The organism is Bradyrhizobium sp. USDA 4503 (genome assembly GCF_054055815.1).
This window is the reverse complement of record NZ_JBSRXS010000001.1, coordinates 8,272,700-8,330,370: the sequence shown is the minus strand read 5'-3', so window position 1 is coordinate 8,330,370 and position 57,671 is coordinate 8,272,700. Positions and strand designations below refer to the sequence as shown.

The window sequence follows — 57,671 nt, the reverse complement described above, 5'->3', positions numbered from 1 at the left end:
AAAGTCGATGTCTGCCTGCATGCTCATGTGCCCTTAGTCCAAGACGATGCGATTTTTCGACAGAAACATGCGGCGGCCGTCAGCGCCGCCTTCGATCACGAGATCCCACCGCCCGACAGCGACCCCCTCGGCGTCCCCTCGGTAGGTTCCGGCACTGCTCTCCGCCACATTGATCGCGCGATCGGCCCGGCGGTCCACCGGTCGCTCGAGCCGGGCCTCGAAATTCATTCCTACGAGAGGCGCGCCTGCGCGGTCGCGCGCCTCGAGCGCGAGCACCGCCCGGCCATCGGACTGCCGTTGGACATGTACCTGCACCTGCCAGTTTCGCTCGTTCTGCTCGCGCGCCGCCAGGATCTCACGCTGATAGGCGAGGCTCGCGCTGTAGGCGCTGTCAACCTCTGTTCCCGGCAGCGTCGTGATGGCAAAGCGCATCATGATCAAATTGGCGCCAATCACGACCGAAAAGAAAGCAAGCGTGGCGATCAGGACAAAGCGTCCGGTGATGGGCCGCGCGACTGGAATTGATGCGGTCATTGGTAAGATCCCGTCGGTAATCTTAGGGGAAGACGAAGTGGTCCGTTGCGGATGCGACCTCACCGAGGCCAATGTCGGTGACCCGAAACGTCACCGGCATCGACCGTTCCGACGTGTCGTCGGCCGGCGCGGTCACCAATAAGCGCAGTTCTGTCGTGGTATCGCGAGCCAAGACAATCATCGGTCGTTCCACGGTCACAGAATCTACGCCGACGACATGGACGGACGTTTGGGGCGGGCCATCGATGTCGATCGCGATGACGCGGTCGAAGGCGCGCCTGTTAAGCAAGCGTACCGTGTAGCCGTTGCGAATCGAACCATCGCTGAGCTTGACCGCCATCGGATTACGATCGTGCAGCACGTTGACGTCGAGCAGTGTTCTGGACAACAATCCATAAAGCATCATCGCACAGACGACCGAGATCAAAGACGCATATACGATCGTCCGTGGCCGTACCGGCTTGAAGACCTCCGACTTGCCTTCCATGCGGCGCCTGATATTGATGTCGTTGTCGTAACCAATCAGGTGAGTTTTGCGCCCGATCTTCTTCATGACGGCATCGCAGGCGTCGATGCACAGCCCGCACTGGATGCAGCCGAGCTGGGCGCCGTTGCGAATATCGACCCCCGTCGGACAGACCGCCGCGCATTGATTGCAGTCGATGCAGTCTCCGATCTCTTCGCCGCGCGCGCGCAGATCGAATGATTTTTTCAACGAGCAGCGCTGTTCGCCGCGATCGTATTTGTAGGTGACGTTGAGTGCCCACTCGTCGGTGAGCGCGGCCTGGATGCGCGGCCAGGGGCACATATACACGCAAACCTGTTCGCGCATGTAGCCGGCCAACAGGTACGTCGTAGCGGTCAGGATCCCGATCCAGATATAGGCGAGCGCGGGCGCCTGGAATGTCGCTAGATCGCGCACCAATGTATGCGCGTCGGCGAAGTAGAGCACCCAGGCACCACCGGTCCACCAGGCGATCATCAACCAGACCGCGTGCTTTAGCACGCGCTTTGCCGCCCGCCCCACTGTCATCGGGCGTGCGGCGGCCCTCAGTCGGTCGCGACGATCGCCCTCGACCCAACGCTCTACCGCATAGAACAGATCGGTCCATGCCGTTTGCGGACAGAGATAGCCGCACCAAATTCGTCCGCCCAGCGCGTTCATCAAGAATAGTGCCAGCGCCGCAAGCACGAGCAGCCCGGTGAAGTAGTAAAGCTCCTGCGGCCACAACTCGATGAAGAAAAAGTAGAACCGCCGGTTCGGGAAATCGAGCAACACCGCCTGGTCGGGGGCGCCTAAGCCACGACGCCAACGCACGAACGGCAGCAAATAGTAGATGCCGAGACACCCCACCATCAGCCGCCATTTGATCGTGCGGAAAGTGCCGCAGACGCTTTGCGGATGGAGCTTCTTATGAGCTGTATAAAGAGGCCCATCTTCGCCGATCGGCGGATCATCGCGCGAACCAGTCTTGTTCAGGGCTAGCTTCATGGCCGACCTTACATCTGGCACGAGTGACTAACTTAGAGCCTCGTCTATGGGCCGGTGGCTTCTCGGCTCATCTCACCTATTGTCCACCACCGAGCGAGTGCACATAGACCGCAAGTGCCTTGATCGTGATGGGATCGAACCGCCCGCTCCAGGCCGGCATGATGCCCGCGCGGCCATAACTGATCGTCTCGATCAGCGTCTCCTCGTCCGAGCCGTACAACCAAATGTGGTCCGTCAGATTCGGCGCGCCGAGCTCCTGGTTGCCTTTGGCGTTCTCGCCATGGCAGACCGCACAATTGTCGGCAAAGATCCTTGTGCCGGCCGCGGCATCGAAATTGGCGACTGTTGACAGGCCGGACAGCGATCGCACGTAATTCGCTACTGTGGCGATCTCATCTTTCCTGAGGATGCCGTCGCGGCCGAAAGCCAGCATTTGCCCCTCATGGGCCTGGGCATGGCCGGACCGTGCGCCGAACTGGATGGTCTGCTGGATCTGATCGAGCGATCCGCCCCACAACCAGTCATCGTCGTTGAGATTGGGATAACCCTTGGCACCTGCGCCGCCGCTGCCATGGCATGGCGCGCAATTGTCTGCGAACACTGTCTTGCCCCGGGCACGGGCCAGCGCCAGCAGGGCCGGATCCGTCTCGATCTCTGTCAGGGACGCTTTGCCGAGAACCGCTATTTTCTCGCCCCGCAGCTGCTCGAGCCCGGCAAGATCACTGACGACACTCGCGCGAGTCGAATAATGAAATACGCCGGTCGTGTAGCTGGAGAGGAGCGGCCAGGCCGGATAGACGACCCAATAGGCGATCGCCCAAAGGATGGTGGCGTAGAAGGTCGAGATCCACCAGCGCGGCAGCGGCGTGTTGAGCTCCTTTATGCCATCCCATTCGTGTCCCGTCGTGGAGCGGCCGGAGATCCGATCGAAGTCGTTGCGGTCAGTCATGGTCTGTCAATCCCGGCACAGCGGCATGCGCGCCGCAGAGTCAAAACGCCGCTTGTTGCCGGGCCACAGCGCATAAACAACGACGGCCATGAAGATGCCGACGAACAACGGCGTCCAGAGGGTCACGACGAAGCTTGACGCCAGGTTCTCGATGGAAATGACTGCTTTCATCACAAGGTCCTTCAGCGCAGATTCGCTTTTTCGTCGTAGAGCTTGAAATCGATCAACGTACCGAGCATCTGCAGGTAGGCGATGAGCGCATCGAGTTCGGTCGGATTGCCAACGCTTCCGTCGAAATTGCGTACGGCCGCCTTCGGATAGCGTTTCTGGAACGAGGCGAGGTCCGCGCTGTCAGGATCGAGCTGGGTCTTCAAGTCAGCGACCGCGTTCTTGATCTGATCTTCAGTATAGGGGACACCGACCGCCCGGTTGGTGCGCAGATGTGCGGCCATGTCGGTCAGGTCGAGCTCGGTGTGCGCCAGCGTCGGGTATCCGGGCATGACCGACCGCGGGACGATGGCCCGCGGATTAGTCAGATGCGTGACGTGCCATTCATCGGAATATTTCGCGCCGACGCGTGCGAGGTCCGGGCCGGTGCGCTTCGAGCCCCATTGAAACGGGTGATCATACATGCTCTCGGCGGCCAGCGAGTAATGTCCGTAGCGCTCGACCTCGTCACGCAATGGCCGGATCATCTGCGAATGACACAGATAGCACCCTTCGCGCACGTAGATGTTGCGGCCAGCAAGCTCAAGCGGGGTATATGGTCGTACGCCCTCCACGACCTCGATCGTACTCTTGAGGTAGAACAGCGGCGTGATCTCGACCAGCCCCCCGATCGCGATCACGGCAAGGATGCCTGCGATCAGGATGATCGAGTTCTTCTCAAAGATCTTGTGTCGGTTCCAAAGAGACATGCGATGACCTATTCCGCGACTTGGAGCGCTCCAGTGTCCTGGATTTGATCGGTTTGCTTTGCATTCACGGTCATCCATAGATTGGCGGCCATGATCAGCGCACCAATCAGGAACATTGCGCCCCCCGCGGCGCGGATGATGTAGAAGGGATGCATGGCCTCGACCGACTCGATGAACGAGTATTCGAGGAAACCTAGCGAGGTATAGGCGCGCCACATCAGGCCTTGCAGGACACCAGACACCCACATCGCCGAGATGTAGAGCACAATCCCGATCGAGGCGATCCAGAAGTGCCAGTTGACGAGCTTGAGGCTGTACAGCTCGCGCTTCCAAAGCCAGGGAATCAGGCAATAGAGCGCACCGAACGATACAAATCCGACCCAGCCCAGCGCGCCGGAATGCACGTGGCCGACGGTCCAGTCGGTGTAATGACTGAGCGAGTTGACGACCTTGATTGCCATGGTCGGGCCCTCAAACGTCGACATGCCATAAAAGGCAACCGAGACCACGAGCATGCGGAGCACCGGGTCTGTCCGCAGCTTGTCCCACGCACCCGAGAGCGTCATCAGGCCGTTGATCATGCCGCCCCATGAGGGCATCCACAGCATGATCGAGAACGTCATGCCCAGGGTCTGCGTCCAATCCGGCAGCGCGGTGTAATGTAGATGGTGAGGGCCGGCCCAGATGTAGAGAAAGATCAGCGCCCAGAAGTGGATGATCGAAAGGCGGTAGGAATAGATCGGGCGCTCGGCTCTCTTCGGAATGAAGTAGTACATGATCGCCAGAAAGCCGGCGGTCAGGAAGAAGCCGACCGCGTTGTGGCCGTACCACCACTGAAACATGGCGTCCTGCACGCCGCCCCAGGCGATGTAGGATTTCGAACCGAACACGGAGACCGGTAATGCGGGATTGTTGCCGAGGTGGAGCACGGCAATGGTGACGATAAAAGCGAGATAGAACCAGTTGGCGACGAAAATGTGCGGCTCTTTTCTTTTCACCAATGTCGCCAGGAACACAATGAGATAAGTGACCCAGACGACGGTGAGCCAGAGATCTGCGTACCATTCGGGCTCGGCGTATTCCTTTGACTGGGTGGCGCCGAACAGATAGCCGGTGCCCGCGATCAGGATGAAGAAATTATAGCCAACTACCACGAACCACGGCGCAAGATCGCCGGCGAGGCGTGTGCGGCAGGTCTTCTGCACGACGTAGAAGGAGGTCGCGATAAGCACGTTACCGCCGAACGCAAAGATCACGGCCGACGTATGCAGCGGGCGGAGTCGGCCGAAGCTCGTCCAAGGCAGATCGAAATTCAGTGCGGGCCAGGCAAGTTGCGAGGCGATAAAAACGCCGATTGAAAAGCCTGCGATACCCCAGAACATCGCCATCACCGAGGCGAATTTGATCGGAGCGAGATTGTAATTCGGCCGGCCCTTGATCTGCGCCGGCGGCAATTGCGCCGGGCGTTCATAGTAGCGATTGAGGATAACGCTTGCGGCGGCCAGGCTGGCGGCGGAAGCGAGCAATGCGTGGAATCTAAATGCAGAATCGTGCCCCATCGCTCCTGCGAAATAGCAAACATAGGCAGAAACGGCGAATACCGACATCAGGCCTGCTTCACCCATGGTCATGGATTTCGAGGTTGGGGATGCGCTTGTCATGTGTTGGCCTTCTTTGAGAGCGGGCTTGCCAGGAGATCACATTTTCCGGGGACGAGGCGATCGCGCGCGATCAATCGCCAAAACGGTGCGGAGCGCTGCCGATCTCACGCGCGAGTGCGCGCAGAGTATGTTCGTTGGGACAGCCTTTGAGGGGATTTACAGGCTTATACCACTCGAGGTCGGCGGCGCAGCCGATCTTGGTCTGACACAGGCCGCATACCCGCTGCAAATCGCGCAACACGTCTCCATAGCGGGCGGCTAGCGAATTCTCGGAAAAGCCGGCAAGTGCGAGGCGCTTGCTTAAGAGTTCAGGACAACCCGGACTTTGCGCCATCTTTCGAAAGTCAGACGTGGACAGATTAAGTTCACGTGCGATCGCGTCGATGTCCTGCGCGCTCAAATAGGCCAATTCGGCTGTCCGGGACAGGTTCGCTCGTAACCGGGTGAGCAGATTCTTGAACCCCCAAGGGCGACCGACATATCCAGATTGGCTAACCATGTGTCATACCCCTCACAGCAGCCATAGCTGCCGGCGGCAGACTTGTTTTTGACATTCATCAAATAAGGCCCGTCTGTGGAAGAAAATCGTCGATCCGGATCGCCCCTGCCGGACGACGATGCGCTGCGAGCCCGCAGAGCCGCAGACCACCAAATGTCGGGCGAGGTCTCCTAGGGTGTCGCGGACAAGAGGGCCGCCTGCTCAATTGGCGGCAGCATCGCGAGCTGTTCTCTCGATCGACGCTCGGGAAGACGTTTTGTAAGTCTCGCGCCTGGATTCCCGGAGTGTCTCTACGATCAAAATTCGCGGACTTCCCTAACCGAGCTCAGGCTAGCCACCCCATGCCGGGGGCAATGCAGGCGGGGTTCGAAGCTCCATCGCATCGGCGAAGATGGTCCAATCACGGACACCTTTTTGCTTGCAGAAATCGGTTTCTGCCTGCTGTGCGGCAGCACTCAGCGAGGCTGCATGCACCCGGAACGCTGCCTGACAGGCACGATGCTCGTGGCCGGTATCGTCACAAACGGTCTTGATGAACCGAACGTTAAATGAAGGCATGACACCCTATTCCTGTGCGTTTGCTTATTTTGCATTCTGCCAGCCGCGCCAGGCGAGTGTTTGATTTGTCTCAAGCAGCACCTAAAAAGATTCTCGCTCCATCGAGATAAGGTCGAGACTTGGGGCAGGTGATACGAGTGCTCTTTCGTCCCGAAGAAGCTGCAAATCACCAAGCGTTCGGGTTTGGCGGATCACATCTGGTTGAGTGGCCCAGGAACAGTAGCTTCTCGTCTTCTCACGCCTTGGGCCGGCAGAGTTGAGGCGCTGATCCAGAAAATTCTCAAGAGACGGTTGGGAGCAGAATGGACCGTTACGCCTGCGATGGCGATCATCGATCAATTCCAACTTCACTCGACGGCAATGTGGAAGCTTGTGACGCCGCGAACCTTGCACGGTGCTTGGCAGTCTCATAAAGCATTCCCGACAGCTCTGGCTGATTGCCAGGCAGCAGGCAATGGCATTTCTGACCAGCGCCGGCGGCCGAGGACTACCGGCGGCGAGAACTGCCCGCACGTAAGCAAATGAGGCAAACCGGCCTCATCTCGCTCGTGATGGTCCACCCTGCCGCCACAACGGCAAAGCCGATGATCAGGCTAGCCGCAGCCAAGGTTTCGATAAGCCCAAGGTTAAAGACTTCGGCGCCGTAGCCGATCGCTGCGATCAGCGCAGGCAAGACCAACGACAATGTAAGGCGAGCAATCAACTTACCATCTCCTTCGCGGCTCTCGCAGCTCAATGACACGCGTTGTCATGGTGCAATGCCCGTGCGCAACATTTGCACATTGAGCGTCCTGCATTTTGATTTCCATCAAACCCGCTACACGCTGGCGATTGTGTGGATCGATGCGCGGCTCTGCCGAATGGTGTGGTACGCATTGCCGGCAACGCACTGGCAGTGGCCTCTTGCCCTCGCTCCGTTTCTAAATGCGTATCAGCTTCTTTTTGACCTGCATCAATACAGCGGTGGCGGCTTGCGGATAGAAACGACCTCTCAGTCAAGCTCAGACACGTGGCAGATTGAAAGACTTGGCGCCCCATCATCTTTTCGCATCCAAATACCGGCGAGTGGGCTCAAGGACTGCTGCCGGACGCACCCGAGCGAGCTGCACCCGGTCACCTGCGCCGCGTGTGATGCTGGCCACTTCATCAACCCGCGGATCGGCGCGATGCTCTGGCCGAGCGCAGCTGGCCCATCTGAATGCCATCAAGCGAATTCCGGCGTCATACCGTTCCCGCACGGACACGCCACCAGACTCGCAAGAGCGCGCGCGACGGCATCAAGACTCCACGCCCCACGCTAACCTCGTGGGACGGGGAGACTTCCGACCGACAAAGGATGTTCGACATGACAGACCACGGCGACAATTGTCCCGCCGCGGGCACGCTTGCGGGAACGGCAGTCCACTCCAGCTGCTGTACAACGGTAATCAATACCAGCCGGCGCTGGCTTGAACTGGTCCGGTTCGACTCGACCGGATCCCGGGAACTGCTTCGCAGCCCTTATACTTCGGTCGGCGATCGGATCACGTCCCAGCACGACAGGATCGGCGGCGCTACGCCCCAAAGCATCCGGACCGCAACTGGCGTGATCGCGACCATGCGCCGCTTGCGCGAGATCAGGCTGAGCCTGTTAGCGCAGCGGCCGAGCGATCTCGCCCGTAGCATTCGGAAGGTTGCCTGATTTTGTCAGTCCGCGGCGATGAACACCATCCAGGATCTATTGGCAACTTGACCTGGGAGCGCATTGAAACGGCGCCCTTTGACCGGGAGCTGGAGATCGCGGTGATCGAGGGTAATACCATTCACCGGTTGGTCTTTCCTTGCCGCCGGATCTTCGGCGGCTGGATCAAGGCCATGACCGGAGAGCACGTCGCGGTGCAGCCCACGCACTGGCGCATCTGGCCGAGATAGCGGTCGCCGCCCTGCACACAATAGGTAGCGCAACGAAACGCGGCTGCATCCGGTCGCCTCACATAGACAAACTATGTACAGTCGATCGAATGAGAGGGTTGCCGGGAAACATGTCCGACCACATCTGGTACCGCTATGGCACAGCCGCGGCGGCCGCCGCGCTGGCGCTCGTGCTTCGTGCGGCGCTGGATCCGTATCTTCAGGACCGCACGTTCACGATCATCTACCTTCCAGTCATCGTTTTTTCCGCTTTCGCTGGCGGCCGCGGACCGGCCATCTTCGCTACGCTGCTCTGCCTCATCATCAGCGCGGCATGTCTTGGGAACAACCTCCTCTCCGATTCCGCAAACATGATCGATATAGCCGGACTGGCGGTACTTGGCCCCCTGCTCGGCTTCATGGGCGATCGGCTGCGGCGAGAATCAGAGCAGGCGCGGTACCGGCAAGCCCATCTGCAGTCGATCCTGGACACCGTGCCGGAAGCCATGATCGTGATTGACGAGAAGGGAATCATTCGCTCGTTCAGCGCCGCAGCCGTGCGTTTATTCGGTTGGTCTCCGGACGAGGTGGTCGGAGCAAATGTATCCAGGTTGATGCCACAGCCCTACCGCGCCGAGCATGACCGCTACATTGAACGCTATCTGGCTACCGGAGAGCGTCGCATCATCGGCATCGGCCGTATCGTGGTCGGCGAGCGAAGCGACGGCTCGACCTTTCCGATGGAGCTTGCCGTCGGTGAGGCCAAAGTGCGCGGCGAACGATTCTTTACCGGCTTCATCCGAGACCTCACCGAACGGCGGGCGCAGGAACGACGATTGCAGGAACTGCAATCTGAGCTCGTGCACGTCTCGCGGTTGACCGCCATGGGTGAGATGGCCTCGTCTATTGCCCACGAGATCAACCAGCCGCTCTCCGCAATCACAAACTACATGCGCGGCGCCAAGACGCTGCTGGCGTCAGACAAGCCGGATGCCAACCGTATTGGTGATGCCATCGAACATGCCACCCAGCAAGCTCTGCGGGCCGGCGATATCATCAAGCGCCTGCGGGAATTCGTTGCCAAAGGCGAGACGGAGCACACAATGGAGAATCCACTCACCCTGCTTGAAGAGGCGGTCGCTCTGGCCTTGCTCGGCGCCAAGGAGCAAGGCGTGCGGGTGACGATCCGCAGCGATCGCGATCTGCCATCGATGATCGTGGACAAGATCCAGATCCAGCAGGTCGCGCTGAACCTGATACGAAACGCGATCGAGGCGATGGCTTCCAGCCCGCGTCGCGAATTGACCGTCGGAGTTGCCAAAGTCGACGGCCTCGCCAGATTTACCGTCGCCGATACAGGCTCTGGCATCAGCCCTGATATCGCCGACCGCCTGTTTCAGCCCTTTGTCACGACCAAAGAGCATGGCATGGGTGTGGGACTATCAATCTGCCGGACGATCGTCGAGTCCCATGGCGGCCACATCGCTGTGGAAGCCAATCCGGGCGGCGGCACGGTCTTTCAGTTTACCCTGCCATTTGCGGAGGCTAATGAAGAAGCATGACCATGCGGCGCGTTCTTGTGATCGACGATGACGCCGCGATGCGGGACTCGCTCGCGTTTCTGCTTGATGTTAGAGGCTTCTGCGTGGCAACCTATGAGACGGCGAGCGGCTTTCTCGGTGACGCCGCGAGCGGTCCGGTTGACTGCATTGTGTCCGACATCCGCATGCCGGGCATGAGCGGCCTGGAACTGGTCCGCAAGCTGAAGGCCGATCGCGTCGACTGTCCCGTCATCCTGATAACTGGTCATGGCGACGTAACGCTGGCAGTCGAAGCGATGAAAGCGGGTGCGGTCGACTTCATCGAGAAGCCCTTCGAAGACGAGGTGCTATTGCGTGCGATCAATAGCGCCTTGGAAGCAAGCCCAACCAAGCCAACGGACGATGCGGCGAAACTGCAGGCCGAAGCCCGTCTGGCAGACCTCTCATCGCGCGAGCGTGATGTCCTGCAGGGACTACTGGCCGGCAAGATCAACAAGGTGATCGCCCATGATCTTGGTATCAGCCCGAGAACGGTCGAGGTTTACCGGGCGAACGTCATGGCAAAGACCAATGTTCGCAGCATGTCCGAGTTGATGCGAATAGCCATCGCCGCCGGGCTCTAGCAACATTGCAAGCGACGGAATGCCCCATTCACGCATCAAGCTGGTAAGCAGATCGCGCCGAGCAGGTCATGTTCCCGATGCGATGGAGCCTCATATCGCCTGCGGATTCTTTGCAGGGCGTAAATTGTGCAACACAGGCGAGGACTATTCCTGGCCGTGGACTATCGTGAGACCCGCTTCTTGCCAGTTTGATCGTGGTCAGGAACGTTCAGCGGCGCATATGAAGCGGATCAAATGCGGGCCCGGATTGTGCTCCGAGGCAGGGGGTCTTTGACTTCGGAGAACGACAATGCTCGGGAATATCCTGGTTCACCTTCCGACGGAGCTCCCGGCGCGGGCTGCAATCAACGGGTCGATTTCCTTCGCATTGAGCACCGGCGCGCACCTTGACGTTGTAGCCATCGGTTACGAGAGAACCATTATTCCGCTTCTTGCAATCGGCGTAACGGCAGTCACTTCGGTCTTCGACGTCGAGCAGGCGCGTGCGTTGGAGCGAGCCGAAGCAGCACTTCATATCTTCGATCTGCAGGCGCGGAATGCCGGCATTTCCTATACGAGTCGTGCGCTGAGCGCGATTCCAGCAGACGCGCGCCGCATCATCTGCGCGAGCGCGCGAGTCCACGACATGACCATCGTCACACAGCCTCAGAGCGGCCACGATAGTTACGATAATCTGATCCCCAGGGAGATCCTTTCCCAGGCTGGTCGACCTGTTCTGTACCTGCCACATATGTTCCACGGCGCTTTTTCGATCAGACGGGTGGGGGTTTGCTGGGACGGCAGCCGCCGTGCGGCCCGCGCGTTGCACGATGCGATGCCACTTTTGTGTAAAGCCGATGCCCTCACCATCATCGCGACCACCGCTCCGGACAAAGTCCCGGCAGAGAGTTCCACCGCGCATCTGGGAGAGTATCTTGCAAAATCAGGACTTCCTGCGAAGGTCGTGTCACTTCCGACAACGCGGGCAGCGCGGCGCCCCCTCCTGTCGCTTGCGGCCGACGAGAGCCTCGACCTGCTGGTGATGGGAGGATACGGTCGCTTTCGGCTGCAGGAGAGGCTGCTCGGCACCGCAGGGCATATGCTTCGCGGGATCAACATCCCGGTCCTGATGTCACACTGAGGGTAAGACCGTAGGGGCAGCATGTCGCCAGACCCGCCAGGATGCCATCAAAATGCTGTCGCGATCGGCGTTACCGGCATCCGACGATGCCCGAGCTCAACATCAGGCTGGATCACGATTCTCCTCCGGTTTCTAAGATTGCTGGAGTGCGGCCGAGCCGGCTGTTGAGCCAGGTCAATATGTCGCGCGAGCCTAGCTCTATGATTCAGCTTCCAACTCGGACCACATGAAGTGACGACCGGGCCGTCGTCAGCGTCGACGATCCTAATGATCCCGCCTCGTCATCTCCGCGGCCGACCCGTGCTGAACAGGATCAGAGGCATGATTTGCGAAGGAGACCTCCTGCGGCGGGCTGAAAGTGACGGTGGACGACAGCTCTTGGAGCTCTTCACCGGTGCGGCCGCGCGCTTTGGATTGTTTCCGTGGCGGGCAGCCAAGTCAGCATACAGCTTCCGATCCAAAGCTGGCCCAATCTGATTTGAGCATGTTCGAGTGACAGGGGACCCGCGTCGCGCGTCGTTCAAGAGAAACTCATCAAGAACTTACGTGTAAATACCTAGTGGCTTCTACTTAGGTAAAACATCGAGATTTCACAGTTTGTCAGGAGCGACCAATCTGCGTCTCATCGACGTTCGCCAGCAGAGTCCGCCAGCCATGTACGCCCAGGCCGCCAGCCTTCCTGAGACCAGCCGCCATCCATCCAACGTCTTGCGTGGGCAATCTGACAATCGTGGACCGCTTGGTATGATTGCGACACCGATGCGGTTCACACGCAATAGCGAGATTTACGGAGAGGACGAAGCAGCCGAATACCTTTATCAGGTGGTATCGGGGGCTGTGCGAACCTACAAGATTCTGGAAGACGGACGTCGTCAGATCGGCGCGTTCTATTTGCCCGGTGACATCTTTGGCTTTGAGGCCGAAGAAAGCCATATCTCTTCGGCCGAGGCGATCTGCGAGACACACCTGCTAATGGTGAAGCGCAGCGCTGTCATCTTTCGCGCCAGCCACGAGAGGGAACTGGCAAGGCAACTCTGGGACGCGATGGCGCTCGAGCTCCGCCGTTTCCAGGCGCATTCGATGCTCCTTATCAGCAGCGCAGAAGAACGGGTCATCGCCTTCCTGCTCGACATATCTCGCCGCACTACGAAGAACGCTGCCATCGATCTGCCCATGTCACGGCAAGATGTTGCAGATTACCTTGGCTTGACCATTGAGACGGTGTCGCGCACTTTCACTCAGCTTGAGCACAATGGCGCGATCGCCCTGCCGACCACTCGCCGAGTCGAGCTCCGCAAGGACACATTGTCCAACCGCTTTGCGCAGAACTTTGGCTAATGTGATTTGCGCCAGTTCCAGGCAGGGCGGCGCACTCCTTCTGTGCGCCGAGCAGTGCTGGCACAAATCGCCTGCTAAATTAGATTTTTCCCCATGGAGCACCGCAATGATCATCGGTCGCTTGCTTCGAGAGCATCGCAACATTGATCTGCTTCTGGTCGCCCTTCAACGCGAATTGGAGATTTTTGAGCATGGAGATCGTCCGGACTATGAGGTGATCCGCGCGATTATCAGCTATTTCGAGGTTTACCCTGAGGTGTATCATCATCCTCAAGAGGACTTGATCTTTTCCAAGCTCAAGAGGCGCGATCCGGATGCGGCCGCAATGGTCGGCGATCTCGCGCATGAGCATCAGGAAGTCATCGACCGCTTGCACCACTTCGCTCGCGCCATTGATGGTGTCCTGGCAGATCGTGAAGTCCTTCGGCAAGACGTCGGCAACATCGTGCGCGACTTTATAGTACGCGAGCGGCACCACATGATGTGGGAAGAACGAGACTTCTTCCCCGCCGCGCTTGAGGCTTTATCGGCTCAGGATTGGGCCGAAGTCGCTTGCGCCCTCACCGATCACGGAGATCCGCTATTCAGCGAGACAGCTGAAGCGGCTTCCGATGCGCTGAGAGCGCATATTCTACAATTGGAACAAGAAGCTGAAGCCGAACGGAGCTCACTCGCATTTTCGTCCGCAATGGGCGGCAACCCGCGACACGGCGTCGAGACGGATGGCCCAAATTGATCGCTGCCGTTTCAGGAGGACGATGGACATCATCCTCATCCAGTCGAATGAAGACCGCCAAATGAAGATCGCAAGGATGCCTCGCCGGCTATCAGGCTACGCGCAGCCAGAATGCTTCTGCGCCCGATGATGGCTTGCTTCGACTGCCGGTGCAAGAGCCATGGCCGAACCTCCATGGGTCTGGTTCAAACGTGATCGACGGCAAGGATCACAACAGGCTTGGCCACGCCGCATTGATATCGCGCAAAACGGTGCACCTCTCATGTCCGCCGACCGATGCGTTCGTCTCGTCCAACGCTGGCGCGATTGAATCGTGACGAGCTATGGGAGGGCGCATCGCCAAGGATGCTCATTGCTGACGTGTGACCGCTTAATCGCGACCCCAAGCACGATGTATGCGCCGCCGGCATGACCTACCAATTACGTCAAAGCCGCCCCCCATCAGCAGCTGCGATATTTGAGACAGCGCAAAGCTTACTCAGCGCCCGTCCGATAATCGGGCCGGAGAGCGAGAAAGGCATCGGAATGCGACCGGAATTGGCACAATCCTACGGGCAGCACCGACTGCCGCGCTACACCAGCTATCCGACGGCCCCTCATTTCTCAGCGTCAGTTCGCGAGCTCGACTATAAAGCTTGGCTCAAGTCTCTGGGGGGCCAGCATTCCGCCTCGATCTACGTGCACGTGCCATTTTGTCGAAGCATGTGCTGGTACTGCGGCTGCCACACATCTGTCACGAAACGCGACGATCCGATCGCGATCTATACGGCTGGACTGCGCACGGAAGCCTACCTCGTTGCAGAAGCCGTTGGCCAACGACAACCGATCTCTCGTATCCACTTCGGGGGTGGCACGCCGACGATCATGACACCTGAAGCATTCGCTGATCTGGTCGGTTCGTTGCGTTATTCGTTCGCCGTCCTGCCTGATGCCGAGATCGCCGTGGAGATCGACCCCCGCATGTTGAGCGAGCCGATGGCCGAGGCGCTGGGCTATAGCGGGGTCAATCGAGCGAGCCTTGGCGTGCAGAGCTTCGATCCGGTTGTTCAGCAGGCCATTAATCGTCTGCAGAGCTTCGAACAGACCGCAACTTCGGTCGAGCGGTTACGCAACGCCGGCGTTTGTCGGATCAATTTCGACCTGCTGTATGGGCTGCCCCAGCAGACAGTCGATTCGTGCCTGGACACCGTCGATAAATGCCTCGAGTTGCATCCGGACCGGTTCTCGGCCTTTGGCTACGCACACATTCCTACATTCAAGAAGCATCAACGCAAGATCGACGAATCCACTCTGCCCGACAGCGTCGAACGCTACCTCCAATCCGAAATGGTAGCCGACACTTTGGTTGACGCAGGGTATGTACGCGTGGGCATCGATCACTTCGCTCTGCCGCACGACAATCTCGCTGCGGCCGCGAAGCACGGCAGGTTGCGGCGCAATTTCCAGGGGTACACGGACGATTGCGCGGACGCCCTTATTGGCCTCGGTGCCAGCGCCATCGGCCGCCTGCAACAGGGCTTCGTCGCGAACGCTGTCTCGACCAGGGATTACCTCGCCCGCCTCACGGAGGATCGGCTCGCGACCGCGAGGGGCTATTCACTGACCGATGACGATCGCTACCGGGCGGAGATCATCGAGCGAATTATGTGCGACATGACAATCGATCTCTCCGAGACGTCTCGCCGTCACGGAAGGGATCCGGAGTCGGCCGTTGTCGATCGGCCCAGACTCGACAGCCTTATCGCAGATGGCGTCGTCGTGGTTGACAATGGCCGGCTTTCACTAGCCGATGGCGCCCAGTTCCTCGTCCGGAGCGTCGCCTCGGCGTTCGACGCTCACCTTCCTCGGTGCGGGGCTACGCACAGTCGGGCGGTCTGATCCTCGAGGACAAGCGGGTTCACCTGCCTAACAATCCCGCACTTCGGTCTGGACGAATCTATATACACGTCGTATGTACAACACGCTTACAACCGATCGTAGATCGGATCGTGTCCGTGGGCTCGACTCGGCGCAAGGCTAGGCTCCGGGCACTTCAGCAGCTCGCGCGAGGAAGAATGAAGAAAGAGAGAACCATAAGGAGAAGATGGGGCGATCGCCGAAGTGGCAAGTCTGACTGGGCTCGTATTGACGCACTCACGGACGCAGAGGTCGAGACCGCTATGGAGAAAGATACCGATTGGCAGGACTTCAAGGAAATTGATTGGTCCGATGCGGTGCTGGTAGTCCCGCCAAAGAAGAAGGCTATTTCCATTCGCGTCGACGAGGACGTACTCGACTTCTTCAAGGGCGAAGGCGAAGGCTATCAACGGCGCATCAATGCCGTGCTGCGGTCCTACATGCAGCAAAAGACGAAACCGACGAACCGCGCGTGATGCGCAATGCTTGGCCGAGCCGCAGGATATATGGACTGCGACAGTCAAGAATGCGTTCACAGGCTACCAGCCCGCATAACGCTTTACTCAGCATAAGCTCTGCGATCGCTTGCGATGCGTCGAACAGGTCGCTTCCCGAACCCGACACCGGTGAGCCGGCTTATGCCTCGGGCCAGAACCGATGTCACGACTGAGGAGCCGGCCCGATTTGGCATCCCGCCACTTTCACGCTTGTGTTACACCAGCGTCGATCCGCTCCTCGAACCCAAACAGAGCCTCGAGCCGAAACTCGGCTATTGAGTGGAACCGGACACCGCCGACCCGAGCAGTACTCGAGTCAATAACAACCAACTTGTACTGGCTGTGCTCAACGGTTCCTTCGCGTCTTCCCGTATAGTCACGCTGATCGAGCGGCCGCAAAGCGCCGCCGATTGCACATGGGCTCGGCCGAGATTCGACCGTGGGGCGTCACCGCCCTCATTGCTCGAGTCGATGAACCGTTGTGAAAGTGCTCATCAGCGACAAACCTTAGTGTAGTTTTCCAATACTCGATTACACCGGACGCATACGACGGCATAATTGAGCTTCACTGAGCCGTGCTTTAAGTTCGGCTTCAGATTTTCGGCGAATGTCCTCGCCGGTGATCGGACCATCGGCTGTCCTCCCTCCGCCGATGGAAGTCGGCGATGCGTCAGCGTCGCTCCTCTCAGACTTGACTTTCGCCCGGCCTGCTAGACGCGGCCGGGCTTTTTTATGTTCATCCAAAGCTCCGTCCAGACGATCGAGAGCGCAAGTGAATAAAAACCGGATCAGCTTCCGCGAGGAGAGAGAGAGAGAGAGGAGAGAGAGAGAGAGAGAGAGAGAGAGCCAAGTGCAGGATCAATAGCGTGGCCGATCGGATGCCGCGCGCAGTTCGCGGGCGGCGGCGACCATGTTGATCAGCGCCGGGTGAACCTCCTCCCATTTGCGCGTCTTCAGACCACAGTCCGGATTGACCCAGAGCTGCGAATCCTGCAACCGCTTCCGGGCCAACGCCATCAGTTCCTTCATTTCCCCTACCTCGGGAACGCGCGGAGAATGGATGTCGTACACGCCCGGCCCGATTTGGTTTGGATATTTGTAGTTCCTGAACGCGTCGAGCAGTTCCATCTTCGAGCGCGACGTTTCGATCGAGATGACATCCGCGTCCATTGCAGCAATCGCATCGATGATGTCATTGAACTCCGAGTAGCACATATGCGTATGAATCTGCGTTCGATCAGCGACGCCCGATGAGCAGATGCGGAAGCTATCCCCGGCCCACTCAAGATAGGCCGCCCACTCCGATCGACGCAAAGGTAATCCTTCGCGGAGTGCAGCTTCGTCGATCTGAATCATGGTCGCACCGGCTGTCTCGAGATCGCGGACTTCGTCTCGGATCGCGAGCGCAATCTGGCGGCAGACCTCGCCTCTTGGAATATCGTCGCGAACAAACGACCAGTTCAATATCGTTACTGGTCCGGTCAACATTGCCTTCACCGGCTTATTGGTCAGTGATTGCGCGTAGCGCCACCAGTTGACGGTGATCGGCTTGGGCCGCAAGACATCACCGAACAAGATCGGTGGCCGGACACAACGCGAACCATAGGATTGCACCCAGCCGTTCCTGGTAAATGCGAAGCCGGCAAGTTGCTCGCCGAAGTACTGCACCATATCATTGCGTTCAAACTCGCCGTGTACGAGAACGTCCAGACCGATTTCCTCTTGCCAACGTATAGCGCGCGCGGTCTCCTCCTTAAGGAATTTGTCATATTGCTCGTCGCTCATCGCGCCTCGCGCATGTGCCGCACGGGCATTACGGACCTCTGCGGTCTGCGGGAACGATCCGATGGTCGTGGTAGGAAAAGCCGGTAGTGCGAAGCGCTTGCGTTGGATTTCGGCACGACGGAGAAATGGGCTGGCGCGCCGGCGCATGGCTTGGTCGATAGCCCTCATCCGCACAGCGAGATTGGCATCACAGATCTTCGGTGATGTTCGGCGGACGGTCGCGGCACGTTGCGATTCCGCAAGAGCTTCCGCAACGTTCTGGTCACCTGCGAGCGCTCGCGCCAGGATCGCAAGCTCACGCATCTTCTGAACCGAGAAAGCAAGCCAGCTCTTAACATCGGAATCAAGCCCGGTCTCGAGTTCAACATCGACCGGCACATGAAGCAGCGAGCAGGATGGGGCGATCTGGACACGGTCCCTGCCTAGCTTCGCAATGGCGGGATCCAGCTGCTGGTGGAGCCCCGACAGATCCGACCGCCACACATTTCGTCCGTCGATGACACCAAGCGACATGACGAGATCGCGCCGGCAGGCGGCAATAATCCGCTCCAATAGCTTCGGCGCGCGAACTAGATCCACATGCAGTCCGGCAACGGGCATGTTCAAGGCGGTATCCAGATTGTCGCCGAGATCGCCAAAATAGCTGGCGACCATGATCTTGACGTCCGGGGCCTCCGTGGTGAGCCGGTCATAGGCGTGCAGCAAAGATTTTCGCGAATCCTCATCCAGATCAAGGACCAGGCAGGGCTCGTCGAACTGAACCCAGTTTGCCCCCCGCTTGGCTAGTTCCTGCAGAACCTCGATATAGACCGGTATGAGGTCATCCAGGAGCGACAGTGGCTGGAACGCAGGATCAGCACTCTTGCCAAGCTTTAGGAATGTGACCGGCCCGATCAGGACAGGGCGGGTCTGAAACCCAAGGGCCTTGGCTTCCTCATACTCCTCGACAGGCTTGCGAGAGGACAGGCGGAACGTCTGTCCCCGATGAAATTCCGGAACCATGTAGTGGTAGTTGGTGTCGAACCACTTGGTCATCTCCTGCGCGGGAGCGCCAAATCCGCGCGATCCGTGACCGCAACTCGCATCCTGCCGGTCGCATTGCGAACCGCGGGCCATGTCGAAGTAAGTCTTGAGCGAAACCGGTTCGGTTTTCGAGGCGTAGATTTCCGGAATAGCACCAACCATGACACTGGTGTCGAGCACCTGGTCGTACAACGAGAAATCGTTCGACGGAATGACAGTGACACCGAGGGAGTTTTGGCGAGCCCAGTTTGCGGCACGCAGGCCAGCTGCATCCTCGAGCAATCGCTGTTCGCTGATTGCGCCGGACCAGTAGCTTTCGAGCGCGCGTTTGAGCTCGCGCCTTGGACCGATCCGTGGCGTTCCGAGCGTGGCAACCGGAAGGGAGAGAAGAGACATAGCGTTAACCCCATATTTGGGGGCAAAGGCCATGGCGGACGCAGGCAGGATCGCTCGAGCGGCGACTGCTTGGCGCACCACCGGGACACCCCGCCCGTGGACGTGTATATTGTCGAGGCAGGTCTCCTGGCTTGCGGGTCATCGCTGCTGCCCGGCCTTCCCGAAGCCGCACGGGCTTCAGTGACTTTGTTGGACAGCGGCTCGCCGCTCACAGTTGCGGGGGCAGCGCCGGCATTTCACCGGCTTCCCTCTTAGCTCCGGATCAAGCGCGACCGGAGAACCTCGACGACTTGGATTATCGGCAAGATGCCTCTACCGTCAACCTATCAGATCAATCCCTTACGTTGATGCCGCCACATCGGCTACATGAATGACCAATCACTTCGACCACGATAAGAGTCTCACGGTCTGCCTTGGCGATAATGGTTGAGCACGCATACCGATCCGCCTCAACAGAGGCAGGGGAGGCTCTCGCAATGAGAATGGCTATTTGGCGTGCCCTCGGCATCATCGCTGTGCCAGCCTTGCGGACGGCCGTTCATAAGCCGAACCCTTAGACAGATGCTCTGAGCCTGTTGAGCACTTCAAGGCGAAGCTAGTGCGACTCCATCGTTGCCTGCTTGCGGCTCGACACGACCGGATGGAAGCGTAGCTTCTCCAATCATGAAGAGGAACGACACGACCGATCGATCACAGCCGATGAGTATCACCGCGCCTGCGTAAGGCCCAACGCACGACGTCGTATCATTGGCCTGTCTGAAGACCCTGCACTGCCGCCGATTCCAGATCCCGGCGCTGAGGATCGGCTTCGCAACTCCGCGGACATCAAGTGCAAGTGAACCCGGCTGAGGCTGCTAGGGCACTTCCGCAGCGCCCCATCGCCGAGCGATCAATGGCGACAAAAGCGTTCCCGATTGTCATCAGGAACTTGGCAGCGAGCGTTCGCCTGCGCTTCGTCCGGTGCGAGGAGAAAGAACACCAAGGCCGATCAGCAGAATGGGAACATTGGAACGAGCGCAGGTCGGAAAGTCGACAAAGACAACAGGAATCCAGCGCGAATTGCCGGTTATTTCCTGGCACGAAGAATGCAAACCCTCAATTGCCCGGGCTTCTCCTCCTGGGCTGGTCCAGCACAGCAAATTGAGGCTGTGGCTGGCCCACTGAAGTTAGCGGCGCGTGACATAGAGGGGACAGCGCCTGCTCGCGCGGGACATCAGCGGGCGCCCGCGTCACGTTGCCGCTAACTTCTTTCAATCGCGCATAACATTGAAGGCGCCCGCTTGGAATCAACGTGCGGATGAGAACCAGATGGTCCGGCGGTTATGAAGAAAATATCTGCAAGAGGTGTGCTTTGGTTTAGTCTCTGTCAATCGCTAATCTGCCTGGTTGGCCTGGCTGCGACGAGCAATAGTGTGCGCGCGGACGAGAGCGCTCTCGTCGAAAGAGTCAAGTCAACGTGGCGAGCGCAAGACGGTGAGACAATAGAACATATTGTCTCCAACGTTTCGAAAGTGGCGCAGTTCGTCCCTGGAAACTGGGGAGTTGCCGAAGGAATTGACGGAACTGAATACGTATATCTTTCTTGGACCAGGCATCACGATAATAAATCAGACGAACACTACGTTATTACCTGGAAGATCGGGACCGATGGGAAGATTGAGGTTGCGTCTCCGTATGCAAAGCCGATCGAATTGGGCTGGCGCGCCCTCGCGCTTTCGCTGATCGCCAGTGAAGCCACCGATGGCGAAAAAAACGCAAATCTTCGCTTTCTGCATAATCCGGTCAATTTCAACTTTGTGACGACCGCGCAAGGCAAGCTCGGAACTCTTCTGCGGCACGGCCGCTGCCATATCATCGAACCCGTTGTCGTGGATTACGCAACGGGGGGGAATGGCAAGCCGACCGAGAAAGAGGATCGGTGGCGCGTTCTGCTATTGGTAAACTGTAATATACCAGGCCCTCGCCATTTCACCCATAACGGGGTCATCACCTTTGAGAAGCGCGAAGGACAAGATTGGGAGCCACAATCCTTCCTTGCCAAGCGTATCGCGGCCTTTCCTCCTGGCTCGTGGTTCGATCACATGGAGCCAAATGAACTGGAAGCGATAGAGAGGGCGCGAAAGGCCTCGGCAAATGATCGCAGAGGGCAAGACGGCAGCGCTACTCATTGAGCGCTGAGCGCCTCGGGCCCGACAGCAAGGCACATGCGCTGAAAACGCTCGCGCGTCCTGCCAGGCCTCAGCGAGGCTGAGCGTCTCTCACGGCCTGCAGCCCCGCCATGGAAAAATCAGGTAGCACGATAGCTCTCGGCCTTTTGTGCCAGGAGCAGCGCTCAGCGAGCGGCGGCGTACCAGTTTGGGAGAGCTAGGTCGACCGCGCCGCACGCAACGCAGTGAGAGGACACAATCTGCGCTGCTGCTAACTCGCCATCCCATTCTTCCCGGGACTAGGCGTTGAGATGCTGAGGCCAGTCCCGATCGGGCGTGCGCGCAGCGCATCGCGTGACCAATAGGCACCCGCAGGAGCGTGAGCACAGCGACGCCAAAGGCGGCACGCGGGAGCGAGTGCGGCGACGAGACCGGTTAAGAGGGACCCCGGGAACGGGGCAGTGATAGCGACGCCGTCATACTTCATGACGGCGGGCCCCTTTCCCGAGTGCCCCCGGCGAGGAGCTCCGCAGCCTTGTGCGAGGGATCGAAGAGCGAAGAGGAAGATCTAGATTTCCTCGCGCACATTCGTCTGCGCGTCACAGATCTTGATTTGAAGCATGGGAAAACGCTTCTCTAGTTCTGCTCCACCTGCCCTGGCGCCGTCTCTGGTTGCGAATTCGGCCTTGAGTCGGCCGTCCACTTCAAGCGCGTAACAAGAGAGCGGCAATTCGCGGGTGGCTGCAACCATTTCAATCCCATTGTGCAGTGAGGTGATTAACAGCAACGGGTAGCGTGAGTCGGCTGGACCCTGCCAGAACTAATTGCCGCCGTGCTATGATTGCCAGCACCTGTTATGGATTGATTTGTCGCACTGGATGCCATCAAGATTGCCGCTCGCAATAAGGGAGCCTTTCCGCTTATCCCGTGCAATGACGATAAAGCCAGCCATCAACGTAGCTGTCCATCCCTATCGCAACGCTCACCCTCTTACCGAGCTTCCCGCTCTCTTCCGTTCGAGTATCGAAAGCCAATCTAACGTTGACCGGACGTCATTTCGCACGCTCCGAGCCGCCACGAACAGGTCGCGGACACCAGCCCGATATCCAAGTGAAGCTTGGGGGCTCTGTTCAGTGAGAGCAGGCGGAGGCCAGATCGAGCAGTCGCTCTCTTCGTGGCTAGTTTGCCGTGAGGTTTTCCCACCATTATCGAACCAGCGGCAGCCCTGCCTCAAGAAGGAAATCAACCAGGCGTAGCAACGTCGCTCTCTCCGCTCGGCCGCTGAAACTATGCAAACGCAAAGAAATCCCTTGAATCTCACGCCGCGTCAGGTCGTAGGCTGACAATCACCACCAGCTTTCACAAAGCAAGCATCGATGCAGGCCAAATCACGGACTGGTGTGGTCAAGCATTCGAATGTGGCAGGCGACGGATCGTGCGACTTTCTGACCTGATGAACCAAGAGCGAAAGGTTGTAGGAATGAAACACCGCGTAATGATGGCAGCATTGCTCGCTGTCCTCACATCTCCGGTTTGCGCGGCGAAACTCAGCGGTCCTCCGCACATCCTCGACGCCAATACAATCGAGATCGAGCAAACTAGAATTCGGCTTTCGGGTATCGAGGCGCCAGAGACTGACCAGATTTGCCTCGACGCCCATGGGCGCAAATGGGCTTGCGGCGTAGCTGCGCGCGACGCGCTTATCAAGTACTCGAATGGACGAACGTGGGATTGTCAGACCGCAGGAGTAGACAAGTACGGCAGTTCATTCGGCAGTTGCTTCATCGAAGGCCAGGACGTGAACGCCTGGATGGTAAGCTCGGGTTGGGCACTGTCATCGGGCTCGCCTACCCATGCTTACGCAATCTATGAGGTGGTGGCGAGCAATGCCTATGCGGGCCTGTGGTCGGGCGCGTTCATCGCGCCTTGGGACTGGCGTCGCCGTAACAAGGGGACGATCATCGTCGGCGCGAGTTCGGTGCCGAACGACGCTCAGGAACTCCTGCTCGGATCTGCTCTGCTATCGGACCCGCCCTCGCCCGAGTGTCTGATAAAGGGCACCGTGGGCCGCACGGGCGAGCGCACCTATCACTTACCCGGGCAAGTCAGTTACGGACAAATCGACATGACGAAGAAGCCGGCTGAACGCTGGTTTTGCAGCGAAACAGAGGCCGAAGCCACGGGATGGCATAGAGCTGGGCAATGAGGTGACAACATGCATGAATGCCGTCCCCAGAGCGTGTCATATCCGATCACGGCCGCGACCTCGCGCCGCTCGCTATTGCTGTTCGCTATTTCGGCATTCATCGTGCCATTTGGCGACAATATCGTCGACGCAAAGCAAGCAAAAGCGCCACCCAAGCCGGATAACCTGCTCTCGCCGGATCTTGCGCTGAAGCGGCTGATGGATGGCAACGATCGCTATGTGCACGGCGCATCGCGAGGGCGCGATCTCAAACGAGAGCGCCAACTTTTAGTCGATGGTCAAAATCCATATGCGGCGGTTCTGAGCTGCGCCGATTCCCGAGTAGCGCCCGAACTTGCCTTCGACAGCGGACTTGGTGATCTGTTTGTGTGCCGCCTCGCCGGCAACTTCGCCAACAATGAAACGCTCGCTAGTCTGGAGTATGCGGTCGCCGTACTGAACACGCCCTTGATCTTGGTACTTGGTCACGATCATTGCGGCGCGATAGAGGCCACGATCCAGTCGCTTGACGAGGGCAAGCCGGCGCCGGGGCATATTGCTTCCCTCGTTGCTGCGCTTGCGCCTGCTGTAAGAGAATCTCGCCAGCAAACCGGTGATAAGTCCGTCGATGCGATCCGGCAGAACGTGATTGATAACGTCAATAAGCTGAAGTCCAGCAGCCCGATTTTGAGCTCTGCAGTTGAGCAGAACACACTGAAGATAGTCGGAGGTCTATATCGCCTCGAAACCGGCAGCGTCGACCTGCTGGGCTGACGCTGGCACCTTCGCCCGGCCGCCCTGCCGTTTGCAGCCAAGCCGGCTTTCGATTGAGTGTCGCGAGAGTCGCCGTTCTTCGGGCTGCAGCAAATGCTCCGGACACGATCCGCTGCACGATTGTCGCGGCTTCGGGATAAACTTTGGTATGCGCGGTCTCTTGATACTCATCATATTCTTCGTACTTATGTTGGCAACGCGCGGCCAGCACCAGGAAAAACTCATATCGCGGCCGGCAACGTCCACGTCTGCACGTTGATCCGTTAAGCCAACGCAGTTGATTCGAACGGCAGATTGCGCGCAGGCGCGCCGGCATCTAGGCCCTGCCTCCGGAGTAGGCGAGAATTCGGGGACAGAGATCTAGGCGGCCCATCCCGCCATGACACCGATGCAGATGGTTCCGCTGCAGATGGTCCTGCTCAGGTCAACCGGCTCAACCGGGACTGAAGATCACATAGAGCAGAATTACGACCACGACAGCTGCCCAGCCCGCCGATGTTATGAAAACTGCTACTCGCGTCGGCATCGGACGGTTTCTCCTGCGTCAGCCAATGAAGAGACCGCCGGTTCGGAAGAGCCGCCTCGTCGAATCTGCCCTGAGCTCGGACTTTGGATCGGCGTAAACTGGAAGTAAGGCGCGCCCGACATTGTGCTCACCGATCGGAGGGAGGCCTCTGCGCCCGCCGGCGCGCACTTCTGAAAATCGTTTACCGATCCGGACGTCGGCCTTCCGGCCATGATTGGCGACCTCATCGCACGTCGCCCCAAGTCTCTTCGACCAACGCATCAATCATATCGGATACATCATCTTGCCCGACATTAAGCGTCAGCGAGATCCGCAACCTTGCCGTTCCCACAGGTACTGTTGGCGGCCGTATGCCGCGGATATCAAAGCCGCGCGCCTGCAGTGCAGAGGCGAGCCGCATCGCCCGAGCGTTGTCACCCACGATGTAAGGAATGATCTGTGAGTTCGAGCGGCTCGGCCGGCCGCACATGGTGAACTGCCGATGCGTAAAATCGACAAGATCGGTCAGGCGTTGCTGTCGATCAGGCTCCTCCTGTAGGATCAAGAGCGCTTCCCGAGCAGCGACGGCCATCAGGGGCGATGGCGCGGTGGCGAAAATGAATGGACGGCATCGATTGACCATGAAGTCGCGCAATACGCCGGAAGCGGTGACAAGTGCGCCCTCCGTCCCCAGCGCCTTCCCGCAGGTGTGGACCACAAGGAGATTTTCGCGCCCCTCATAGGGCGCGGTGAGCCCCCGTCCCTGGTCGCCGTAAACACCTGTGGCATGAGCCTCGTCCACGACCAAGAACGCATGGTGGCGGTCGGCGATTGTAACCAGATCCTTGAGGGGCGCGAAGTCTCCGTCCATACTGTAGAGGCTCTCCACCACGATCCAGACGCGTCCCTTTCCGCCCTTGGCGCGCCAGTCGCCAATCACATCGTCGACCGACTGGGGATCATTATGGGCGCTTATCCGGAACTCGGCTCGGCCCGCTCGTGCGCCTTCATGAATACTGGCGTGCACGAGCGAATCGAGAATAAGCAGATCGCCCCGCTGCGGCAGCGTTGTCAAAAGAGCAAAATTTGCGATGTAACCGCCGCCGAAAAACAGCGCTGTCTCCGCGCGGAAGAAGCGCGCCGCCTCCGCTTCGAGAGCTTCGTGCTCCTTACAATTGCCGCGCAGGAGCCGTGACCCACCAGCACCGATCGGCGTGCCGGCATCGAGCGCGGTGAGCAGAGCCTTCTTTATACGTGGCGCGCTCGCCAGCGCCAGATAATCGTTCGAAGAAAAATCAGTTCCTGCGCACGACTTCAGGCCACGCAGCCGATCGTCTTCTTTCAAGGCTTGCAGGGCCGCAACATAGCCATTCAGCGGCGTGTTCATTGATCAATACCCAGCCGCCCCGCAGCAGGGCGCGATCAATCGAGTGTTCGTGGCAGAGATCTCGGCTTGTGTCACCGACATGCGACGGATTCGCAAGCAGATCAAACCGCACAGGTCGAAGAAGCACCGCGTCTCCACCCCGACGGTCACGGACTGCCGTCCAGCGAAAACAAGCCTCATGAATCAGCAAGCGGGACGAGCATGCCGACGCAATTCTCGACACACCCGCCCTTGCCGGTGATGCCGACGCTGCTCACCTTGATGCCAGCGTCACGCGGAGACATCTGCGCCCCCTCATTTGTCCGCACCTAAAGGTCCTCCCCGAACAGCCGCTGAGAGAATGAACCAGTTGCATGCGGCGGACCATTCTGCCCTCGCGTAGCTATTTGGCAGATTGGGCACCCTCATGCGCGCGCAAACTTTGTACAGAACGGACAAACGCGCGCACACTCAGCGAGCGTGATCTAATTGTATCATAAGCGCACGCTCCGTACCCCCAGCGATCGCGACATCACACCCCATTTCAAGCGCATCAAATGACGGCCTCCCTTGCGCGCCTCGCCGCACCCGCACCGGCGTTGCGGCGCGGCCAATCTCACGATAGTTATTTAACCGATTTGCAACACACGCTTCGGGTCATCTATGATTCGTCACATCGTCTTGTTCTCAGCCATGGATGCGACTCACATCGATGAGATCATCGAAGGCCTGGCGGTTCTGACCACAATCCCACATGCACGCCGGCTCGAGATCGCTCGCAATCGCAAGACCGACGGTTTCGATAACGATATCGATGTCGTGGTCTATGCCGAGTTTGACAACGAGACGGAACTCGCAGCTTACAAGGCGCATGGCCTGTACCAGGAGGCCATCAGGCTGGTACGACCACTTCGGGAGCTGCGCTTTGCGGCCGACTACGATGTATCCACAGATACGCGCTTCGCCGCGATAGGAGGAATGGTCCAGCTTAGCCGGCGCGCCACGCCCACGCGTTAACCCGACAGTCGATACCAAGAGCCTGCGGAATTCAACGGCGCGATGCTCTCGTTGGAACTGAGATCATCATCGCAGCGCTCGCGAGGCCAATAGTCGTTCGGTGACTAATCGTTCAATGCACGTCCGAGAATTGGAGCGGGTCGAGCCTGTCACTGCATTGCGCTGTCTGGCGCATCGACCACATCTTACGATTCTCGCTGGACTACTACAACAAGACAATATCGCCTCGGCGAACGTACTTTTCATACCGTGGCCTTGCATTCGATCGAACAGGCTGTCGTCGCCGTCATGATGCTTACCCCTATTGTCTCACCAGCTCAAATGCCTGACCTCTGGCGGAGCTTGCTTTCGCCACCGCCCCCCATTTTGGATTTTCCGATCCTGACTGGAGATGAACCCGAACATGGGCTTTTGGACTGAAGCGAATCACGCCAGATCAACAGATCGATGCGATCTGGCGTTCGTGGACAGCTGTCTCAAGTTCGATGAACTGAGCTTGATGATTCTTTTCACGCTAATCTTCTGCACCGTACTTAACCGGAACTCGCCGCGCTCTATGGCTTGCACGGCGTCGACGTACCACTGACCTCCACATAGAGGAGAGCCGACGACTCCCCCCCAACAGCGTCTGCCGACATGTGATATCCCGTGAGCTTATCCGCGACCGTCTTCTTGATCTCATATCACGGAACACTGGACGGACTTCTGAAGGACGAGAGCTGCCCATCGCGGTTCAAGCCGCTTCCGGTCGCGACCTTCGCGGCTCCATTGGTGTCGTAGCCCGCCAAATATCTGCGATCCTCGGCATTCGATTAGGGAAAGAACACGCGCGTGCCAATCGGCCATGCCCGTTGTTCTCCGATCGGACTTGCTCCAATTTCCCAACCCGCACCTCCCCATAAGACATCAACCACTCCAAGGGCGCCCATACCATCACGGACAAAGAATATGTTGGGAGCAGAGTTGGTCTGCAATGTGCCGCTTTCACCGTTGGCTTGCCGTCTTAAGAGGCGCCAGATATCTGCCAATTTGCTCTCATCGGGAATTCCCAGTTCTCCGATGATCTCATTGTCCTTTGCGGGATTCTTCAAGGTGTAGGTTCGCAGACATCTATTGCCCGCGGTTTCGACCGTCACCGCGAACCTTCGCACAAAGGTCGCGCCAAGCCACGCAATCCTGACTTGTGCCTTTGGCGTGATATCTTCCTTAAAGTGCTCCCGCGCGATGAACGTTTCAGCCTCGACCTGGTTGCCGGCCGTCAGCCTCAGCGAGCATCTGATCCCTACATTTGAAACAACCGGCGCCGATCTACCGTTATCAGTTTTGCTCTCCTGCGCAGTCGCGCTGACCGCCCATATTAGCAGAACAGAGACGAGATACGAGTTGCCCCTTAAGCGGCGCATTGTTGGCGTCGCCATCGACCTGCGCGAGATCACTGCCATTCGTTATTCCACGTCGCCTGGATCTCGGCGTTTGCCGGCACCCGATATGGAGCACGACCGTTCGACCGGATCGCGTTCCGCCTTTAGCTTCAACTGCGCTAAGTCAATAGATTCGTCCACCTGCCGCCGAAGTTCATAGGCGATGGTCGGCGATCGGCCAGCGACGTGCAGATCGCAAAGACGCGCACGCCAGGACACCCCACAGCCTCAACTAGGCGACGACCGTCGCTGTTTCTCGAGCGCAGGATGATCCGGTCGACGCGCTCAGCGAGTTCAACGGCATCTACCGCGAACTCGACGTCCATGTCGGCCTTTGCCTTGCGGCGGCCCCAGTCATACACGGATTCCTTGATCAGCTTAGCGACAAGCGCGTAGCCGTTATCGTCGAGGAGTGGCCGGATCGTCGAATATTCCCGATCCTCGGTCATCGGCGGAGCCCCCGCAGTAGCGGGCCTTTCATCTCTGGTCTCTGGAAGCTTCGGGTGACTTCAATTGCTGCCTGCGATGATTTATTGCTGCGCGTGATGATTGGGGCGTCTATATCCAAGTCCCGTTCGCTCCGCTCCGACAAACACAGTACGCAGCGGACGAAACTCTCGGTTCTCACCTAAGTGCTCTCGGTTTTCCCAATGGTTGTATCCGGATGTGAGTTTTGCAAAAATAGGTGGACCGCTGTCGCCCAGTGAAAGCTTGCGTTCTGACGGTCATTGATAGACACGACGTTAGGATCTTCCCAGCAGGGGTCCAGATCATCTGCGGCATGGCCAATTCCATGCGCCTGTTCCGCGCTTCGGCGGAGGTCAGGCTGGCTTCGGGCGATGAGTGTCGATTGTCGCGCGTCTTCCCAGACAGATGCCGGCTTGCCCGGGCTGGCCTGCCCAAGATCTGGTCCCGGGCTCGCATTCATTCATGCCGCTCGGCACACTATGTGACATACGGCGTGTGCCGTCCAACGAACGCTTTGGTACGAAGCATCATCACCACGTTTTCATCACGCCCGGGCCTTTGGCCTTTGTACCCTGACTCGCACAGCGAGGAACAAAGCGCACGAGTCTGCCCCATCCGCTCGCGTCAAGAGAACACGTAATCAGCTATGTGCCTTGGCCGTTCCTGCCATTGGTTCGGTCACACACGATCCACACCTGCCGCCGTGTGTCGAATGCCCAGCTCCACTGATCGTCTTCGCATAGTCAGTGATCGGACGCGGCCGGCCGATGAGATAGCCTTGAACCTGATCGCACGCCTCGCGTGACAGAAAGTCAAGCTGCTCCTTTGTTTCAACACCTTCGGCGACGACAGGCAAATTGAGCCCCCTGCCCAGCCCGATCACAGCACGAACGATCGCTGCCGATTGGCCATTACGCTCGACATCCGAAATGAAGGATTGGTCGATCTTGATCTTGTCGAATGGAAATGACTGCAGATACGATAGAGATGAATAGCCGGTTCCGAAATCATCCATCGCGATATGGACGCCGAGAGCTTTGAGGCGCCGCAGGATAGCAATCGCGCGATCAAAATCACCAATCAGGACACCTTCGGTAATTTCGAGCTCCAACCGGTCCGCGGCGAGGCCAGTCTCCAACAGCGTGGTGTGCACCAAGGCCGGAAGGTCTCCCTGCACGAATTGTGCAGGCGAAAGATTGACAGCAATGCGTAATGGTTGCGCCCAAGCCGCCGCTTCACGGCAGGCCTCCCGCAGCACCCACGTCCCAATCGTAAGGATCGCGCCACTCTCTTCGGCAAGCGGGATGAAAACGGCTGGCGAGATAAGTCCGCGGTTCGGATGTTGCCAGCGTAGCAGAACCTCGAACCCGATGATCTCCCCTCCAACCTTGGCTTGCGGTTGATAGTGCAGCACGAGCTGCCGCTCGGAGACGGCTACGTTCAGGTCCTGGTGCAGCGCACGCTTCTCGCGCAATCGGATGTCCAGGTCGGCGTCGAAAAATCGAACCATACCGCGGCCGTCAGCCTTGGCACGGCACAGCGCTGCATCCGCATTGGCGACGAGCGTACCGGGATCTGCCCCATCCGCCGGATAGATGGCAACACCAATGTTGAGGCCTATGTACGCGCGATGCCCGTCGATCTCGAATTCGTCGCCGCTCACAGCAAGTAGCCGATCGGCGAGGGCCGTCGCACCTGATGGCAGTACGCAATCTGTGAGAATGATGGCAAAATCGTCGCTGCCCAAGCGCGCCAGAAATGCTCCCGCGGCAGCCACAGAAAATCGTTCCGCTGCGCGGCACAAAATGGCATCGCCCATGCGGTGACCGAAAATATCATTGATCTCCTTGAAGCGATCGAGGTCCAGGCAGAGGACGGCGAGTCCCCTGCCAGACGATTTTGCCGCCTCGAATGCCGACGCCAAATGCTCGTTGAAGGCCGGCTGATTGGGCAAGTCCGTCAACAGGTCGTGGAACGCCATGTGTTGGATCCGCGCCTGTGCCTCCTTACGCTCGGTCACGTCTTCGATAACCGTCAATAGATATTTTGGTTCACCGGCGCCATTGAGCACCGGAAAACTGGATGGCTTGACGTGCCTTCTGCCGTTCCCCGGAGTGTCGAGCCAATGCTCATCGAAGCACAGTTGGCGTCGCGACTTCACGATCGCCCTATCGTACCCAAAGATCGCTTCGGCTTCTTCCTTGGGGTAGACCTCGAATGCGGTTTTACCGATATAGCGGGTCCGCGGGACGCCCAGCAACCGCTCGGCGGCGCGGTTGAGCAAGATATATTTGAAACTCTGGGCATCCTTCACGACGATGGGTGACGGCGTATTCTCGATGACCATCTCGAGAAATTCGCGCGTATCGTCGGCAGCATCTCTTGCCTGGCTTAGCTGCTCGTTGGCATCGGCGAGTTCGCGCGCCCTGGCACGGTTGATTAAGAGTGACCACACCGCAACTGCAAACAGCAGGCCGAGGAGCAGACCAGCTGAGAGAATGAGCCGAGGCTTCTGCCCGTCGATCGTGGCGTCGAATGTCGGCAATGAACTAAAGCGTATCGTCCAGGTGCGTCCGTCGATTTCCAGTGGCTCGACCACGGTAAATGCGGACGTCCGTGGTCCGGATCCATCGGTGCTATCGTAGAGTTCATCGTTCTTTCGGAGCGACACTCCGTCGTAGATTTCCAGCCTGACGCCGGAGAGCTGCTCGAATCGCAGAATGCCTCGCATCAGGTCACGCATGCGAAACGGCGCATAGACATATCCGACGAGCTCGGCTCTGCGCTCCTCGACGGTTGTCGGCGGTACGGCCGTTTGATAGACCGGCAGATACATCAAAAAGCCACACTGAACACCCTGGTCCGTCTCCTGCACCAAAGTGACTTTGCCGGAAATCGACGGTGCGCCGGTGTCACGCGCCATGATCATGGCTTCCCGGCGCACCGGCTCGGTGAACATGTCGAAGCCGAAGGCGCGCCGATTACGCCAATCAAACGGTTCGAGATAGATGATGGAGGTACATTCATCGCGATCGCCGCCCGGGCTGATCTGGTAGTCGGGGATTCCTCCGGATCGAACCGCCAGAATGTGTGCACGGCGCTCCTGCGCGGCAATTTGCTTCGTAAACCCGACGCCTTGTATCCCCGGGTATTCTTTATCGATCGCAAGCGTGCCGACGTAGGTCCGCCACTGTTCGCGGCTCACGCGATTGCCAGTCGCCGCAAAGAGCCCCACACCGCCGCGCAAAACCTGCCGATAAGCGATGAGCCGCTGACGTATCGCGAACTGCGCCTCGCTGACGTTGAACTTGAACCTTTCGTTGGCAATTCGAGCCGATTCGGTCGAGGTGTGGGCCGCCATCCAGATCGACGCAATGGCGATGCCGGTGAACGCGCCAACAGCCAGCAGACCGGCTGCACACCTTTTCAGCGAACTCAACAAACTGCCAAGCCGTCCGCAGCCATCTTTAGTGATGGATCTTGTCCGCCGATCTCGCCGTCCAACGAGCCCCTGCATGTTGCGCTCCTTTGCGGGACCTGCACCTGCGATTTGCCGGCAGATCCGATGCACGTCTGAGTTGGTTCGGCTGTCGCATAGCGGTGCGCATACAATCTCAGTTGTGACGATCGCTTGTATCGGCTGCGCTGCTCGTCTCAGCAGATCCACCAAACGGAGTGCATCGTAAGCGATGATCGCGCTGATTGTATTATCGTTTCGTAAATGCTGTGCGCGTGTCAGAGCACCGTGACATGACTTTCACGGCGGTGGCCATGCCAAGATTATCTAGATGTCACTAAAGTAGCGCGGTTCGGCCAGAGCCCTGGCAACTACGTTATTCTGTCGGGTCATCACCAGATGTGCATCATCGGCAAAGCGGGCGCGGGGCGCAGACTTTGTACGAAACGGACCGAAGCACACGCCATCGCCGTGGACTTGGCTCAAAGGGTACGTTCTAAAGCCGCACGTGCCATGATTATCGAACGCGAATGGTCGAGGTGTTCCGCGCTGGCGGCTCAAAGCAGCAACGATTGCTAGTGCTCGATGCCACTGGGCGATACAATGAGCTCTTACCTAGGGACCGCCCCGGGCACAAGGGACCGGCGACATGTACGGGCACGTCGCGCGCGCCAACATCGATCGCTATCTCAGTGTGCTTTACAGCACTGATCTCACGAGCGATGACCGACAGACGGTCACGAAGCTATTGCTCGGCGAGTTGGACAAGCTCCGTTACGATCCCGCGCAGCTGGAATTTGTCGAAAAACGAGCCGCGAACGGGCGTGAAAGGGTGAACCATGCCAGGCGCCTACGCGAGTTCTATGCGCTCGGCACAACAGAACGCGAAGAATCGGATAGGATGTTAGTAAACATCGAAAGTCTTCAAAGTCTGCTGGATGCTTTTATCGTTGCTTGCAAGAGAGGATAGACTCTCGCACGTCTAGGACGCCAGGGGCGGTACGAGCTCGTCTTGATCTTCGTCATATCCTGCGTCTGTCATCCGCTTCTAACTGATACTGATAGCTCAAGTATGCATCACCGTGGCGGAGATCGAATTTTTCTTCCTGCGGCTTTACGTCCTGAACCACGCCCCCTGGGATGAGCTCCATCAAAAACAGGCACTCAAAGGTCGGTTTCAAGCGACACGTGGGGACGAATTGCATTTAAACGTCGCGCTTAGTGAAGATAATGATGCGGTCAAATGCGTCTCGCTGGCTCGTTGGCGAAAATCGAGCAGGAACAGGGACATGGTCAGTCACTTCTACCGGCTGCTTTACCGCTTCCGCATGCGCACATATGCTGAAGCACTGTTTCGGCGTAGCAGGCACGAGAAGCAGGAAAAGCTCTGGCTGCAGTGCAGCCTGATGCGCCTTGGGAGCGAACTACGGCAATCCGAGCACCGGTCCAGTGCAGCGGGTCGGCCGGTCCAGGACGCGGCCGAAGCTATCGGCAGTTCCATCTGAGGACGCGGGAACTCGTGCTGCCGAGAACAGCGCGTTACAGCAGCAACAAGCGGTGCTGATGGCCGTGCATCAACGTGCACAACAGCATGAACAGGCGCGAGAAGCACCGACAGGAGGAAGTCATGATGAGATGGTCGTACTGTTGGATGGAGCGGGCGCGCCGCGGGTATCACGGCCACTTGCCATCAACCTGTACCGCATCACCGTAGGCGCTATTCCGCGCTGACCGACTCTCGCTTTCCACCACCGGTCGTGGGCCCAAGCCGTTCGGTCGGATCGCGCCCCAGCTTCGGCTTCAGCTGCGCTAGTTCAATAAAGTCGTCCGCCTGCCGCCGAAGCTCGTCTGCGATCATCGGCGGCTGGATCGCAATGGTGGAGATGACGGTGACACTGACGCCGCGGCGCTGCACCGCTTCAACCAACGAACGGAAGTCGCCGTCACCGGAGAATAGGACCATCTGATCGATATGCTCCGCGAGTTCCATGGCATCGACTGCAAGCTCGATGTTCATGTTGCCCTTCACCTTACGCCGGCCGCTGGGATCGAGAAATTCCTTGGTTGCCTTGGTGACGACGGTGTAGCCGTTATAGTCCAGCCAATCGATGAGCGGCCGGATCGACGAATACTCCTGATCCTCAGCAATCGTCGTGTAATAGAACGCCCGCAGCAGCGAGCCCCGCCTCCGATACTCCTCGAGCAGGCGCTTGTAGTCGATCTCGAAGCCAAGCGCCTTGGAGGTCGCGTGGAGGTTCGGACCGTCGATAAAGAGGGCAAGCTTTTCGAGTCGGGACATTACTGCTCCAACCTCCAAAACGGATGCGCGAGGCCGCGCAGGCTATCGACTGTCCACCTGCGAGGAACGCTGGAGGGCTGGCAGCCAAGGGATGCCTTCCAATGACTTGGAACGAGCTTTATGTCAAACTCATGCACCGCGGCTCTCCTGTTTCATCCACTTCATGTCATCTGTTCAAGGATCCAGCGGAGGCCTTTTCGAAGTTTTGTTGCTTGCCCGCACTGGGCTCACGTGCGAGATCCAGCTTGTCAAGGTGATTGGTCGAAACGCTGAGGGCGGGCGCAGAACTGCAATCCGCGCTGCGGTTTGTACGAAGGCCGCTGAGCGTAAGGATAAGCGGAATGGAAATCGCCACCGCAATCAGACCGTATTCGATGGAGGTCGCCCCAGTTCTGGCCGACCAAAACCGCAGAAAAGCAGATGATCTCATGACAATGTCATTTGTGGCGGCGCCCCGCTTGGAATTCTAGCCCAGCAATTCCGTTCACTCAGCACTTTTCGCTAGGTCACGTGAGGTTACCTCAGATTGCTTCACAACATGCGCTTTGAGGCGCACAATCTCCCTCGTGCCGTACCACTATTCACACTGTTCGCCTGTCGTCCCGCGATGATCTACAGCGGTTCGTATTTCCGTCTTCGTGGCTCGGCAAAGGATACCTTGATTCCCTTTGGCTGCGCTCCGACGAACTCAGTACGCAACGCACGAGTACCTTGATTTTTACCCGAGCGTCTCATTCGCGCCCTTCGCCCGATGATTGCCCACCCCGATTAGGCTTTGGCATCATGACCGAGCCTATGATCCAGCTCCAAGTGCCGCCGTTGCAAACTGGCGCAGCAATTCGGGCGTCAGACGTCGCGCAAGCGGCTGCTGCCCTAGAAGAAACTAAGCTCCTTGAGCCTAAATCATCCGAGCAGGCCTCGCTCAGACCCTGACTGCTCGAGCAAAGAACCCACTCGTCTCAAGACAATGAACCGAAGAGGCATAAGCGCTCGAGACGAGCTTATAGCAACAGCATGCCTTCTGCTCGAGGGACTTGCGATCGTCAATCTGCAAAACGCCGCGCATCTTGCGGATCAGCCCGTATCCTTCGAATCGAACGAGCGTCTCCGTAACCGCGGCAAGGCGCAATCCTAAGCCGTCGGAAAGACAATCATGGCTAATCGGCAGCATAGGGGCGTCAACAGCATCGCTTGCCAAACAGAGCCAGGAGGCGAGCCGCTGTTCGCGATCGTGCCGAACTCCGCACAATGCCGACTGAACGCACTGAAAGGTCAGCGCTTGGCTGTAACCAACGAGATGTTCTCGGATCTCAGGGCGTTCCTTTACTACTCGACGCAAATCCGCGACACGGATCCGGTGCGCGCTTCCGGCAAAGAGCACGACCGATTGATGCGCCGAAAGCCGCCCTCCTCGCAAGAACTCCGCGCCGACCACGCCCCGATGTCCTACGACTGCCATTTCTAGCATGCTTCCCGCCGTGACAATTCTCAGCGAAGCGAGACCCGACTCTATGAAGTAGGCGTGCTCGACACGCTTATACGGCTCATGCAGAGCCGTACCTTTTTTCAGGGTGATCGGTTCAAGGATCTCCCCTACTGCCGCAAGATCTTGCAAAGAAAGCCGCGTTAGAATCGCATTTTTGATCAAGGGCCGCTCCTTGGGCGCACCAAGAGAGGCCGAAGCATGGGCTGCGTGCTGAACGCCCGCTTGTGAGCTACACTTTTGGAGCAGTCCAGCGCGTCGACAACGGCGGGCACGTGGTCGGCCATGGTCCCTCTTCCTAGCGTGCTTTTTGTGCTCCCCGCGGTAAGCGGCCCCACCCCGCCCCTAGGGAGACAAGGGCGGAGCCTGCCCCCCTTGCTCTGAAGCGGTAAGCACACGCTGTGCCATAGACTCACGGGAGTTCTGGTCTTCCCCGCGCTTTACGACGTCGAAGATAATTTCAGATAGTCACACAATCAGGTCTTTGAGACGCGAATTCTCTTACATGCAACGTTCCAGCTCGCACTGCTCGTCTGTCACCGCCGATGCTTCATGGAGAACTTGCCGTCATCGTTCAGTCATATTCGTGTAGACCGCACGCAGTTGAGAATGCTCCGACAAATGCCGTACGTGAGGTACAAACAATCCAGGTCCTCGACAAGGTGTGTCATCTCAGGCTCAGATTTGATCGTTTCGTACGAACGCAAAAAGGGATCTCAGGACAGTTTCCTTTGGGTATGTACGAAGTAGAATATCGCTTCGTCCAAGACCTGCGTTGCGGCGGCTCTATCAGCAGCGACAGTTCGCTGAAGATAGAGCCGCCGGCGGCCGCGAAAGGTTGAATCACGCCAAACTCTGCGCGAGTCCCTTGCGTTCGCCACGACAAACCACGAACAGGCGGATCACCTGCTGGCGGACCTCGAAAAGGCTGTTGACGCTCCCTGTAGTCGCCTGCATGAGCTGAGGACTTTCGCAGCACCTAAGGTGGCGACCTTGGTGCAATGGCAGCGCCGAAAGCCGCCGTCGCATGCTTCAAGCACCTCGCGTCTGCCGTCCGCTTCCAACCAACAGCTCAAGCGAGGGGCGGACGATCCTCGCCCAACTTCGATACAAGTACAGAACTGCGCTAGCCCTGCCGTGAACCTTGGCTGCGACCAGCGATACACCATGTTCCAAGCTACGATGAACGGCAAATAGCTGAGGTCGGCTGTCCGCGGTTAAGGTCTATTTCAGTTCGTTCGCCTCGCGCCGTGTCCGCTTGATGACACAGTGACTGGAACTAGACGCAGAGCGCGCACGAATCCTCCTAACGCAGCTCGTGCCACGCGATCTCGCCCCGTGCAAACACAGCTGGCGGACCATGTTTGATGGCACGTCGATTGCTGGTGAAGTGGTAAGGGATCCGCGGCCTCGAGCGCGCCAAGTCAGGAATTGGCGGCGTGGGCTGAAGTGGCCTGCCGCCAAGTGTGAAAAATCGCCAGTTTGAGATGACATGACAAGACATGCGCTGACGTCAACCCTCGCAGTCATAGTCCAGCTGAGTTGGATGGATCTCGCCGCCGCATATGGTCTCATTGGCCGCTTCAGCCTCAATACAACGCCGAGGCCACATCTTGACCAGCTTTCCCGGCCCTCAAGACCCATTTCTTTGGCCCGATCCGTTCGGGATGTGGCTTGGAGAGGAGACCGCCTGCAATCCGATCACGCTCGATATCAACGCAATCGACGATCTTCTCCGGCTGGAATCAATCCGGCGGGCTCCGCCATGCGTGCGCAATCCGCATCAACCACGCTGCTGCGCCGCTGGTCGTCTCAAGACACCGAGGACAAATATGAACACGCCGCCAGAGATGATCGCGCCAGAAACCGAAGTTTCGGCAGCGGCGAGGGATAATCTTTCGCCACTTCTGGCCGATATTCGCGCGCGTCGGAACGAATTCGCCCGCGCGCAGAAGCTTCCAGACGACATCATCGACGCTTTCAAGCGCGCTGGCGTCTACCGGGCGATGGCCGCCAAGCGCTTCGGCGGCGAGGAGCGAACGCCGGCCGACTTTTGTCGCCTGATCGAGCGCATTTCCGAAGCGGACGGATCGGCAGGTTGGGTCGCCAGCTTCGGTGATGGCGCTTGCTACCTCTCCGCTCTTCCAGACGACACGCTTTGCGAAGTATACGCAAATGGACCTGACGTGGTGTACGCAGGTGCGGTTTTCCCGCTCCAGACCGCTAAACGAAGCGCCGACGGGTTTGTCGTGAACGGCGTGTGGCCATTTGCCAGCGGCTCACCGGGGGCGGAGCTGATAGGCGTTGGGATCACTGTGGAGGATGATCCAACAGGTGGTCTCGCACGTGTAGCCGTGATGCCGGCCGAGAAGGTGACAATCCGTCCCAATTGGGACGTTATCGGCCTGCAAGGCACCGGCAGCCATGACGTCGTTGTCGACGATGTTATTGTGCCGGAGAAATGGACTCTGATCCGCGGCGGTCGGCCGACACTCGACGGGCCGATCTACCGTTATCCGTCAGTGGCCTTCGCTGCGCAGGCGCATGCGATTGTCGGCATCGGTATTGCGCGCTCCGCGCTAGACGAGGTGATCGCCATGGCCCGAAGCCGCGCCTCGATTACTGGAGCGCCCGTGATGGCAGAGCGCGGCTACATCCAACTGGAGATGGCCAGAGCCGAAGCCATGCTGCGTTCCGCCCGCGCTTTCTTCTATGATGCAACCGAGGAGCTATGGAAGGAAGCGTTGAAGGGCGCGGTCCAGCCGAACACGACGACGCTGATGCGGCTCGCCGCGACCAACGCCGCTCGGCAGAGCGCTGAGGTCTGCAAGATCGCGAGCGGTCTCGCCGGAACTGGATCGCTCTATACGACGAGCAACCTGGCGCGCGCGATGTGCGACAGTTTCGTGGTTGCCCAGCACGCCGCTTTAAACGAAGGCACGCTTCAGAGCGCCGGCCGCCTCCTGCTCGGAAGTTCCGCACCGCCGGGCTTTCCATGAAGTCGTTCATCCACGGGCAACTCCGCACGGCCCGCAGCAACGAATCGTCGGACCCGCGTCATGATGCGGGAACGCACAGGATCGATCCCGCGCGCTTGGCCCAAGTCTAGCCGCCTTTGCACTTGGCCCCTGCTATACAGATCGAAGTGGATCAGAACGCCCATGCGAGCGAGTAGATACCAAATCGAAGACACTTGAACAGGCTACGGAAACAGTCCGCGTGTCTCCTTTGCACCGCGTACCCGCTCCACACCAATGGCCATAGCGGCAGTGCGATTGGAAACCCCGTCCCGCTCACTTCGCGATAATACCCGATCAAACGCCCGGTCCAGTATCTGATACTCCCGACGCATGACCTCGTCCTCCTCCCAGAACAATTGCTGAAGGTCTTGCACCCATTCAAAATAACTAACCACGACACCTCCTGCGTTGCACAGAATGTCCGGGATCACGAAGATCTCTTTCTGGCGCTTTTCGAGAACTCTATCGGCTTCTGGCGTGGTCGGACCATTGGCTCCCTCAGCTAGTATTCGGCAACGCAGGTTGCCTGCCAATTTGTCGTTGATCACCCGTTCCACCGCGGCCGGAACAAGTATGTCGCAATGCAATGCGAGCATCTCCATCGAATCGAAAGCGAGCTCACTGGAATAACCGTTCAAGCTGCCGTGCCAGGCGGCATGCCTGACCAGCTCGGGAATATCGAGACCCGAGCGCCGGTAGAGCGCGCCGGTGTGATCGCTTACCGCGATCACTTTGACTCCCATATTATGCAGCTCGAGTGCAGCGATCGAGCCGACGTTTCCGAATCCCTGTACAACCGCAGTTGCGCCATCGAGACGGATGTTGCGCTCATCTGCAGCACGACGGGCCAGATGGGCAACGCCTCTGCCTGTGGCTTCCCGACGCCCCAGGGTTCCGCCGGCGCTGACAGGCTTTCCCGTCACGATTTCCGTAACCGTTCGTCCCTGATACATGGAGTACGTATCCATGAACCAGGCCATGATCTGCTCGTTGGTTCCCATATCTGGCGCCATCACGTCTGTGTGGGGCCCGACGAACGGGATCATCTCCTGCATATATCGACGAGAAAGCGCCTCGAGTTCGCGCCTGGACAAGCTCGCTGGATCGATGTTGATTCCTCCCTTTGCGCCGCCATACGGCAGTCCGACCAATGCGCACTTCCAGCTCATCCAGATTGCCAGTGCCGCGACTTCGCCGAGATCAACGCTCGCTGCGAACCGTGTGCCCCCCTTCGTGGGGCCAAGCGTCAGGTGATGCTGCACGCGATAGCCTTCGAACACGGCGGTCGTGCCGTCATCGCGATGAATCGGACAAGAGACCGTGACCGCGCGCTTCGGCATCAGGATCCTGGCTCTCGCGTCCCGCGGTATGGATAGATAGTCTGCGATGACCTCGAATTGCTTTACGGCCATGTCAAAGACTGGCCCACGGTATGCCGTCACGTTCGCTTCCCTGGTTGGCGGTTAGTTGCTGGATCAAGTGGTGGATTCGGTATTGTCGCTTTGTAATATTTCATCCGGTCCGCGACAGACCCGCTGTCTGTGACACAACAATTGTTGGCCCGGGCTCGGACGGCCCATCTGTTGCTCCACATTGCGTTCTCGATGGAAATCCTTGGCCGCAGGATTCGCCGCGCGGGATGGGGACAGACCGGGCGCCCTACATCGACAGGCAACAATTTGCCGACCGAAAGCAGGTTCCGCCAAACGCTGCATCGTTATGTGCACTATCGATAGTCGGTGATATGGACTTCCGGCGCCCCCAGCAGTGACGGAGCGCTTCACCGTATCTCGCGACGAATGATTCCGCACTCGTGGACTTCGCCCATTTGTCCGTTACGTACAAAGTTTGCGCGCAAGCCACGTATCGTCTGTCAATGTGGCCATGCAAGCGACGCACTGGAGCGAATTCGCACGAAGCGGACCTCACTCATCCGATCGACAGCGCCCCGTGAGCCAGGAACGCGTACTTACTGAAATGGAGAAATCGGAAAACAAGCCGAACACCGCTATGCGATCGGCGCGTCTCGTTCACGACCAAGCCAGGGTGTGGCGATATTGCGCCAGGAACATCCTTGTGATCCGCATCAGAATCAAATCATGGTAGATCATCACGATCTGACATGACCGATTCAACCACAGTCCAGTCGCGTAGCGCCGACGGCATCACGGCGCCTCTGCGGCATGCGACTTTCCGCCGTATTTGGCTTGCGAGCCTCCTGTCCAATATCGGCAGCTTGATTCAAGGTGTCGGTGCAGCCTGGGCAATGACGCAGATGACGTCCTCGGCTGACAAAGTCGCGCTGGTGCAGACCGCGCTGTTGCTGCCAGTGATGCTGATTTCGATGCCAGCCGGCGCAATCGCCGATATGTACGATCGCCGTATCGTGGCGCTGGTTTCGCTTGGCATTGCGCTCGCCGGCGCAACCGGCCTGACGGTCGTCGCCTGGCTTGGCTTGGCCACACCGGACGTCTTGCTCGTACTGTGCTTCGTGGTCGGCAGCGGCATGGCGCTTATGGGACCGGCGTGGCAATCGTCCGTAAGCGAACAAGTGCCGTTGGAAGCGCAGCTGCCTGCGGCCGTTGCGCTCAATGGCATCAGCTACAATATCGCACGGAGCGTCGGCCCGGCGATCGGCGGCGTGGTGGTAGCTAGCGCCGGTGCAGTGGCCGCATTCGCGCTCAACACGCTGCTCTATCTGCCGCTGATGGCCGCGTTGTTCCTTTGGAAGCGCGTCAGCGCCCCCTCACGCCTGCCGCCTGAAAGATTGAACCGCGCAATGGTATCTGGCGTGCGCTACATCAGCAATTCGCCATCGATCAAGATCGTATTGCTTCGCACCCTTGTAACGGGCGTCGGGAGCGGCGCGATTACCGCGCTGATGCCTCTGGTGGTGCGGGATGTGTTGCATGGCGACGCCCAGACCTACGGCATCATGCTCGGCGCCTTCGGCCTGGGTGCCGTGGTCGGCGCGCTGAACATCGCCGAGATCCGCAAACGAATGAGCGGCGAGGCCGCGATTCGCGCCTGCGCGTTGTCCATGGGCGCGGCGATGGCCGCGGTCGCGCTCAGCCGCCAACCGGTGTTGACCGCGGCGGCACTGGTCCTGGCTGGAGCCGTGTGGATGATGACATGGGCGGTGTTCAACATCGGGGTGCAGCTGTCGGCGCCGCGCTGGGTGACCGGACGCTCGCTTGCAGCCTATCAAGCGGCGAGCTCAGGTGGGATCGCCGTCGGCAGCTGGGGTTGGGGCCATCTGACCGACGCGGCCGGCGTTGAAACCGCGCTGCTGGCGTCGGCCGCCTTGATGCTCGCCTCACCAATCATCGGCCGTTGGCTACCCATGCCCCGTGTCGGCGCGCGCGGCGAAGAGCCTGAGCCGCTCGCCGATCCCGAAATACGGCTCGCCTTGACCGGACGCAGCGGGCCGCTCGTCGTCGAGATCGAATACCGAATTGCACAAGAGAATGCCCGCGCGTTTCACAACGTCATGCAGGACGTGCAATTGTCCCGCCAGCGCAACGGCGCCTATGGCTGGTCGATCGCGCGCGACATCGCCGATCCCGAATTGTGGACCGAACGCTATCACTTTCCGACCTGGTTCGACTACTTGCGCTGGCGCAACCGCCCGACCCAGTCGGAACGCGCCCTGGAGCGGCGGGCCATTCACTTCCACATTGGTCCTGCGCCGGTACGTGTCCGCCGCATGCTGGAGAGGCCATTCGGCTCGGTACGCTGGAAGGATGACACGCCCGAGGGCGCGAGCGCGGAAATGCGGCCGGAGATGGCAAGCGTGGCAAACGCACGTAGCCGGCCACTTCGGCCGACCAAGTAACCCGGTTTGTCGGAAGCCCGGAACCTTCGCGGACGGATGTGCTCGAATATGCAGTGGGTCGCGTTTCGGGCAGGCGCTACGACTAGTTCAAAGTGCGAGCAGCCCGCCAGCGAATCCGATCTCCTGACTAGGGCCAGCCTCACCGGCCGTGTCACTCGAGCACTGATGCATTCCTGACGGGCTTCGAACTCCATCCGCTCTTGTTACGCCGCGGTTCAACGAGTTACGGCGCAATAACGCTGCAAAGATGCACCGTCACGCAGAGAAAGCAGGAATGGTGCAACCAGAATCGCCAAGAATTCAGCTTAGCGAACTGCAACTCTGTGCCTCCTTATAGGTCCAATCGAGGGTGATTCATGCGCAATCATGACCTTGTCTCCGGTAGTCTTCTCGCGCTGACCGCAACCAGCTTCGCACTCCTCTGCTCAAGCCTGCTCGTCTTTGCTTTCATTTGAAACGGGCACCGGTTGCCTTGTCGCCTTGTGAAGGCTGGCCTCGCTATCAAGTATCCAGAGTTCGACGATCTCTAAGGACCGACAAGATTCTGACCTAGTCGCGGCTCGGCTAAGGCCGAGAGCATCGCGATGCCCTCGTGCCAGCAGCTGGGACAGCGAAAACAACTCTGCGCCCCTCTCATGTCCGCCTCCATCGATATCGGTGACACATGTTGATTGTTTTCAAATGGCGGACGATGTGAACGCTCGCCTCATCTCTCTCCCGTCCGGACCGCTTACCTCTCGCGTACGCGTTCCTGACGCGGCGGGCTCTGTACGTTGCGGACTGAGCTATTACTTTCCTGGCTGCACGTTTCCGCTAGTGTTCGTCCAAGGCAGCCCGTGCGTTGAACGTGCGGCGGGCGATATGAGATGGACAACGCGTTGCGAGAATGAGACGGGACGATTTGTACGTTAACGTTGCTCGTTGATCTAGCTCTACCCTTGCGCACGCGCCCCGGCTCATCACTCTGCTGGAACGGCATCAGAAAATGTCGTTGTACTGCTTTCGGGCGATGAGCTGCCTGCCGATCGTTCACCGAACTTTTATATGGTTCGGCGTGACTGTTTCTCCACCGGCTCAAGGTGGGCTGCTGCTCCATCGTGGCCGTGCACTCGAAGGGGGTTCGATGCGCGACCGTGACTTTATCTCGGCTGCTTTTAGGCGCTGGCCGTCGCCGGGATCGCTTTGCTTTGCTCGACTTACTCGCCGCTGTATTTACCTTGTGAGGACCATCCATGACATCACTCAAGCTGATCGGCTTTGCGTTTGGAGCACTGATTGCGCTGTCCACCGCGGCACTGGCAGAGGACATCACCATCGCCGTCGCTGGACCGATAACTGGGGGCGAGTCCGCCTTTGGGCGGCAGATGAAGAACGGCGCCGAGATGGCGGTGGAGCAGATCAACGCGTCCGGCGGCGCACTCGGCAAGAGGCTCGCCCTCGACATTGAGGACGATGCCTGCGATCCCAAGCAGGCGCGATCGGTCGCGGAGAAGATCGCTGCTGCCAAGATCCCATTCGTTGCCGGGCATTTTTGCTCTTCGTCGTCGATCCCGGCTTCGGAAGCCTATGCGGACGGCAACGTACTGCAGATCACGCCCGCCTCGACCAACCCCCTGTTCACCGAGCGCAAGCTATGGAACGTGGCGCGCGTCTGCGGCCGCGACGACCAGCAGGGCCAGGTTGCTGCCGATTATATCGTCAAGCATTTCAAGGGCAAGAACATCGGCATTCTCAACGACAAGACCACCTATGGCAAGGGGCTTGCCGACGAAACGAAGAGGGCCCTCAACAAGGCCGGCGTCATCGAGAAGATTTACGAGTCCTATAACAAGGGCGACAAGGATTTTAATGCGATTGTCTCGCGCCTAAAGCGGGACAATATCGACCTCGTCTATGTCGGCGGCTATCATCAGGAAGCAGGTCTCATCCTGCGCCAGATGCGTGATCAGGGCCTGAAGACCGTACTGATGTCGGGTGACGCCCTGGCTGACAAGGAATTTGCCTCTATCACCGGCGCAGCTGGAGCGGGCACGCTCTTCACTTTCGGGCCAGACCCACGCAAGAAGCCGACGGCGGCTGCCATCGTCAGTAAGTTCAGAGCCAGGAATATCGATCCCGAAGGGTACACCCTTTACACTTACGCTGCGGTGCAGGTCTGGACTCAGGCCGCAATCAAAGCCGGCACCACGGATCCGAGGAAGGTGATGGACGTGATCAAGGCGGGCTCCTGGGACACGGTGATCGGCAAGCTGGAATACGATGCCAAGGGTGACATCAAGCAGCTCGACTATGTCGTTTACAGGTGGGATGACAAGGGCGGCTACAGCGAGACCAACCCGAGCGCGTTTTGACGCATCTTAGGCCGACGCATCAAAGCTGGCGTGTCTCCCGGAGCGATGATCAATGCCGATCGATCGATTACTCCAGGGCAGTAAGCTACGGCCGGAAGAAATTGAATGTCTGAGCTTGGCCTATGCACGGACACTGCATTCGCTTTGCTTGGTTGATCGTGACGACCCTATCGCCGAAATCGTCGCAAAGAAGGTTATCGAGATCGGCGCAAGCGGGGTTAGCGATCCAGCCGAGATATCAAAGCTCGCGGTGGAGCAGCTTGGTATCCGTAAATCACCATCGGCATAAAGCGAGCACCGCATGCAAACGTTGATCGTTGACCTTTACCCGATCGATGCACAGCGCGCTATCCGGGTTCAACGCGTTCCACCGGGTTGGCGGCAATGGAGCTTGTTAGACATGTCTAACGTAGATCTATGAGCGGTCGACAAAAGGAATCGGCTGATCGAGGGCCTGCAGACCTACATTTTTCCGTGCGATACGTATCACTCATGTCCATCGATCCAGGAAGCGGTTCGACCGGAAATTACGCGGCCCCGCCCCATGAAGAACAAGGGCGGGGCCGCTCCCCTCCCCCCGGGGACGCCGCGCTGCGGATCACAATGGCTATTGTCTAACGTCCATCATCTGCGGATTGATATTCGGCATACGGCCGATCGCGTCAGCCGGATTGCGACCTTCGGCCCTCTGTATTTTCGGTGACATTGCGCAAGACGAGTTCAGAAAGCTGCACGACCAGCTGTTTGAGACGTGCTATCTCCTCTCTGCAGAGCACCAATTCACGCTCTTCATCTGTCGTAGTCGACAATTCATGGCGGCTCCCGACCGCATGATTCATTTGACCCTCTATCCGACCAAATAACCGCGAACGACAGCTCAAGCACATCCTGTTGCCCGTAATTGTACCGGCACATCGGCCTTTCTAGGCCACTAAACACTGTACGCAGCGGTCCAACTGTCTCGCTAGCCGTGGTAATGTGTTATCTGCGCTACAGATCGGGCCGTTCCGTACACAAACTCCCTGGCATGAGGGCCGAGACGTCGAGCTTTGTCCTCTTGCAGCCGGATCGAATAATCACTTCGGGTTTCCATTGCCAGCCTGATTTGTACGTCACGTCGACAATGAGGCGCATCGACCCGCACTCGTTCTAGCTACGCTGACGAGGCGAACGCCGTTCCTGCTGAGAAGGCTGCCGGTCGTGTTTCGGCGGCTTCAGATCCGACCGCCCATTCGGTGGCGTCCTTTCGACCCGCATTCATGATCGACAGAAAATTACGTGCGCCTTTTGCGTAGCCCGATGAGCTGCCCGGCACCGGAATTGCCTTTCTTGGGTACCGTCAAGGCGCGATGCGGAAGGCGTCAGTGTCGAGCCGACGTTGGCTGCACGCTCGTAAGCCTTGACGCTCGGTTGGAGAGTACTGCAGCCCGGCGCTCACGCGATCGCGCGCCATGCTTCGTCGTTCTGCAGAAGTAAGCGGTTTATCGTCGAGCTTTAAGGGACAACCAGAAGGCCGTCGTCCGAACGTTTGTGGCTATCCATTATCTCCCCAGACATCGCGCACAACTCGAATAGGAGAGTAGAAGAAACGTTGAACATCAAGGGGAACCGTGCAGAATGGCCGCGGCCATGGCTGGTGGGGATAGGTGTCGATATCGGCGTACCCCGGCGATAGAACGGGGTTTGCTTGCCGCACCAAATGCTCATTGCGCGTCTGCGGAGCGTCACGGGCTTGTCCAAGCAAGACCAAGCTAAGCTCGAAAGCATGCCTCACACCATCAAACGGTTTGCTCCTGGCGAGTGCCTGGCGCGCCAGGGGGATCGGCCTGTGAGCTGTGCAGTCGTGATGGGCGGCTTTCTGTCTCACCAAAGGGTGACATCGGATCGAAATCAGATAACGTCCTTCTATGTACCTGGGGACATCCCCGACCTGCACACCCTTCACTTTCCGGAAATGGATCGCGATCTCTGCAGTATCGGCAGGAGCATCGTTGCCCTTGTGCCCCACTCCTACCTCAGGGATATCCTCGCAAAGTCCGCTGCGCTCACCCATGCGTTTTGGCGGGAGACGTTGATTCATATGGCGATCTACCGCGAATGGATCGAAAATCTTGGCTCCCGGGAAGCACTGCCCCGGCTTGCTCATCTTCTTTGCGAGATCGCCGCGCGGCTTGAGCTCGTCGGGCTTCTGGACAATGGTCGCTTCCATGTTCCATTCACACAGCAAGACATCGCCGATGCATGCGGCCTTTCGACGGTACACGTGAATCGGACAATCCAGGAGCTTAGGCGCAGGAAGCTCATTGAATGGAACGGACATGCTGTTGATCTTCTTCAGCGAGATCGGCTCGAATTGCTTGCAGAATTCCGTCCCTCCTATCTGATGCGCTGAATTGTTTCGGCCGTTGCTGCCTGCGCAGCTTTGTCTAGACATCTCAGGCGGCGCTCGCCATTCGACAGGCAATACCGAATGCCGGTTGTAGTTTGGCTTTGAAGCGAATGCGCTGCTCGTGAGCAAAATCCAGGGCAATTCGCCCACCCGGCCAGCGCCCCGCCGCGATCTCGCCGAGTGAATGGGTGTTGCCGATCGGATTTCGCGGAACGCCAGCAAGCTCCAGAAATCTGCATCGTCAATCGCCGAGGAGCTCGCGGGCCACAGAGCGATTTCCCTGCTGCCAGCACAGCTCTGGCCCTTGGCTGAGATGCGCGCGCCAAATGAGCTGCGCCCCGCGACGCCGACCGGGTCATTCGGGGCTAACAGGACGCTCAAATGGTGCGCTGAAGATTCTCGGCCGCCAATCAGAGAACACGTCAGACTCTGTAAAGGCCAACAGGCATGAGATCGCATGGAAAACATGACGCGCAACGCGCCTCGATGGCGGCGCGGTGCAAGACTATCAAAAAAGCGAACGCAACAAGCACGTCTGCCCTCCTCGGACCACTTAGCTGCTTGTGAAAGGCCATCAGCTTGAATTGTATGCGGGTCAGCTCAAAGAGCTTGAATCGCACGCGGCGTCACGTTGTACCATCTCAGAGCAGCTAACGAGGATGCCCGACGGGACTTACTGTTGCTGCCGTGATGAGATGATGACGCCGATGCGGTCGGTATGTGTACAGCAAAGAGCAATGCCACTGTTCCAATCATCATTGTCCATGAGACTACGCAAAGGAGGAAAAATCGACACCAGGTCTGTCCGACATTGATCCTTCCGCAGTTTGAATTTGCGGTGAAAGTTTTGCCGCAAATACCGCCGACAGTCCTCCCTCTGTCGACGGAAGTTGGCGCGATGCTTAGCAGCCTCGCTCCCCCAGACTGACTCACGCCCGGCCATCGATCAGGCCGGGCCTTTTTTGTCGTCTATGAAGGGCGCAGCTTGAGTCGCTCTAGCCAGCATCTGATGATTGCGGAAAGTTGTGAAAGAAATTGCATTGGTGGGTCCATCATCACGCGGACCGGCTGAGTCTCTTGCGATCAAACCGCGTACAATTCGCACGATGATATATGAGAGCAGTGACCGATCGACGCATTCCAGCGCCTGCGGCCTTAAAGGCTCCCCGCATGGCGTCTCGAAGCTGAACTTGCGAGCGCCTTCTCGATCGCGAAAATATATGTTTGGTTCCCACAGCGGGAGCACAGGTGGGTCAATTTGCTTTGAGAGCTCTTAGATCGATCAAAAATTGCATTCTGGAAAAGTCGCTTGCTCATGCATTTGCTGCCTCGAAGGGCTTGAATCGCACGCGGCGTCATATTGTACGATCTTGCGGCGATGGTCCTTGGCAAACGAGCGAAGCCAAACCGCATAATCCGGGGCGATCGCATAGATCGGCCGCGCGTTCATCACTCGCGATGAGACTTGTTTGATGGCACCTTCTCTCTAATGAATACGGCGCGATTGTGCATCGGCGATATTGTTGCCAGAAGATGGGATAATGACGGCCGATATTGTTGATGTATGCGTAATCGGGAGTGGCGCCAGCGGCTCGACGGTCGCTCACGAGATCGCGCAACGCGGATTGCGCGTACTCCTTCTTGAGGAAGGTCGAGCACTTCCTCCCGGCGCTTCGCTGGCGAGCGTCCAAAATGGCATGGATAGCGCCCTGGTGCAGTCTGCGGCAGGGACGTTGACGCCGTTCGGGCGTCCGTGGACCGTTTGCGCACCCGGCGGAGGAATGACTCTATATGCCGGAATAGCCTTCCGCTGTCGCGCCATCGATTTTGACGCACGTGCGCATGTGGCCAGGGACGCGCTCGACCCGAGCTGGCCGATCGACTACACCGAACTACGCCCATTCTATGATGAGCTGGAACGGCGCGTGGGAGTGGCCCGCCTGGCCGGAGCGGACCCGCTCGAGCCTCCGAGCGATCCCCCCGTTCTGCCACCGCACAAATACAGTGTGCAGGGCCAGTTGATCGCCGATGCCGGGGCACGCCTGGGCCGGCTGCCGTTCCCCACTCCATTGGCAATCAACTCGATCCCATATCGCGGCCGGCCAGCCTGTCGCTGCGAGGGACCATGCAACGAACACCTGTGCCCGAGCGGCGCGAGGGCCGACGCACGCTCGCCGTTCAGGGGTATCGCCCTGCCGCCGGACGCGCTGACGATTGCGCTTGGCAGCAAGGCCATCCGCATCGAGCTCGGCAACGTCAGTCGCGCCGATTCGGTGGAATGGGTGGACACCCTCAACCGACAACGCGCTCGGGTCCGCGCCCGCTGCGTGGTACTCGCGGGCAACGCGGTGCAGTCTGCCGCCCTGCTCCTACGGTCGGCGCAACAGGCAGCGCCCAACGGCATCGGCAACGCGTCTGGCATGGTAGGCAGTGGCATCTCGTTTAAGATCAGCGGCTACGTGTCCGGTAGGACCACGTTGAATCCGCCGATCACGCCCCAGTCCGGCAACCCCTTCTCCACTGTCGCGGTGTCCGATCACTACCTGGACGACGAGGCGCCTTCGGGGCTCGGCGGAATGATCTACGAAGCAAGTCAGCCTGAACGCACGGATTCCGGAGAGATAAGGCTACGGCTGCATTTTTTGGCGGCCGATCAGCCCATGCGCAACAATGCGGTCCGGCTGGCCACCAGCCGGGACGGGCTGGGTTTGCCCAAGATCATTCTCGATTACCGGACCCATCCCCTCGACAAGCGCCGACTAGGCTACTTGTCCCGACATGCGTCGAACTTGCTGGCCGAAGCTGGGGTAAAACAAATCGATTATCAAGATTCCAACTATCAGTTCGGCAGCGGCCACCTGCATGGCGGCTGTCGGGCGGGAATCGATCCGACACAATCGGTGGTTGACCGCTGGGGCCGCGTGCATGACATCGACAATCTCTATGTCGCGGATGGCGGCTTCTTCCCCTATGCCGGAGGCGTCAACCCGACCTTCACCATTCAGGCGAACGCGCTGCGGATCGCTCGAAGAATAATCACGCAGCTGACGTAACGAGCGCAACGGAGACGGGTTTTGTCGATCAGCACGCCTACTGCCGCCGTGACCGCGACCGACGGGCATGGATCGGCACTGCGACGCGCCCTGCGCGTCACCGCTTCGCAGAAGTGGGATCTCAACAGGCGTTTTCCGGTCGTGATGACGCGCGCGTCAGGCGCGCATGCATGGGACATCAATGGAAAGCAATACGTCGATTTCACTTCCTGTAGCGGTGCCGCGCCGCTCGGGGCCGGATACGAGCCGGTCGTGGCGCACGCAGCCGCTGAGATGCGCCGCACCGGCGGGATTCTGCCCGGACCGCTGTCCGTGCACAGGGTCGAATTGGCCGAACGGCTGGCGGAGATCTTCCCCGTCGCGGAACGCTCAATGTTTTTCCGCACCGGATCTTGCGCTACCACCGCAGCCGTGCGCCTTGCCCGCGCGTTCACGGGCATCAACCATGTACTGACCAGCGGATATCACGGCTGGCATGACTGGCAGTTGCAGGACCGCCCCGAAATGGGGCTGCCCAATCGGGACCGCGACAGCGTGGACTTCCGCTACAACCTCGACTTGCTCGATGAGCTGGCAAGTGTCCAGCGCGTCGCCGCGGTGATCATCACCCCGGAGGTCAACTTCTTCCCGCCAGAATACCATCAGGAACTGCAGAGGCTGGTGCATCGGCACGGCGCCCTGCTTGTCCTTGATGAGGTGATGACCGGATTCCGCTACGCCCTTGGCGGGTACCACATGGCGGTCGGCCTCACGCCCGATTTGATTACACTGAGCAAGGGACTGGCGAACGGAATGGCGCTGTCGGCAGTCGCGGGCCGGGCGGACGTACTCGCTGCGGCCGAAAAGACATACATGGGAAACACCTACCAGCGCGAAGTCACCCCGTTCGCCGCTGCATTGAGCACCCTGCACGCCTTGCGCGACGGGACCGCGCTGGCCCGGATGCGTGAGGTCGGCGAGCAATTGATCAAGGGGCTCAACGGCGTCTTCACAAAACAGCAGGTCGCGGCATGGGCGTTTGCCTGGCCCACCATGTTCGACGTCGTATTTGCTGACGCCGAGCTTGGCCATGCCTTCTTCCAGGAAATGTGGGGACGGGGCTTCCTGATGCAGTATGGCGGACGCTTTATGCCATCGGCGGCGGTGTCCGACACCGATGTGCAGGCCGCCGTCGAAGCAGCTGGAGAGGCCCTTCCGGCGGCGCTGTCCCGCATGGAGAACCCGGCTCGCGACCCGGATCCAGTCGCAGCTGCAGTACGGTTCGCCAGAGATCATTTCGTTGCCACCCCGGGAGCGGTTCGGCGCTGGTTCAATGCGCCCGTCCACTGACAAGCACGCATGTCGAACAGAGAACAAGCCCATGTCGCAGCCGGATCCATTTTCCACATCGCCGGTGCTGCTCGGCGGTGACAACCGCTCGGGCACCACGCTGCTGAGTATCGTGCTCGACTCGCATCTGGATCTGGTAGCCGGGCCAGAGATCGACTTCCTCGAGCCGCCCAACCTCGGGCCGCACATTCTGGGTGCCATCGATCAGCTTGCGGCCGCCGATTCGTGGGTCATGGGCGCAAGCAAGAGCACAATCGATCCGTTCTGGTATGACGGGATGCATTTTGTGGTGCAGTGCCGCCGCTTCGGTCTCGACTTCGATGACGTGCGCGAACTTGTCGGCAAGGTCATGGTCGTCACGGGCAATGACATTGTCTCGTTCGCCGACCGATGCCACCTCATCAACGAGATCGGTGAGTTGCGCCGGGCGCGCAGCGGAGCGCAACGCTGGGGATTGAAACTGCAGCGGAAGATCACCCGGATCGACGACTTCGCCCGCCTGTGGCCGCGTGCACATTTCGTGCATATCGTGCGGGACGGCCGCGACGTTGCCGCCTCTCATCTGAGGACAGTACCTGACTGGGGGTACCGAACAATTGCCGATGCCGCGCAGGGTTGGTTTGAAGTGGTGTCCCGGCCGCACAGAATCGCGCCGCCTGGCCGTTACCTCGAGGTGCGTTACGAGGACCTGGTAAGCAGTCCCCGCACTACTCTGGCGGCGATTTTGGATCACCTCGGCTTGCCTTGGGACGAGGCCGTGCTGCGTCACGCTGAATACGAACACGCGTTGTTCGAACAACCGCACGACCATCCGGCAGCCGAGGCTGCGGGAAAGCCGCTGCATCAGGGGCGGATTGGTCGCCACGTCCAGGATTTGACGCCAGCTCAGATTTCGGAGTTCGAGGAGATCGCCGGAAGTGAACTGGCCCGACTAGGCTATCTGTCCGCCTCAACGCCGTCTGGCGACGCGTGAGCCGCCGGCGCCGATCTGATGCGCCTCACCGGCTGCCAAGCAGCTACCTTGCGCTGCTCGTCGGCCAGACCATTTCCTTGCTGGGCTCCAACGTAACCATGCTGGCGCTGCCGCTGACTGCAATTACCCTGCTGGATGCCGGACCGGCGCAGGCGGGGCTCTTGCTGGCCTGCGGTCGGGCACCGTGCCTTTTCGTGAGCCTGTTCGCCGGGGTCATCGTCGACCGTCTCCCGCACCGACAAATCCTTCTGACGGCCAATGTGGTGATGGCGGTAACGCTCGCCACCATTCCGTTGTGCGCCAGCCTTGGATATCTGGGAATGGTTCAGCTGTACGTGACAACCGTGCTGGTTGGGGTGGCCGCGGTGATCGCCGACGTGGCTTATCTGGCGTGCATACCCACAGTCCTGGATCGATCTCAGCTGGTTCGGGCGCAGAGCTCATTGGAGTTCAGCCAAGCGACCGCGATGGCCGCAGGTCCGTTCCTGGCCGGCTGGCTCATCAACGCCTTCTCCGCTCCAACCGCAATCCTGGCCGACTCCGTCTCATTTCTGCTTGCCGCCGCGTTGCTCTCGCTGGTGCGGATGCGTGCCGCCTCATGCTCAACGGCCCCCTCGAGCACTGTGCTCGTCCAAATGGCAGAAGGGTTGGCGAGTGTGTTCGGCAATCCAGTTTTAAGGGCCGTTACCCTGGCCACCGGCACATTCATCTTTTGGCACAACGCGTATTCTGCGGCGTTTCTCCTGCATCTGATCAGGAATCTCGAGTTCGACAGCCGAATCGTCGGCATGGTGCTCGGTATCGGCGCTCTCGGCGGTGTGGTGGGCGCGGCGGGCTCACCGTGGGCGGGCCGGACAATTGGGCTTGGTCCCGTATTAATGACCGGTTTGGCGGTGAGCGCGGCAGGCATGAGCCTTGCAGGCCTGCTCACCGGGCCCTGGTGGGCAGCAGTGGCATGCGTGGCGCTCTCCCAATTCATTCTGTGGATCGGCCAGGGACTCTACCACGTGCAGCAAGTTCCAATTCGATATGCGTTGGTCCCACAGCACCTGCAAGGCCGGGTCAATGCGAGCATCCGCAGCGTCGTGTGGGGACTGGGCTCGTTGGGCGCACTGGTCGGCGGCGCGGCCGCTGCTGCAACGAGCCTGCGCACCATGTTGCTGGCGAGCAGTGTGCTTGGCACCGCCTCGATAGTCTGGATCTGGCGCTCGCCGCTGCGCCGCATGCGTAGCTTGCATCTGTAACCATCGTGACGGCCCTTCATGGACATCAAGCAATTTTGCGATACTGATCGGCAGCCGGGTCGGCTGATGGTGTGGCGGGTCAGCGTTCCCGACCCGGTCAGCTGGCGGCCCGACCCGCGCCGTCCGTCCCATGTTCAGGAGGACCATCTTCGCTTTGCGCACGATGGCCGGCCCGGCTGGCTCGGCACCGCCTTCGACTTGCCGGGCGAGTTCAACAGCGCTGCGCTGACCAAATCGATCCTTGGCTGGGTCGACCGGCACGAGGCGCTACGCAGCCGGTTGGTCAAGGATGGATCGGCAATTCGTCGTGCCACGATTGATCCAGGCGCGGCAGCGCTTGAAAAAACCGTGGTGGGTGTCTGCGCCGATCCCGATGAAATAGCTCAATTACTGGAAGAGCTGTTTGACGCAGAGACCAAGCCCCTGTCCTGGCCGGCATATGTCTTCGTGACGATCACCCGGCCGACATCGACAAGCCTCATCTTGGCCTGCGACCACTCCGTCAGCGATGCCTACTCCATCGCTTTGGTGCCATACGAAATCCACGAGCTGTACACAGCCGCAATCCTGGGAGTGGCGCCCGAGCTGGCACCGGTGAGCAGCTATCTGGACCACGCTGAATCCGAACGAGAGCGCCTGAGCGATTTGACCGATGATCATCCTGCTATCGCTCACTGGCGCGAGCTGATCGACGCAAACGGCGGTCAATTGCCGGATTTTCCGCTACCACTCGGTGCGCCGGAGGGGACCCTACAACGCACAGGACGAATGTGGCTGCTCGATGCGGCACAAGCATCTGAGTTCGACCGCGGCTGCAGGTCCCAGGGCGGAAACGCGACGACGGGATTATTCGCCTGTCTGGCGCTCGCCGGAAAGACACTGGCAAACCAACAAGAATTCCTCGCCGTTGCCCCCTTTCACACGCGGTACGATCTGCGCTCGATGCGCTCGGTTGGATGGTATGTCGGGATGAGCCCGGTGAGTTTCTGCCTGGCTGGCACGTTGCCGCAACTCCTGCGTGCCGCGCGGCTCGAGCTCAAGCGAGCCAAGAAAACCGCTCAGGTGCCATTTCCAAAAGCGATGGAGTTGCTCGGCACCGCGCTGCGCGACCGTTTCATGGTCTCTTATATGGACAATCGCACTGTGCCCGGGTCAGACCTGTGGCCACAGTGGCGAACACGATTTCTGATCAGTCGTAGTTCTGATGCTTGCGAGACATACCTGTGGATCAGTCGCTGGCAGGACGGAATTTCCGTGCACTTCCGTCACCCCGGCAGCGCCCTCGCGCGAACCGCGGTGGATGACTATCTCGCTGAAGTGGCGGCGCACGCTCATTTCATCAGTCGCGCTGGTCCGCTGCCGCGACTTTCGAACTGACGAAAAGGCAAACAGCATCCTCACATGCCTTTTTGCACGGGGCTGGCGATGGCACGGTCCTTGCCAAGCCCTGGCCGTGAGGTTAATTCGTCCCGGAACGACCGAGGAAACCCCGCGGCATAATTAGTTGCTGCAGTTATGCTCGCATGGATAAAAGGAGCTTCAATGAGCCTGCTACTACCAAGTTGTCCCCAGATGCAGACCCATTCGAAGAAGGAAGAGGCCAGGGACGGCGTGAGCATCAACTCACGGCATGAAACACAATAGCGGCGCCTAGTGCGTGACGAAATCCGACCAACTCAAGGAGCTACGCGAACTCATGCAATTGCTTTGGCATTTGTTCGAACGAGTGCACCAGCTTCCAAGAGGCCCAGAACATACAGCAGCCGTTCAGACGCTTAAACGCTTGGAGCGCCGGCTGGTAGTGCTGATTCAAGCATCTGAAACGGCTCGGGCGACTGACCGCAAAATCGCCGGTCGTACCGGCTCGCTAAGCCGGTGATTGTCACACACTCACCCAAAGCCTCGACGTGGCCGCCATCGGCGGATCTGTAACAATAGCCGCGAACAAAAAGGACGCTCGCAAGCCTGTCCGACCAGCCATGCTTGTTCGCCGTATTGATCACTCGTTGTGCAGCTCCGGGCGTCATCGACCGTGCAAATCAGCCTTCCAGCAACGAATGAGCGCCGTATTCAAGTAGCCGCTAGAAGCGCGTATTTTTAAGCAATACATCGCCTTCCACGTCGTGCGGATAGTGCGCCGCCACTTCGAACGACGGTAACAGGTCAAGAATGGCCTGGAGGGACAGCTGCCCTTCGTAGAGCTCGCGGTCGCTGTATTCCGTGTAGATGAAGTGCGTGTTGCTGACGGTCTGCATGCCGCCGGCGATGACGTCAGCTTCGGCTCCCTGGACATCCATCCAGATGAAGTCGATCCTGTTCAGCCCGGCTTCGTTGCACCAATCGTCAAGCCGCCGCGTTTGAACCGGGACAGGACGATCGAAACGAACCCAATCATACTCAGTCAGATGATTTTTCGGGCGGCGTATCGAGCCGGAAAGGTCCCATTCCTTCGCATCACCATCCGCATTGCTTGGATGGAATTCGATCATCCCGTTTCGATCGCTGATCGCGAATTCGAGCAGCTTCACCTTGTCAAGAGATGGGCCCAGCTTCTTCTTGAACCTTGCGATCGCTCTGGGGTCGGGCTCGAAGCAGTAGAGCTGCGCCTGCGGGCACAGGTTGAGAAAGTGTTGTGTGTCGGTCCCGTCGTTGCATCCGATATCCAGGATCACCGGATCCGACTTCTGAAGAAGGGAAACGATATGCTGATGTATTTCCACAGAAGACACCGGTCTTTCCCCAATAGTTGAAATTTCCTGCTCGAAGCCGCAATCACATGCCAGACGCCCCCGCACAACGTATATCAACGTATATAATTCATATGCCCGGCCTTCCTTATCTATCGCCATCTGGACGCTGATACCAAACGGCAGTCCGTCGCGGCGAAAGCCGCGGCAATT

Annotated in this window: 47 protein-coding genes and 1 riboswitch (1 of these 48 cut by a window edge); of the genes, 26 read left to right on the top strand and 21 right to left on the bottom strand. The window is 59.0% G+C overall.

The window, feature by feature from the left end:
- The 10 genes from ACVMIH_RS39225 to ACVMIH_RS39180 all read right to left on the bottom strand — a co-directional run.
- On the bottom strand, positions 1–21 hold the 5' end (the start) of the coding sequence (locus ACVMIH_RS39225) for a heavy metal translocating P-type ATPase (protein WP_456866677.1). It extends 2,166 nt beyond the left edge of the window; the window shows 21 of its 2,187 coding nt (coding positions 1–21); the start codon lies at positions 19–21; its stop codon lies beyond the left edge, outside the window.
- Positions 22–33: 12 nt separating this feature from the next.
- Positions 34–534 (bottom strand): FixH family protein, encoded by a 501-nt coding sequence (locus tag ACVMIH_RS39220; RefSeq protein ID WP_456827151.1) that lies wholly within the window; start codon positions 532–534, stop codon positions 34–36.
- A 22-nt stretch (positions 535–556) separates the two neighbouring features.
- Positions 557–2,026, bottom strand: coding sequence for a cytochrome c oxidase accessory protein CcoG (gene ccoG, locus ACVMIH_RS39215; RefSeq protein WP_456865924.1), 1,470 nt, complete (start codon positions 2,024–2,026; stop codon positions 557–559).
- A gap of 76 nt (positions 2,027–2,102) precedes the next feature.
- Entirely contained in the window at positions 2,103–2,975 is an 873-nt protein-coding gene (ccoP, locus tag ACVMIH_RS39210; RefSeq protein ID WP_456827149.1) for a cytochrome-c oxidase, cbb3-type subunit III, read from the bottom strand.
- 6 nt (positions 2,976–2,981) lie between these two features.
- Positions 2,982–3,146 carry a cbb3-type cytochrome c oxidase subunit 3 gene (locus tag ACVMIH_RS39205; protein ID WP_253640543.1) on the bottom strand — a complete coding sequence of 55 codons (165 nt, stop codon included), beginning with the start codon at positions 3,144–3,146 and terminating at the stop codon, positions 2,982–2,984.
- 11 nt (positions 3,147–3,157) lie between these two features.
- Positions 3,158–3,892, bottom strand: coding sequence for a cytochrome-c oxidase, cbb3-type subunit II (ccoO, locus tag ACVMIH_RS39200; RefSeq protein ID WP_456865921.1), 735 nt, complete (start codon positions 3,890–3,892; stop codon positions 3,158–3,160).
- A gap of 8 nt (positions 3,893–3,900) precedes the next feature.
- A complete protein-coding gene (gene ccoN / locus ACVMIH_RS39195) occupies positions 3,901–5,523 on the bottom strand; it encodes a cytochrome-c oxidase, cbb3-type subunit I (RefSeq protein WP_456866674.1) in 1,623 nt (540 codons plus the stop codon).
- Positions 5,524–5,623: 100 nt separating this feature from the next.
- On the bottom strand, positions 5,624–5,962 hold the full coding sequence (locus ACVMIH_RS39190; RefSeq protein WP_456865918.1) for a hypothetical protein: 339 nt from the start codon (positions 5,960–5,962) through the stop codon (positions 5,624–5,626).
- 420 nt (positions 5,963–6,382) lie between these two features.
- Positions 6,383–6,610 carry a hypothetical protein gene (locus ACVMIH_RS39185; RefSeq protein WP_229158196.1) on the bottom strand — a complete coding sequence of 76 codons (228 nt, stop codon included), beginning with the start codon at positions 6,608–6,610 and terminating at the stop codon, positions 6,383–6,385.
- A gap of 487 nt (positions 6,611–7,097) precedes the next feature.
- Entirely contained in the window at positions 7,098–7,313 is a 216-nt protein-coding gene (locus tag ACVMIH_RS39180; protein WP_456865915.1) for a hypothetical protein, read from the bottom strand.
- 633 nt (positions 7,314–7,946) lie between these two features.
- Between ACVMIH_RS39180 and ACVMIH_RS39175 the strand changes: the two genes are divergently transcribed.
- The 9 genes from ACVMIH_RS39175 (at position 7,947) to ACVMIH_RS39135 (ending at position 16,230) form a co-directional block, all read left to right on the top strand.
- Positions 7,947–8,291, top strand: a complete 345-nt coding sequence (locus ACVMIH_RS39175; protein ID WP_456827144.1) for a hypothetical protein — start codon at positions 7,947–7,949, stop codon at positions 8,289–8,291.
- A gap of 47 nt (positions 8,292–8,338) precedes the next feature.
- Positions 8,339–8,521, top strand: coding sequence for a hypothetical protein (locus ACVMIH_RS39170; RefSeq protein WP_050421514.1), 183 nt, complete (start codon positions 8,339–8,341; stop codon positions 8,519–8,521).
- A gap of 110 nt (positions 8,522–8,631) precedes the next feature.
- Positions 8,632–10,062, top strand: a complete 1,431-nt coding sequence (locus ACVMIH_RS39165; protein ID WP_456827143.1) for a PAS domain S-box protein — start codon at positions 8,632–8,634, stop codon at positions 10,060–10,062.
- The gene (fixJ, locus tag ACVMIH_RS39160) at positions 10,059–10,664 is read left to right on the top strand and encodes a response regulator FixJ (RefSeq protein WP_456865913.1); all 606 of its coding nucleotides are present in this window, start codon (positions 10,059–10,061) and stop codon (positions 10,662–10,664) included. The genes ACVMIH_RS39165 and fixJ overlap by 4 nt, the downstream gene beginning before the upstream one ends.
- 289 nt (positions 10,665–10,953) lie before the next feature.
- Positions 10,954–11,784 carry a universal stress protein gene (locus tag ACVMIH_RS39155; RefSeq protein ID WP_456827141.1) on the top strand — a complete coding sequence of 277 codons (831 nt, stop codon included), beginning with the start codon at positions 10,954–10,956 and terminating at the stop codon, positions 11,782–11,784.
- A 654-nt stretch (positions 11,785–12,438) separates the two neighbouring features.
- Positions 12,439–13,122 carry a helix-turn-helix domain-containing protein gene (locus ACVMIH_RS39150; protein WP_456827140.1) on the top strand — a complete coding sequence of 228 codons (684 nt, stop codon included), beginning with the start codon at positions 12,439–12,441 and terminating at the stop codon, positions 13,120–13,122.
- A gap of 106 nt (positions 13,123–13,228) precedes the next feature.
- Entirely contained in the window at positions 13,229–13,858 is a 630-nt protein-coding gene (locus ACVMIH_RS39145; protein WP_456827139.1) for a hemerythrin domain-containing protein, read from the top strand.
- 525 nt (positions 13,859–14,383) lie between these two features.
- The gene (gene hemN / locus ACVMIH_RS39140) at positions 14,384–15,736 is read left to right on the top strand and encodes an oxygen-independent coproporphyrinogen III oxidase (protein ID WP_456828426.1); all 1,353 of its coding nucleotides are present in this window, start codon (positions 14,384–14,386) and stop codon (positions 15,734–15,736) included.
- A 176-nt stretch (positions 15,737–15,912) separates the two neighbouring features.
- A complete protein-coding gene (locus ACVMIH_RS39135) occupies positions 15,913–16,230 on the top strand; it encodes a BrnA antitoxin family protein (RefSeq protein ID WP_456827138.1) in 318 nt (105 codons plus the stop codon).
- Positions 16,231–17,109: 879 nt separating this feature from the next.
- Here ACVMIH_RS39135 and metE read toward each other — a convergent pair.
- Positions 17,110–19,455, bottom strand: a complete 2,346-nt coding sequence (gene metE / locus ACVMIH_RS39130) for a 5-methyltetrahydropteroyltriglutamate--homocysteine S-methyltransferase (protein ID WP_456828425.1) — start codon at positions 19,453–19,455, stop codon at positions 17,110–17,112.
- Positions 19,456–19,554: 99 nt separating this feature from the next.
- Positions 19,555–19,755: riboswitch (cobalamin riboswitch) on the bottom strand.
- A 1,211-nt stretch (positions 19,756–20,966) separates the two neighbouring features.
- Here metE and ACVMIH_RS39125 point away from each other — a divergent pair.
- The gene (locus ACVMIH_RS39125; RefSeq protein WP_456827137.1) at positions 20,967–21,626 is read left to right on the top strand and encodes a nodulate formation efficiency C protein; all 660 of its coding nucleotides are present in this window, start codon (positions 20,967–20,969) and stop codon (positions 21,624–21,626) included.
- A gap of 544 nt (positions 21,627–22,170) precedes the next feature.
- Here the strand turns inward: ACVMIH_RS39125 and ACVMIH_RS39120 are convergent.
- Positions 22,171–22,353, bottom strand: coding sequence for a hypothetical protein (locus ACVMIH_RS39120; RefSeq protein WP_456827136.1), 183 nt, complete (start codon positions 22,351–22,353; stop codon positions 22,171–22,173).
- Between the two features lie 744 nt (positions 22,354–23,097).
- On the opposite strand from ACVMIH_RS39120, the gene ACVMIH_RS39115 reads away from it, so the two are divergent.
- Together ACVMIH_RS39115 and ACVMIH_RS39110 are read left to right on the top strand one after the other, a co-directional pair.
- Positions 23,098–23,808, top strand: coding sequence for a thermonuclease family protein (locus tag ACVMIH_RS39115; protein ID WP_456827135.1), 711 nt, complete (start codon positions 23,098–23,100; stop codon positions 23,806–23,808).
- 9 nt (positions 23,809–23,817) lie between these two features.
- On the top strand, positions 23,818–24,561 hold the full coding sequence (locus tag ACVMIH_RS39110; RefSeq protein ID WP_456827134.1) for a carbonic anhydrase: 744 nt from the start codon (positions 23,818–23,820) through the stop codon (positions 24,559–24,561).
- A gap of 749 nt (positions 24,562–25,310) precedes the next feature.
- Here the strand turns inward: ACVMIH_RS39110 and ACVMIH_RS39105 are convergent.
- A complete protein-coding gene (locus tag ACVMIH_RS39105) occupies positions 25,311–26,453 on the bottom strand; it encodes an 8-amino-7-oxononanoate synthase (protein ID WP_456827133.1) in 1,143 nt (380 codons plus the stop codon).
- A 642-nt stretch (positions 26,454–27,095) separates the two neighbouring features.
- Between ACVMIH_RS39105 and ACVMIH_RS39100 the strand changes: the two genes are divergently transcribed.
- On the top strand, positions 27,096–27,449 hold the full coding sequence (locus ACVMIH_RS39100) for a Dabb family protein (protein ID WP_456827132.1): 354 nt from the start codon (positions 27,096–27,098) through the stop codon (positions 27,447–27,449).
- Positions 27,450–28,261: 812 nt separating this feature from the next.
- Here ACVMIH_RS39100 and ACVMIH_RS39095 read toward each other — a convergent pair.
- The 3 genes from ACVMIH_RS39095 to ACVMIH_RS39085 form a co-directional block, all read right to left on the bottom strand.
- Entirely contained in the window at positions 28,262–28,891 is a 630-nt protein-coding gene (locus ACVMIH_RS39095) for a hypothetical protein (RefSeq protein ID WP_456827131.1), read from the bottom strand.
- A gap of 98 nt (positions 28,892–28,989) precedes the next feature.
- Positions 28,990–29,319: an NYN domain-containing protein gene (locus ACVMIH_RS39090; RefSeq protein ID WP_456827130.1), complete on the bottom strand. Its 330-nt coding sequence runs from the start codon at positions 29,317–29,319 to the stop codon at positions 28,990–28,992.
- Between the two features lie 659 nt (positions 29,320–29,978).
- Positions 29,979–32,855, bottom strand: coding sequence for a bifunctional diguanylate cyclase/phosphodiesterase (locus tag ACVMIH_RS39085; RefSeq protein ID WP_456865910.1), 2,877 nt, complete (start codon positions 32,853–32,855; stop codon positions 29,979–29,981).
- A gap of 589 nt (positions 32,856–33,444) precedes the next feature.
- On the opposite strand from ACVMIH_RS39085, the gene ACVMIH_RS39080 reads away from it, so the two are divergent.
- Together ACVMIH_RS39080 and ACVMIH_RS39075 are read left to right on the top strand one after the other, a co-directional pair.
- Complete coding sequence (locus ACVMIH_RS39080; protein WP_456827128.1) at positions 33,445–33,765, top strand: hypothetical protein; 321 nt, start codon at positions 33,445–33,447, stop codon at positions 33,763–33,765.
- Between the two features lie 112 nt (positions 33,766–33,877).
- Positions 33,878–34,300, top strand: coding sequence for a hypothetical protein (locus ACVMIH_RS39075; protein WP_456827127.1), 423 nt, complete (start codon positions 33,878–33,880; stop codon positions 34,298–34,300).
- 212 nt (positions 34,301–34,512) lie between these two features.
- Here the strand turns inward: ACVMIH_RS39075 and ACVMIH_RS39070 are convergent, their stop codons facing one another.
- Positions 34,513–35,094, bottom strand: a complete 582-nt coding sequence (locus ACVMIH_RS39070; protein WP_456827126.1) for a LabA-like NYN domain-containing protein — start codon at positions 35,092–35,094, stop codon at positions 34,513–34,515.
- Positions 35,095–35,260: 166 nt separating this feature from the next.
- Positions 35,261–35,458 carry a Flp family type IVb pilin gene (locus ACVMIH_RS39065; RefSeq protein ID WP_456828424.1) on the bottom strand — a complete coding sequence of 66 codons (198 nt, stop codon included), beginning with the start codon at positions 35,456–35,458 and terminating at the stop codon, positions 35,261–35,263.
- On the opposite strand from ACVMIH_RS39065, the gene ACVMIH_RS39060 reads away from it, so the two are divergent.
- On the top strand, positions 35,436–35,564 hold the full coding sequence (locus ACVMIH_RS39060) for a hypothetical protein (RefSeq protein WP_456828510.1): 129 nt from the start codon (positions 35,436–35,438) through the stop codon (positions 35,562–35,564). The genes ACVMIH_RS39065 and ACVMIH_RS39060 overlap by 23 nt on opposite strands.
- Before the next feature lie 452 nt (positions 35,565–36,016).
- On the opposite strand, the gene ACVMIH_RS39055 is transcribed toward ACVMIH_RS39060, so the two are convergent.
- On the bottom strand, positions 36,017–36,742 hold the full coding sequence (locus ACVMIH_RS39055; RefSeq protein ID WP_456827125.1) for a Crp/Fnr family transcriptional regulator: 726 nt from the start codon (positions 36,740–36,742) through the stop codon (positions 36,017–36,019).
- A gap of 1,448 nt (positions 36,743–38,190) precedes the next feature.
- Between ACVMIH_RS39055 and ACVMIH_RS39050 the strand changes: the two genes are divergently transcribed.
- Positions 38,191–39,576 (top strand): acyl-CoA dehydrogenase family protein, encoded by a 1,386-nt coding sequence (locus ACVMIH_RS39050; protein WP_456827124.1) that lies wholly within the window; start codon positions 38,191–38,193, stop codon positions 39,574–39,576.
- Between the two features lie 203 nt (positions 39,577–39,779).
- On the opposite strand, the gene ACVMIH_RS39045 is transcribed toward ACVMIH_RS39050, so the two are convergent.
- The gene (locus ACVMIH_RS39045) at positions 39,780–41,039 is read right to left on the bottom strand and encodes a Glu/Leu/Phe/Val family dehydrogenase (RefSeq protein WP_456827123.1); all 1,260 of its coding nucleotides are present in this window, start codon (positions 41,037–41,039) and stop codon (positions 39,780–39,782) included.
- Between the two features lie 680 nt (positions 41,040–41,719).
- Here ACVMIH_RS39045 and ACVMIH_RS39040 point away from each other — a divergent pair.
- The 9 genes from ACVMIH_RS39040 (at position 41,720) to ACVMIH_RS39000 (ending at position 56,148) form a co-directional block, all read left to right on the top strand.
- Positions 41,720–43,432 (top strand): MFS transporter, encoded by a 1,713-nt coding sequence (locus ACVMIH_RS39040; protein WP_456827122.1) that lies wholly within the window; start codon positions 41,720–41,722, stop codon positions 43,430–43,432.
- Between the two features lie 1,232 nt (positions 43,433–44,664).
- Positions 44,665–45,783 carry a branched-chain amino acid ABC transporter substrate-binding protein gene (locus ACVMIH_RS39035; protein WP_456865907.1) on the top strand — a complete coding sequence of 373 codons (1,119 nt, stop codon included), beginning with the start codon at positions 44,665–44,667 and terminating at the stop codon, positions 45,781–45,783.
- A 52-nt stretch (positions 45,784–45,835) separates the two neighbouring features.
- The gene (locus tag ACVMIH_RS39030) at positions 45,836–46,072 is read left to right on the top strand and encodes a hypothetical protein (RefSeq protein WP_456865904.1); all 237 of its coding nucleotides are present in this window, start codon (positions 45,836–45,838) and stop codon (positions 46,070–46,072) included.
- A gap of 1,443 nt (positions 46,073–47,515) precedes the next feature.
- Positions 47,516–48,175, top strand: a complete 660-nt coding sequence (locus ACVMIH_RS39025; RefSeq protein WP_456865901.1) for a Crp/Fnr family transcriptional regulator — start codon at positions 47,516–47,518, stop codon at positions 48,173–48,175.
- Positions 48,176–49,713: 1,538 nt separating this feature from the next.
- Entirely contained in the window at positions 49,714–51,225 is a 1,512-nt protein-coding gene (locus ACVMIH_RS39020; protein WP_456865898.1) for an FAD-dependent oxidoreductase, read from the top strand.
- A gap of 21 nt (positions 51,226–51,246) precedes the next feature.
- Positions 51,247–52,554, top strand: coding sequence for an aminotransferase class III-fold pyridoxal phosphate-dependent enzyme (locus tag ACVMIH_RS39015; RefSeq protein ID WP_456865895.1), 1,308 nt, complete (start codon positions 51,247–51,249; stop codon positions 52,552–52,554).
- Between the two features lie 31 nt (positions 52,555–52,585).
- Entirely contained in the window at positions 52,586–53,527 is a 942-nt protein-coding gene (locus ACVMIH_RS39010) for a sulfotransferase family protein (RefSeq protein ID WP_456865893.1), read from the top strand.
- Entirely contained in the window at positions 53,524–54,771 is a 1,248-nt protein-coding gene (locus ACVMIH_RS39005; protein WP_456865890.1) for an MFS transporter, read from the top strand. The genes ACVMIH_RS39010 and ACVMIH_RS39005 overlap by 4 nt, the downstream gene beginning before the upstream one ends.
- An 18-nt stretch (positions 54,772–54,789) precedes the next feature.
- On the top strand, positions 54,790–56,148 hold the full coding sequence (locus ACVMIH_RS39000) for a condensation domain-containing protein (RefSeq protein WP_456865887.1): 1,359 nt from the start codon (positions 54,790–54,792) through the stop codon (positions 56,146–56,148).
- A gap of 704 nt (positions 56,149–56,852) precedes the next feature.
- On the opposite strand, the gene ACVMIH_RS38995 is transcribed toward ACVMIH_RS39000, so the two are convergent.
- A complete protein-coding gene (locus ACVMIH_RS38995) occupies positions 56,853–57,500 on the bottom strand; it encodes an FkbM family methyltransferase (protein WP_456865884.1) in 648 nt (215 codons plus the stop codon).
- Positions 57,501–57,671: the final 171 nt, after the last annotated feature.

Excerpts from the sequence above, each read along its gene's own strand:
- ACVMIH_RS39030 (WP_456865904.1), top strand. The coding sequence starts at position 45,836 with ATGCCGATCGATCGATTACTCCAGGGCAGTAAGCTACGGCCGGAAGAA.
- ACVMIH_RS39105 (WP_456827133.1), bottom strand. The coding sequence starts at position 26,453 with ATGAACACGCCGCTGAATGGCTATGTTGCGGCCCTGCAAGCCTTGAAA.
- ACVMIH_RS39035 (WP_456865907.1), top strand. The coding sequence starts at position 44,665 with ATGACATCACTCAAGCTGATCGGCTTTGCGTTTGGAGCACTGATTGCG.
- ccoP (WP_456827149.1), bottom strand. The coding sequence starts at position 2,975 with ATGACTGACCGCAACGACTTCGATCGGATCTCCGGCCGCTCCACGACG.
- ACVMIH_RS39100 (WP_456827132.1), top strand. The coding sequence starts at position 27,096 with ATGATTCGTCACATCGTCTTGTTCTCAGCCATGGATGCGACTCACATC.
- ACVMIH_RS39070 (WP_456827126.1), bottom strand. The coding sequence starts at position 35,094 with ATGTCCCGACTCGAAAAGCTTGCCCTCTTTATCGACGGTCCGAACCTC.
- ACVMIH_RS39175 (WP_456827144.1), top strand. The coding sequence starts at position 7,947 with ATGTTCGACATGACAGACCACGGCGACAATTGTCCCGCCGCGGGCACG.
- ACVMIH_RS39135 (WP_456827138.1), top strand. The coding sequence starts at position 15,913 with ATGAAGAAAGAGAGAACCATAAGGAGAAGATGGGGCGATCGCCGAAGT.
- ACVMIH_RS39145 (WP_456827139.1), top strand. The coding sequence starts at position 13,229 with ATGATCATCGGTCGCTTGCTTCGAGAGCATCGCAACATTGATCTGCTT.
- fixJ (WP_456865913.1), top strand. The coding sequence starts at position 10,059 with ATGACCATGCGGCGCGTTCTTGTGATCGACGATGACGCCGCGATGCGG.
- ccoN (WP_456866674.1), bottom strand. The coding sequence starts at position 5,523 with ATGACCATGGGTGAAGCAGGCCTGATGTCGGTATTCGCCGTTTCTGCC.
- ccoO (WP_456865921.1), bottom strand. The coding sequence starts at position 3,892 with ATGTCTCTTTGGAACCGACACAAGATCTTTGAGAAGAACTCGATCATC.
- ACVMIH_RS39080 (WP_456827128.1), top strand. The coding sequence starts at position 33,445 with ATGTACGGGCACGTCGCGCGCGCCAACATCGATCGCTATCTCAGTGTG.
- ACVMIH_RS39150 (WP_456827140.1), top strand. The coding sequence starts at position 12,439 with ATGTACGCCCAGGCCGCCAGCCTTCCTGAGACCAGCCGCCATCCATCC.
- ACVMIH_RS39020 (WP_456865898.1), top strand. The coding sequence starts at position 49,714 with ATGACGGCCGATATTGTTGATGTATGCGTAATCGGGAGTGGCGCCAGC.
- ccoG (WP_456865924.1), bottom strand. The coding sequence starts at position 2,026 with ATGAAGCTAGCCCTGAACAAGACTGGTTCGCGCGATGATCCGCCGATC.
- ACVMIH_RS39115 (WP_456827135.1), top strand. The coding sequence starts at position 23,098 with ATGATGGCAGCATTGCTCGCTGTCCTCACATCTCCGGTTTGCGCGGCG.
- ACVMIH_RS39010 (WP_456865893.1), top strand. The coding sequence starts at position 52,586 with ATGTCGCAGCCGGATCCATTTTCCACATCGCCGGTGCTGCTCGGCGGT.
- ACVMIH_RS39060 (WP_456828510.1), top strand. The coding sequence starts at position 35,436 with ATGGAAATCGCCACCGCAATCAGACCGTATTCGATGGAGGTCGCCCCA.
- ACVMIH_RS39095 (WP_456827131.1), bottom strand. The coding sequence starts at position 28,891 with ATGGCAGTGATCTCGCGCAGGTCGATGGCGACGCCAACAATGCGCCGC.
- ACVMIH_RS39205 (WP_253640543.1), bottom strand. The coding sequence starts at position 3,146 with ATGAAAGCAGTCATTTCCATCGAGAACCTGGCGTCAAGCTTCGTCGTG.
- ACVMIH_RS39040 (WP_456827122.1), top strand. The coding sequence starts at position 41,720 with ATGACCGATTCAACCACAGTCCAGTCGCGTAGCGCCGACGGCATCACG.
- ACVMIH_RS39220 (WP_456827151.1), bottom strand. The coding sequence starts at position 534 with ATGACCGCATCAATTCCAGTCGCGCGGCCCATCACCGGACGCTTTGTC.
- ACVMIH_RS39165 (WP_456827143.1), top strand. The coding sequence starts at position 8,632 with ATGTCCGACCACATCTGGTACCGCTATGGCACAGCCGCGGCGGCCGCC.
- ACVMIH_RS39110 (WP_456827134.1), top strand. The coding sequence starts at position 23,818 with ATGCATGAATGCCGTCCCCAGAGCGTGTCATATCCGATCACGGCCGCG.
- metE (WP_456828425.1), bottom strand. The coding sequence starts at position 19,455 with ATGTCTCTTCTCTCCCTTCCGGTTGCCACGCTCGGAACGCCACGGATC.
- hemN (WP_456828426.1), top strand. The coding sequence starts at position 14,384 with ATGCGACCGGAATTGGCACAATCCTACGGGCAGCACCGACTGCCGCGC.
- ACVMIH_RS39085 (WP_456865910.1), bottom strand. The coding sequence starts at position 32,855 with ATGCAGGGGCTCGTTGGACGGCGAGATCGGCGGACAAGATCCATCACT.
- ACVMIH_RS39185 (WP_229158196.1), bottom strand. The coding sequence starts at position 6,610 with ATGCCTTCATTTAACGTTCGGTTCATCAAGACCGTTTGTGACGATACC.
- ACVMIH_RS39120 (WP_456827136.1), bottom strand. The coding sequence starts at position 22,353 with ATGGTTGCAGCCACCCGCGAATTGCCGCTCTCTTGTTACGCGCTTGAA.
- ACVMIH_RS39090 (WP_456827130.1), bottom strand. The coding sequence starts at position 29,319 with ATGACCGAGGATCGGGAATATTCGACGATCCGGCCACTCCTCGACGAT.
- ACVMIH_RS39000 (WP_456865887.1), top strand. The coding sequence starts at position 54,790 with ATGGACATCAAGCAATTTTGCGATACTGATCGGCAGCCGGGTCGGCTG.
- ACVMIH_RS39155 (WP_456827141.1), top strand. The coding sequence starts at position 10,954 with ATGCTCGGGAATATCCTGGTTCACCTTCCGACGGAGCTCCCGGCGCGG.